At 63.8% G+C, this 56,417-nt stretch carries 55 protein-coding genes (2 of these 55 cut by a window edge); 32 read left to right on the top strand and 23 right to left on the bottom strand.

Translation table 11 applies throughout. From position 1 onward, the window contains the following. A protein-coding gene (locus tag AO692_RS23985; RefSeq protein ID WP_054312579.1) for a GNAT family N-acetyltransferase crosses the window boundary here: on the top strand, window positions 1-411 show its 3' portion. The gene continues 102 nt to the left of window position 1, outside the view; only the last 411 of its 513 coding nucleotides appear in the window; its start codon lies beyond the left edge, outside the window; the stop codon is at window positions 409-411. Window positions 412-439: 28 nt separating this feature from the next. Here AO692_RS23985 and AO692_RS23980 read toward each other — a convergent pair whose 3' ends face one another. The 4 genes from AO692_RS23980 to AO692_RS23965 form a co-directional block, all read right to left on the bottom strand. Beyond that, window positions 440-1,198, bottom strand: coding sequence for a M48 family metallopeptidase (locus AO692_RS23980; protein WP_054312578.1), 759 nt, complete (start codon window positions 1,196-1,198; stop codon window positions 440-442). A 125-nt stretch (window positions 1,199-1,323) separates the two neighbouring features. Continuing rightward, the gene (locus tag AO692_RS23975; protein WP_054312577.1) at window positions 1,324-1,800 is read right to left on the bottom strand and encodes a DUF2852 domain-containing protein; all 477 of its coding nucleotides are present in this window, start codon (window positions 1,798-1,800) and stop codon (window positions 1,324-1,326) included. 118 nt (window positions 1,801-1,918) lie between these two features. Next, entirely contained in the window at window positions 1,919-3,061 is a 1,143-nt protein-coding gene (locus AO692_RS23970; RefSeq protein ID WP_054312576.1) for a benzoate/H(+) symporter BenE family transporter, read from the bottom strand. Next, window positions 3,061-3,831 (bottom strand): alpha/beta hydrolase, encoded by a 771-nt coding sequence (locus AO692_RS23965; RefSeq protein ID WP_054312575.1) that lies wholly within the window; start codon window positions 3,829-3,831, stop codon window positions 3,061-3,063. Before AO692_RS23965 ends, AO692_RS23970 begins: the two co-directional genes overlap by 1 nt. A gap of 307 nt (window positions 3,832-4,138) precedes the next feature. Here AO692_RS23965 and infC point away from each other — a divergent pair, with 307 nt between their 5' ends. The 12 genes from infC (at window position 4,139) to AO692_RS23905 (ending at window position 14,202) form a co-directional block, all read left to right on the top strand. Further along, complete coding sequence (gene infC, locus AO692_RS23960; RefSeq protein WP_082407524.1) at window positions 4,139-4,675, top strand: translation initiation factor IF-3; 537 nt, start codon at window positions 4,139-4,141, stop codon at window positions 4,673-4,675. Between the two features lie 118 nt (window positions 4,676-4,793). Then, a complete protein-coding gene (locus AO692_RS23955; RefSeq protein ID WP_054312573.1) occupies window positions 4,794-5,435 on the top strand; it encodes an isoprenylcysteine carboxylmethyltransferase family protein in 642 nt (213 codons plus the stop codon). Window positions 5,436-5,547: 112 nt separating this feature from the next. Beyond that, window positions 5,548-6,180 (top strand): isoprenylcysteine carboxylmethyltransferase family protein, encoded by a 633-nt coding sequence (locus AO692_RS23950; protein ID WP_054312572.1) that lies wholly within the window; start codon window positions 5,548-5,550, stop codon window positions 6,178-6,180. 171 nt (window positions 6,181-6,351) lie between these two features. Next, window positions 6,352-6,555 carry a 50S ribosomal protein L35 gene (gene rpmI, locus AO692_RS23945; protein WP_027166935.1) on the top strand — a complete coding sequence of 68 codons (204 nt, stop codon included), beginning with the start codon at window positions 6,352-6,354 and terminating at the stop codon, window positions 6,553-6,555. A 33-nt stretch (window positions 6,556-6,588) separates the two neighbouring features. Continuing rightward, a complete protein-coding gene (gene rplT / locus AO692_RS23940; RefSeq protein ID WP_024924238.1) occupies window positions 6,589-6,990 on the top strand; it encodes a 50S ribosomal protein L20 in 402 nt (133 codons plus the stop codon). Between the two features lie 158 nt (window positions 6,991-7,148). Next, window positions 7,149-8,246 carry a phenylalanine--tRNA ligase subunit alpha gene (gene pheS / locus AO692_RS23935; protein ID WP_054312571.1) on the top strand — a complete coding sequence of 366 codons (1,098 nt, stop codon included), beginning with the start codon at window positions 7,149-7,151 and terminating at the stop codon, window positions 8,244-8,246. Then, window positions 8,243-8,674 (top strand): ASCH domain-containing protein, encoded by a 432-nt coding sequence (locus AO692_RS23930; protein ID WP_054312570.1) that lies wholly within the window; start codon window positions 8,243-8,245, stop codon window positions 8,672-8,674. The genes pheS and AO692_RS23930 overlap by 4 nt, the downstream gene beginning before the upstream one ends. Further along, window positions 8,671-11,076: a phenylalanine--tRNA ligase subunit beta gene (gene pheT / locus AO692_RS23925; protein WP_054312569.1), complete on the top strand. Its 2,406-nt coding sequence runs from the start codon at window positions 8,671-8,673 to the stop codon at window positions 11,074-11,076. The genes AO692_RS23930 and pheT overlap by 4 nt, the downstream gene beginning before the upstream one ends. A gap of 27 nt (window positions 11,077-11,103) precedes the next feature. Next, the gene (locus AO692_RS23920; protein ID WP_054312568.1) at window positions 11,104-11,946 is read left to right on the top strand and encodes an aldo/keto reductase; all 843 of its coding nucleotides are present in this window, start codon (window positions 11,104-11,106) and stop codon (window positions 11,944-11,946) included. Window positions 11,947-12,139: 193 nt separating this feature from the next. Beyond that, entirely contained in the window at window positions 12,140-13,150 is a 1,011-nt protein-coding gene (locus tag AO692_RS23915; protein WP_054312567.1) for a Tim44 domain-containing protein, read from the top strand. Between the two features lie 112 nt (window positions 13,151-13,262). Beyond that, on the top strand, window positions 13,263-13,865 hold the full coding sequence (locus AO692_RS23910) for a nucleotidyltransferase family protein (protein ID WP_054312566.1): 603 nt from the start codon (window positions 13,263-13,265) through the stop codon (window positions 13,863-13,865). Window positions 13,866-13,905: 40 nt separating this feature from the next. Continuing rightward, on the top strand, window positions 13,906-14,202 hold the full coding sequence (locus AO692_RS23905; protein ID WP_054312565.1) for a hypothetical protein: 297 nt from the start codon (window positions 13,906-13,908) through the stop codon (window positions 14,200-14,202). 291 nt (window positions 14,203-14,493) lie between these two features. On the opposite strand, the gene AO692_RS23900 is transcribed toward AO692_RS23905, so the two are convergent. After that, on the bottom strand, window positions 14,494-15,489 hold the full coding sequence (locus AO692_RS23900) for an aldo/keto reductase (protein ID WP_054312564.1): 996 nt from the start codon (window positions 15,487-15,489) through the stop codon (window positions 14,494-14,496). Between the two features lie 130 nt (window positions 15,490-15,619). Between AO692_RS23900 and AO692_RS23895 the strand changes: the two genes are divergently transcribed. The 5 genes from AO692_RS23895 to AO692_RS23875 all read left to right on the top strand — a co-directional run bounded on the left by AO692_RS23895 (window position 15,620) and on the right by AO692_RS23875 (window position 20,567). Next, a complete protein-coding gene (locus AO692_RS23895) occupies window positions 15,620-16,519 on the top strand; it encodes a LysR family transcriptional regulator (protein ID WP_054312563.1) in 900 nt (299 codons plus the stop codon). A 24-nt stretch (window positions 16,520-16,543) separates the two neighbouring features. Continuing rightward, window positions 16,544-17,131 carry a cytochrome b gene (locus tag AO692_RS23890; RefSeq protein WP_054312562.1) on the top strand — a complete coding sequence of 196 codons (588 nt, stop codon included), beginning with the start codon at window positions 16,544-16,546 and terminating at the stop codon, window positions 17,129-17,131. Between the two features lie 56 nt (window positions 17,132-17,187). After that, on the top strand, window positions 17,188-17,769 hold the full coding sequence (locus AO692_RS23885) for a YceI family protein (RefSeq protein WP_054312561.1): 582 nt from the start codon (window positions 17,188-17,190) through the stop codon (window positions 17,767-17,769). Between the two features lie 91 nt (window positions 17,770-17,860). Then, window positions 17,861-18,847 (top strand): Gfo/Idh/MocA family oxidoreductase, encoded by a 987-nt coding sequence (locus AO692_RS23880; RefSeq protein ID WP_054312560.1) that lies wholly within the window; start codon window positions 17,861-17,863, stop codon window positions 18,845-18,847. Between the two features lie 61 nt (window positions 18,848-18,908). Next, the gene (locus AO692_RS23875) at window positions 18,909-20,567 is read left to right on the top strand and encodes an FAD-binding dehydrogenase (protein WP_054312663.1); all 1,659 of its coding nucleotides are present in this window, start codon (window positions 18,909-18,911) and stop codon (window positions 20,565-20,567) included. Between the two features lie 271 nt (window positions 20,568-20,838). Here the strand turns inward: AO692_RS23875 and AO692_RS23870 are convergent, their stop codons facing one another. Together AO692_RS23870 and AO692_RS23865 are read right to left on the bottom strand one after the other, a co-directional pair. After that, complete coding sequence (locus tag AO692_RS23870) at window positions 20,839-21,192, bottom strand: hypothetical protein (protein ID WP_054312559.1); 354 nt, start codon at window positions 21,190-21,192, stop codon at window positions 20,839-20,841. Window positions 21,193-21,220: 28 nt separating this feature from the next. Beyond that, on the bottom strand, window positions 21,221-21,655 hold the full coding sequence (locus tag AO692_RS23865) for an Lrp/AsnC family transcriptional regulator (RefSeq protein ID WP_054312558.1): 435 nt from the start codon (window positions 21,653-21,655) through the stop codon (window positions 21,221-21,223). 126 nt (window positions 21,656-21,781) lie between these two features. On the opposite strand from AO692_RS23865, the gene AO692_RS23860 reads away from it, so the two are divergent. Together AO692_RS23860 and AO692_RS23855 are read left to right on the top strand one after the other, a co-directional pair. Further along, window positions 21,782-24,832 carry an aminotransferase class III-fold pyridoxal phosphate-dependent enzyme gene (locus tag AO692_RS23860; RefSeq protein WP_054312557.1) on the top strand — a complete coding sequence of 1,017 codons (3,051 nt, stop codon included), beginning with the start codon at window positions 21,782-21,784 and terminating at the stop codon, window positions 24,830-24,832. A gap of 223 nt (window positions 24,833-25,055) precedes the next feature. Further along, complete coding sequence (locus AO692_RS23855) at window positions 25,056-26,069, top strand: amino acid ABC transporter substrate-binding protein (protein ID WP_054312556.1); 1,014 nt, start codon at window positions 25,056-25,058, stop codon at window positions 26,067-26,069. A 253-nt stretch (window positions 26,070-26,322) separates the two neighbouring features. Here the strand turns inward: AO692_RS23855 and AO692_RS23850 are convergent, their stop codons facing one another. From AO692_RS23850 to AO692_RS23830, 5 genes are all read right to left on the bottom strand, one after another. Further along, entirely contained in the window at window positions 26,323-27,723 is a 1,401-nt protein-coding gene (locus AO692_RS23850) for an APC family permease (protein WP_054312555.1), read from the bottom strand. Between the two features lie 57 nt (window positions 27,724-27,780). Beyond that, window positions 27,781-28,266, bottom strand: coding sequence for a hypothetical protein (locus AO692_RS23845; protein ID WP_054312554.1), 486 nt, complete (start codon window positions 28,264-28,266; stop codon window positions 27,781-27,783). An 84-nt stretch (window positions 28,267-28,350) separates the two neighbouring features. Continuing rightward, on the bottom strand, window positions 28,351-29,559 hold the full coding sequence (locus AO692_RS23840; protein ID WP_054312553.1) for a nitrilase-related carbon-nitrogen hydrolase: 1,209 nt from the start codon (window positions 29,557-29,559) through the stop codon (window positions 28,351-28,353). Window positions 29,560-29,738: 179 nt separating this feature from the next. Next, window positions 29,739-30,437 carry a helix-turn-helix transcriptional regulator gene (locus AO692_RS23835; protein ID WP_054312552.1) on the bottom strand — a complete coding sequence of 233 codons (699 nt, stop codon included), beginning with the start codon at window positions 30,435-30,437 and terminating at the stop codon, window positions 29,739-29,741. 184 nt (window positions 30,438-30,621) lie between these two features. Beyond that, window positions 30,622-33,048 carry a penicillin acylase family protein gene (locus AO692_RS23830; protein ID WP_082407528.1) on the bottom strand — a complete coding sequence of 809 codons (2,427 nt, stop codon included), beginning with the start codon at window positions 33,046-33,048 and terminating at the stop codon, window positions 30,622-30,624. A gap of 353 nt (window positions 33,049-33,401) precedes the next feature. On the opposite strand from AO692_RS23830, the gene AO692_RS23825 reads away from it, so the two are divergent. Next, window positions 33,402-34,811, top strand: coding sequence for an MATE family efflux transporter (locus AO692_RS23825; RefSeq protein WP_054312551.1), 1,410 nt, complete (start codon window positions 33,402-33,404; stop codon window positions 34,809-34,811). A 15-nt stretch (window positions 34,812-34,826) separates the two neighbouring features. Here AO692_RS23825 and AO692_RS23820 read toward each other — a convergent pair whose 3' ends face one another. From AO692_RS23820 to speB, 5 genes are all read right to left on the bottom strand, one after another. Beyond that, complete coding sequence (locus AO692_RS23820; protein WP_054312550.1) at window positions 34,827-35,621, bottom strand: ABC transporter permease; 795 nt, start codon at window positions 35,619-35,621, stop codon at window positions 34,827-34,829. Next, window positions 35,618-36,472: an ABC transporter permease gene (locus AO692_RS23815; protein ID WP_054312549.1), complete on the bottom strand. Its 855-nt coding sequence runs from the start codon at window positions 36,470-36,472 to the stop codon at window positions 35,618-35,620. The genes AO692_RS23820 and AO692_RS23815 overlap by 4 nt, the downstream gene beginning before the upstream one ends. After that, complete coding sequence (locus AO692_RS23810; RefSeq protein ID WP_054312548.1) at window positions 36,469-37,506, bottom strand: ABC transporter ATP-binding protein; 1,038 nt, start codon at window positions 37,504-37,506, stop codon at window positions 36,469-36,471. Before AO692_RS23810 ends, AO692_RS23815 begins: the two co-directional genes overlap by 4 nt. 179 nt (window positions 37,507-37,685) lie before the next feature. After that, window positions 37,686-38,774 (bottom strand): ABC transporter substrate-binding protein, encoded by a 1,089-nt coding sequence (locus tag AO692_RS23805; protein ID WP_054312547.1) that lies wholly within the window; start codon window positions 38,772-38,774, stop codon window positions 37,686-37,688. A 78-nt stretch (window positions 38,775-38,852) separates the two neighbouring features. Next, window positions 38,853-39,905 carry an agmatinase gene (gene speB / locus AO692_RS23800; RefSeq protein WP_054312546.1) on the bottom strand — a complete coding sequence of 351 codons (1,053 nt, stop codon included), beginning with the start codon at window positions 39,903-39,905 and terminating at the stop codon, window positions 38,853-38,855. 277 nt (window positions 39,906-40,182) lie between these two features. On the opposite strand from speB, the gene gcvA (AO692_RS23795) reads away from it, so the two are divergent. Beyond that, complete coding sequence (gcvA, locus tag AO692_RS23795) at window positions 40,183-41,160, top strand: transcriptional regulator GcvA (RefSeq protein WP_054312545.1); 978 nt, start codon at window positions 40,183-40,185, stop codon at window positions 41,158-41,160. A gap of 38 nt (window positions 41,161-41,198) precedes the next feature. On the opposite strand, the gene AO692_RS23790 is transcribed toward gcvA (AO692_RS23795), so the two are convergent. Next, window positions 41,199-41,399, bottom strand: a complete 201-nt coding sequence (locus AO692_RS23790) for a hypothetical protein (protein WP_054312544.1) — start codon at window positions 41,397-41,399, stop codon at window positions 41,199-41,201. A gap of 246 nt (window positions 41,400-41,645) precedes the next feature. Here AO692_RS23790 and pncB point away from each other — a divergent pair, with 246 nt between their 5' ends. From pncB to AO692_RS23745, 9 genes are all read left to right on the top strand, one after another. Continuing rightward, on the top strand, window positions 41,646-42,950 hold the full coding sequence (pncB, locus tag AO692_RS23785; RefSeq protein WP_054312543.1) for a nicotinate phosphoribosyltransferase: 1,305 nt from the start codon (window positions 41,646-41,648) through the stop codon (window positions 42,948-42,950). Between the two features lie 118 nt (window positions 42,951-43,068). Then, on the top strand, window positions 43,069-44,406 hold the full coding sequence (locus tag AO692_RS23780) for a hypothetical protein (protein WP_348271477.1): 1,338 nt from the start codon (window positions 43,069-43,071) through the stop codon (window positions 44,404-44,406). Between the two features lie 125 nt (window positions 44,407-44,531). Continuing rightward, window positions 44,532-45,830 carry an ABC transporter substrate-binding protein gene (locus AO692_RS23775; protein WP_054312541.1) on the top strand — a complete coding sequence of 433 codons (1,299 nt, stop codon included), beginning with the start codon at window positions 44,532-44,534 and terminating at the stop codon, window positions 45,828-45,830. 369 nt (window positions 45,831-46,199) lie between these two features. Beyond that, the gene (locus AO692_RS23770) at window positions 46,200-47,081 is read left to right on the top strand and encodes a branched-chain amino acid ABC transporter permease (RefSeq protein ID WP_054312540.1); all 882 of its coding nucleotides are present in this window, start codon (window positions 46,200-46,202) and stop codon (window positions 47,079-47,081) included. Beyond that, the gene (locus tag AO692_RS23765; protein WP_054312539.1) at window positions 47,078-48,040 is read left to right on the top strand and encodes a branched-chain amino acid ABC transporter permease; all 963 of its coding nucleotides are present in this window, start codon (window positions 47,078-47,080) and stop codon (window positions 48,038-48,040) included. Before AO692_RS23770 ends, AO692_RS23765 begins: the two co-directional genes overlap by 4 nt. Beyond that, complete coding sequence (locus tag AO692_RS23760) at window positions 48,037-48,768, top strand: ABC transporter ATP-binding protein (protein WP_054312538.1); 732 nt, start codon at window positions 48,037-48,039, stop codon at window positions 48,766-48,768. The genes AO692_RS23765 and AO692_RS23760 overlap by 4 nt, the downstream gene beginning before the upstream one ends. Then, window positions 48,761-49,468, top strand: a complete 708-nt coding sequence (locus AO692_RS23755; protein WP_054312537.1) for an ABC transporter ATP-binding protein — start codon at window positions 48,761-48,763, stop codon at window positions 49,466-49,468. The genes AO692_RS23760 and AO692_RS23755 overlap by 8 nt, the downstream gene beginning before the upstream one ends. A 69-nt stretch (window positions 49,469-49,537) precedes the next feature. Next, on the top strand, window positions 49,538-49,771 hold the full coding sequence (locus AO692_RS23750; RefSeq protein WP_054312536.1) for an AbrB/MazE/SpoVT family DNA-binding domain-containing protein: 234 nt from the start codon (window positions 49,538-49,540) through the stop codon (window positions 49,769-49,771). Next, window positions 49,768-50,172 carry a type II toxin-antitoxin system VapC family toxin gene (locus AO692_RS23745; RefSeq protein ID WP_054312535.1) on the top strand — a complete coding sequence of 135 codons (405 nt, stop codon included), beginning with the start codon at window positions 49,768-49,770 and terminating at the stop codon, window positions 50,170-50,172. Before AO692_RS23750 ends, AO692_RS23745 begins: the two co-directional genes overlap by 4 nt. A gap of 15 nt (window positions 50,173-50,187) precedes the next feature. On the opposite strand, the gene AO692_RS23740 is transcribed toward AO692_RS23745, so the two are convergent. Beyond that, the gene (locus tag AO692_RS23740; protein ID WP_054312534.1) at window positions 50,188-50,367 is read right to left on the bottom strand and encodes a hypothetical protein; all 180 of its coding nucleotides are present in this window, start codon (window positions 50,365-50,367) and stop codon (window positions 50,188-50,190) included. A gap of 216 nt (window positions 50,368-50,583) precedes the next feature. Between AO692_RS23740 and gcvA (AO692_RS23735) the strand changes: the two genes are divergently transcribed. Beyond that, a complete protein-coding gene (gene gcvA / locus AO692_RS23735) occupies window positions 50,584-51,525 on the top strand; it encodes a transcriptional regulator GcvA (RefSeq protein ID WP_082407523.1) in 942 nt (313 codons plus the stop codon). A 3-nt stretch (window positions 51,526-51,528) separates the two neighbouring features. Here the strand turns inward: gcvA (AO692_RS23735) and AO692_RS23730 are convergent, their stop codons facing one another. The 4 genes in view from AO692_RS23730 to kdpB are tightly spaced (at most 9 nt apart) and all read right to left on the bottom strand, a layout consistent with a single transcriptional unit that may run on beyond the window. Beyond that, a complete protein-coding gene (locus AO692_RS23730) occupies window positions 51,529-52,221 on the bottom strand; it encodes a response regulator (protein WP_054312533.1) in 693 nt (230 codons plus the stop codon). Next, entirely contained in the window at window positions 52,218-54,914 is a 2,697-nt protein-coding gene (locus tag AO692_RS23725; RefSeq protein WP_054312532.1) for a sensor histidine kinase KdpD, read from the bottom strand. The genes AO692_RS23730 and AO692_RS23725 overlap by 4 nt, the downstream gene beginning before the upstream one ends. 9 nt (window positions 54,915-54,923) lie before the next feature. Further along, window positions 54,924-55,493, bottom strand: a complete 570-nt coding sequence (gene kdpC / locus AO692_RS23720) for a potassium-transporting ATPase subunit KdpC (protein ID WP_054312531.1) — start codon at window positions 55,491-55,493, stop codon at window positions 54,924-54,926. Window positions 55,494-55,495: 2 nt separating this feature from the next. Continuing rightward, window positions 55,496-56,417 carry the final stretch of a potassium-transporting ATPase subunit KdpB gene (kdpB, locus tag AO692_RS23715; RefSeq protein ID WP_054312530.1) on the bottom strand. The gene runs 1,118 nt beyond the window's last position, so only the last 922 of its 2,040 coding nucleotides appear in the window; its start codon lies off the right edge, out of view; the stop codon is at window positions 55,496-55,498.

Genomic DNA, 56,417 nt, shown 5'->3' with positions numbered 1-56,417 from the left:
CAAGGCTATCTTGCCGATGCCGCTCAGGGCCGCCGCGTCGTGCTGATTGCGTTCAAAGGCCAGGACGTTGTCGGCTATGGCACGCTGCTGTGGCAGTCGGGCTATCCGCCGTTCAAGGCAGCGGGCATTCCCGAAATCAACAATCTGGTTGTCGCGCAGGCTGCGCGCGGCGGCGGTATCGCCACGGGGATGATCGGTCGCTTCGAACAGCTCGCCGCCTCGGCCGGCAAGCCGAGGATCGGCCTGGGCGTCGGCCTCTATGCCGACTATGGTGCGGCCCAGCGCCTCTATGTCAGGCTGGGTTATCTCCCGGATGGACGCGGCATCACCTATGGCGAAAAGCCGGTTGCTCCCGATCAGTCCGTGCGCGTTGACGACGACCTGATCCTGTGGCTGACGAAATCGCTGTGAGCGGGGCCGGACTGTCGACAGACGGTTTCTACTCGAACGCGATCGCCTGCAGCGCACCGCCGTTCTTCTTCAGCCAGGCCCTGCAGCGCTCGGTATCGGGGCACAGTTCTTCGCACAGCTTCCAGAATTTAGGACCGTGGTTCATCTCCTTGAGATGCGCCACCTCATGCGCCACCAGGTAGTTTATCACCGGCGGCGGCGCCATCATGATGCGCCAGGAGAAGGACAGGTTGCCGTCCGCGGTGCACGAGCCCCAGCGGCTCGACGTATCCTTGAAGCGGACGCTTTTCGCCTTGCGGCCGATCGCGCCGGTATGGCGCAGCACCAGCGCCTCGATATCGCGCTTGGCCTCGCGTTTGAGGAAATCGGCGACTCGGCGCGGCAGGTGCAGCCGATCGCCATGGATGGTCAGCGTCGGGCCGGTTTCGTCGGCGCCGACCACAACGGTACCGCGCTTGCCCGGTTCATGAACGACCAGATGCGGCACGCCGCGCAGCGGGATCTTGATGCCCGGCCGCACCTGCGGCCGGTCCGGCACCTTGGCCAGCCTTTGTTCGAGCCAGCCCTGATGGCGGGTGAGGAACCTCTCGACCTCGCCCTGGCGCAGGCCAGGCGGCACCGTGATGCGCAGGCTCTGCCCGCCGGCATCGATCCTCAGCGTCAGGCGCCGGGCCCGCTCGTTCTCCACGATCCTGAGCGGCAGCGTACGCCCGGCCACATGATGCTCGCGCTCTTCGGTCTGAGCGGGCCTGGGCTTGGTCAGGTTGCGGAAGAAAGCGAAGGACATAAGAGGAACATAAGCGATTCGGAAAAATCTGTAGTGGTCTTTGCGGTGATGCCGCAGCGAGCGCTCACAAGACAGCGGCGCCGCTTTTCAGGCGGCGCCGCTGGAACTCATGCTGATCGCGTCGATCAGTCGTCGAGCAGGTTCGTGCCCTTTCCCTTGGTTGACTTGCCGGGGGCCGGCTTGGTGGTCGTCGGCGCGGTCGGCTTGTTGCGCTGGGCCATGAAGCGGTCGAACTCTTCCTGGTCCTTGGCGCGGCGCAGCTCGCGGGCATACTCGTCGAACTCGGCCAGCGCCTCATCGAGCTTGCGGCGCTCTTCGGCCAGGCGTTCCAGCTCCTTGTCGCGCCAGTCGTCGAAGGCGACATTGCCGGTGCGGGCAGAGCCATGGCCCCAGCGATGAGCCTTGTCGGCACTGCGGCGGCAGCCGGCGAAGATGCCATCCGTGGCCTTGTTGACGTCGCGCTTGAAGCCGTCGAGCCGGTCGCCCCAGATGATGTAGGCGAGCATGGCGAGGCCTAGCGGCCAGAACACCACGAAGCCAAGAACCATCAGCGCGATGGTTGCCGGCGTCCAGGCCGGGCGGATCAATGCAGTCGTGTTCATTTCTCCCGTTCCTTTGGTTGGAGGCAGCCAAAGCGCGGCTGCTTCCGATCGAAGTGGGAACAGCGGGCGCCTTGTTCAAGACAAAACGCCTGGGGAACCGGGCAACCGGCTGTAAAGCCTAACGATTTTTTGCGTGATCGAGCAGGACCACGATCATGCCGGCGACAAGACCCCAGAACGCGGCGCCAACGCCGAACAGGGTGAGACCCGAGGCGGTGACGGCAAAAGCCGTCGTGGCGGCCATGCGTTCATGCTCGTCCTTGAGCGAGATGGTCAGCGCATTGGTGAGCGGCCCCATCAGGGCGAGGCCCGCGACCAGCACGATCAGGCTCTGCGGCAGCACAGCGAAGATCGCCACCAGCGAGGCGCCGAAGATCGCGAAGACAACATAGGCGAGCGCATAAAAAGGCCCGGTCTTCCAGCGCTCGGCAGGGTCCGGATGCACGTCCGGTCCGGTACAGATCGCCGCCGAGATCGCGGCAAGATTGGAGGTCGAGGCGCCGAACGGCGCGAGCAGAACGGAAACCAGCCCGGTGAAACCGATCAACGGGCCAGGTTCGGGGTGGTAGCCGGCTGCCCGCAGCACGGCGAGACCCGACAGGTTCTGCGAGGCCATGGTGACGAGATAGAGCGGTAATGCCAGCCCGATCGCCGCCTTGGCGGTGAAGACGGGTGCGATCAGCGTCAGCGTCGAAAGTTCGGGTGTCGGCAGGCTGCCGACGCGGCCAGTCGCAAAGGCGGCGAACCCGCCACCGATCAGAACCGCGAGCACGGACAGCGAGGGGTTCCACAGCCTGATCAGGAAGAAGGCCGCGATCAGCGGCAGCACAAGCCAGGGGTCGACGGGAACAGTCCTGACGGCATTGAGTGCGAAGGTAACGAGGATGCCGGCCAGCATGCCGGATGCCACCGAGGCGGGGATTCTCGAGATCAGCCGGGTCAGCGGCTTGAGCAGGCCGGTCAGCACAAGGAGCACGCCGGCGATCAGGAAGGCGCCGACGGCTTCCCCGATCGAAAAGCCGCTCGATGCCGCGATCAGTGCCGCCCCAGGTGTCGACCATGCGCTGATGATCGGCATCTTGGTGCGCCAGGACAGCCATGCGGTCTCGACCGCCATCGAAATGCACAGCGCGGTGACCCAGCTCGCCGTCTGCAACTGCGTGGCGCCGACGGCATTGGCGGCCGCGATGATGATGGCAAGCGTTCCGCCGAAGCCGACGATCGCCGCGACGAAAGCGGATATCGGGATGGAAATGCGCATCAGCGGATCCGCTCGACCAGCGTTTCCACGGCGCGGACCAGCAGTTCCAGATCTTGCGGCCGCGACAGGCGGTGGTCGCCTTCCGGCACCAGCGACAGCGTGACGTCGTCGGCGGGCAGGTGGCTGACCAGCTTCAAGGCATGGGTGTGCGGCACATCCGGATCGGCCAGGCCTTGGATCACGTGAACCGGGCAATGCGTGTCGATCGGGCCGGTCATCACGAGGTTGTCGCGGCCGTCCTCGATCAGCGCGCGCGTGTAGACATAAGGCTGATCCGAATATTCGGACGGCTCGGCGAAGAAGCCTTTTTCGGCGAGATCGCGGCGCTGCGTGTCGGTCAGCGTCGGTTCGATCAGCTCGGCGGTGAAATCGGGCGCAGGCGCCAGAAGTACCAGTCCGGCGACACGGTCGTCGCCCGCCTTGCGCAGTTCCTGCGCCATGCGCAAGGCGATCCACGCGCCCATCGACGAGCCGACCAGGATCTGCTTGCCTTTGGCGTGCTGACGAAAGACCGCGAGGCTTTGGGCAAGCCAGGTCGAGATGGTGCCTTCGTTGAAGTCGCCACCGGATTCGCCGTGGCCGGAATAGTCATGCCGCAAAAAGGCGTGGCGGCTCCTGTCGGCCCAGTCGGCCAGCGTCTCGGCCTTGGTGCCGAGCATGTCGGACTTGTAGCCGCCGAGCCAGATCACGCCCGGTGCTTTGCCGGGCTGTTGGCGGACGGCGATGGAAATGCCGTCGACATCAAGGAATTCGGGAGCGGTCGGTTGCATGGCGCGGTTCCTGGCGCATCGTGCCTGCCAGGCCGATGCGCAGCTTCAAAATGTCAGAACCCGCGTCCCAATAATGACGTGCAGTGTTCTGGGGTCGCGCTTCTTGACATGGCCGAGGCGCAGCGAAAAGACCGCTGTTCAGTTCTTTGCTTGGTTCAGAAAGCAACAGTAGGACTAAATTGCCTGAACAGGTGATTTGTTGTCGCGCCTGTGCTATTGACTCGCGCCGCGCGGTCACCACATTGACGCGCCAAAGCAAAATTTGAACTGAATCCCAGAACGCCAACGGCTCGAGGAGACCACGACAATTCGCAGACCTTTCAAAGCAGCGGCGCCCACGAAGGATGGCCCGCGCGCAAACCGGGATATCCGCGTCCCCCGCGTCCAGCTTATCGACGCAGAAGGCAAGAACCGCGGTGACGTTTCCATCAACGAAGCACTGCAGCTGGCTGAGGAAGCCGGGCTGGATCTGGTCGAGATCTCGCCCAACGCCGTCCCGCCGGTCACCAAGATTCTCGACCTCGGCAAGCTGAAATACGCCAACCAGAAAAAGGCTGCCGAGGCTCGCAAGAACCAGCGCGTCATCGAGATCAAGGAGATCAAGATGCGCCCCAACATCGACAGCCACGACTACGACGTGAAGATGCGCGCCGTGCGCCGCTTCTTCGAGGAAGGCGACAAGGTCAAGCTGACGCTGCGTTTCCGTGGCCGCGAGATGGCGCATATGGAACTCGGCATGCAGCTTCTCAACAAGGTGCGTGAGGAAGTCGCCACCATCGCCAAGGTCGAGGCCGAGCCGAAGCTTGAGGGCCGCCAGATGATGATGGTGCTGGCGCCGCGTTGACCGTGGCCGTACCAGCCTGTTCCAAGATGAAGGCGCCCCACCCTCGGTGGGGCGCCTTTTTCCTGCCTCAACTCGGTGATTTGTCGCCGACATCGCGACACTCGGCGGACTTCTGAACATGAACGACAAAATTGCGGAGACGGATGCCCGGCGCGCGCTTGGCGCCTACCAGTCTCTCAGGCGCCTGGTGCTTGCCTTCGTCATCGTTGCGATGTTTGCGGCGCTGCTGTTCGGAGAGGCCGTCTATCCGCCCGAGAGCTTCATCCACGAAACCGTGGAGATGGTCGGCGTCCTGATGATGTTTCTCGGCATCGTCGGGCGCCTGTGGTCGACGCTTTATATTGGCGGGCGCAAATCGCATGAGGTGGTAACGGGTGGGCCGTATTCGATCACCCGCAATCCGCTTTATGTCTTCTCGACGCTTGCCGCCGCCGGCGTCGGCGCGCAGATGGGTTCGCTGGTTGCCACAGTCGGTTTTGCCCTGCTCTGCGCCGGCGCGTTCCATATCGTGATCCTGCGCGAGGAGCGGTTCCTGACGGATGAACTCGGGGCGCCCTACAAGGCCTATCTCGCCCGCGTGCCGCGCTTCATTCCCAAGCTCTCGCTCTACCAGGAAGGCGATACCGGCTCCTTCCGGCCGCGCCTCCTGCTCAACACCTTGCTCGACGGCCTGGTCTTCCTGGCCGCCATGCCGATCTTCGAGCTGATCGAAAACGCGCAAGGTTCAGGCACGCTGCCGGTTCTTTTCCGGTTGCCCTGACCGCCACGATTCCTCCGCAAACAGACCGGGTAAATTCCACAAACAGGCCCGACAAATTCCGCAAACGGGTCCAATAACAACGCGATCGCAGTTCTGCGGTCGGGTTCTTCCCATGCCCACTACCCCATCATCCGAGGCGCTCGAGGCATTGGGGCGCTATCAGCGCCGACGGCGCGGCGGTCTTGCTGTCCTGATCACTGTTTTCTTCGGATTGCTCGTCTTCAGTGGTTCACTGCATGACGAACTCACGCATGAGCGGATAGAATCGACTGGCCTTGCCCTGATCCTCGTCGGCATTGGTGGCCGGCTCTGGTCGATCCTCTACATCGGTGGGCGGAAATCGGCGGAGCTGATTTCGACCGGCCCCTATTCGGTGATGCGCAATCCGCTGTATTTCTTTTCCACGATCGCGGCCGCCGGCATTGGCGCCCAGACCGGCAGTGTGGTGGTGACGATCGCTTCCACGCTGCTCTGCGCGGCCGCGTTTCAAATCGTCGTCTTGCGGGAAGAGCGTTATCTGAAGTCCGTGCTCGGCGCGCCTTACGAGGATTATCTGCGGCGCGTACCGCGTTTTCTGCCAAATCCCTTTCTTTACCGGGATCAGACCGAAGTGACGTTCACCACGCGCATCTTCAATCTCACCTTGCGCGATGGGCTGATGTTCCTGGCTGCCATCCCCTTCTTCGAATTGATCGAGGAGGGTCAGGAGAACGAGCTGGTCCCGATCCTGTTCTGGCTGTATTGATGCCGGAGCGTCGGCGGGGATTGCGCGGCCGGCGTCTTTGCAGTATAGGGCCGCGTTCCAGAAAAACCGCCCGGCAGGGCATGCCGTGGCGGTTTCATTTGCTTTCCAGGCTTTGGTCGGTCCGGAAACAACAACAAGAGGTGCTTCAAGCCCTCGCATAGGAGTAGCAAAATGCCCAAGATGAAGACCAAGTCCGCCGCCAAAAAGCGGTTCAAGATCACTGCGACCGGTAAGGTCCTGTCGGCTGCGGCCGGCAAGCGTCACGGCATGATCAAGCGCAGCAACAAGTTCATTCGCGATGCCCGCGGCACGATGGTTCTTGCTGAACCGGATGGCAAGAAGGTCATCAAGAACTTCCTCCCGAACGGCCTCTGAGCCGGCTGCGCCCCAATTTAAGGAGATCATGACATGGCACGCGTAAAGAGAGGCGTTACCGCCCACGCCAAGCACAAGAAGGTCCTGAAAGCCGCCAAGGGTTTCTACGGCCGTCGCAAGAACACCATCCGCATCGCCAAGCAGGCGGTCGAGAAGTCGCTGCAGTACGCCTATCGCGACCGCAAGGCGCGCAAGCGTAACTTCCGCGCGCTCTGGGTACAGCGCATCAACGCCGCTGTCCGCGAGCACGGCCTGACCTATGGCCGCTTCATCGACGGTCTCAACAAGGCCGGCATCGAGATCGACCGCAAGGTCCTGTCCGACATGGCTATCCACGAGCCGCAGGCTTTCGCCGTGCTCGTCGGCAAGGCCAAGGTCGCGCTCGAATACCTGAAGAACACCACCCCGAATGCTTTTGAAAGCGCTGTCGCTTAAAGACCAGCGTCTTCCCAAGCTTTTCGAAATCTGATTTGGGAAACCCGCGCTGGCACGGCTGGCGCGGGTTTTTTCTTATGTCGCGCTCGAAATAATCAAATTGGCTATCAGGCAGCTCGCATCGGCTGCCGCGTAGTCCCGATCGAAAGAGTTTTATCGTGAACGCCAACGCTGGAAATCTCGAAGTCCTGGAGAGCGCGCTGCTTGCCGACATCGCAGCTTCTGCCGATGAGCAGGCCATCGAGGCCGTGCGCATCGCTGCCCTCGGCAAGAAGGGCTCTGTCTCGGAGCTGTTGAAGACGCTGGGCGCGATGACCGCCGAGGAGCGCCAGGTCCAGGGCCCGGCGATCAACGGGCTGAAGAACCGCGTCACCGAGGCGCTGGCTGCACGCAAGGCCGAGCTGAAGAACGCCGCCGTTGCCGCCCGCCTCGTCGCCGAGACGGTCGACGTCACGCTGCCGGTGCGCCAGTCGCCGGCGGAGCGCGGCCGCATCCACCCGATCAGCCAGGTCGTCGACGAGATCGCCGCCATCTTCGGCGACATGGGCTTCGCGATCGCCGAAGGCCCGGACATCGAGACCGACCACTACAACTTCACCGCGCTCAACTTCCCCGTCGGCCATCCGGCGCGCGAGATGCACGATACGTTTTTCCTGCAGGCGGCCGAGGGCAACGAGGCCAGGCTCCTGCGCACCCATACCTCTCCCGTGCAGATACGCACCATGGAGGTGCAGAAGCCGCCGATCCGCATCGTCATCCCGGGCAAGACCTACCGTATGGATTCGGACGCGACCCATACGCCGATGTTCCACCAGCTCGAAGGGCTGGTCATCGACCGCACGGCCAACGTCGCCAACATGCGCTGGGTGCTGGAAGAATTCTGCAAGGCCTTCTTCGAGGTTCCGAGCCTGAAGATGCGCTTCCGCCCGTCCTTCTTCCCGTTCACGGAACCGAGCCTGGAAGTCGACATCCAGTGCGACCGCTCGCGTCCGGGCGAAGTGCGCTTCGGCGAAGGCAACGACTGGATGGAGATCCTCGGCTGCGGCATGGTGCATCCCAACGTGCTGCGCGCCGGTGGGCTCGATCCGGACGAATACCAGGGCTTCGCCTGGGGCATGGGCATCGACCGCATCGCCATGCTGAAATACGGCATGCCGGACCTGCGCGCCTTCTTCGACGCCGATGTGCGCTGGCTGTCGCATTACGGCTTCCGCCCGCTCGACATGCCGACGCTGTTCGGCGGCCTCAGCACATGAATGCCGTTGCCGATCCCTATGCCAAGGCCGTGACCTTCACCTTCGGTGACAGTCCGGAACTGGCGGACGAACTGCTGGCGCTGGTGCTGGCAGGCCGCAAGACCGCGACCTGCGGCGCCTTGCGCGACTTCGGCGATCACGAGCCGGTTCCGGCGGTTGGACGGCGCGACGTCGTGCTCGATGGCCAGGGCCGCCGTGCGGCGGTCATCGAGACGATGGCTGTGGAGATGAAGCGCTTCGACGAGGTCGACGCCGCCTTTGCGCGCGAAGAGGGCGAAGGCGACCTGTCTTACGACCACTGGCGTGAGGCGCATGAAGCCTATTTCGCCCGCAATGGCGGTTATTCGCCCGAGATGATTCTGGTTTGTGAGCGGTTCCGGCTGGTGGAAGTGCTCGACCGCAACGATACGAAACGAGTGAACCCATGAAATTCACCCTCTCCTGGCTCAAGGATCATCTGGAAACCGATGCCACGCTGGACGAGATCGTCGAGCGTCTGACCTCGATCGGCCTCGAGGTCGAAGCGGTCGACGACAAGGCGGCGCTGAAGCCCTTCGTCATCGCCAAGGTGCTGACGGCTGCCAAGCATCCGGACGCCGACAAGCTGCAGGTGTTGAGCGTCGACATCGGCTCCGGCGCCCCGGTACAGGTGGTCTGCGGTGCGCCGAACGCGCGCGCCGGCCTGATCGGCGCCTTCGCTGCGCCCGGCACCTATGTGCCCGGTATCGACGTCACTCTGTCGGTCGGCAAGATCCGCGGCGTCGAAAGCCACGGCATGATGTGCTCCGAGCGCGAGCTCGAATTGTCGGACGAGCACAATGGGATCATCGATTTGCCGCAGGATGCGCCGGTCGGCACATCCTTCGCTGCCTATGCCCATCTCGACGATCCGGTCATCGAGATCAACCTGACGCCGAACCATCCGGAAGCCACCGGCGTCTACGGCATCGCGCGCGATCTCGCCGCATCGGGCCTCGGCAAGCTGAAGACCGCGCCGGTCGAGCCGGTTGCAGGCAAGGGCGCCACCCCGGTCAAAGTCAGGATCGAAGCGCCGGATCTCTGCCGCGTCTTCGCGCTCAGGCTGGTACGCAACGTCAAGAACGGCCCGTCGCCGAAATGGCTGCAGCAGCGGCTGATGGCGATCGGGCTCAGGCCGATCAACGCCCTGGTCGACATGACCAACTACATCACCTTCGATCGTGGCCGTCCGCTGCACGTCTTCGACGCCGCCAAGGTCGCGGGTGACCTGGTGGTCCGGCGCGGCAAGGAAGGCGAAAGCGTGCTGGCGCTCGACGGCCGCACCTATGCGGTGACCTCGGACATGTGCGTCATCGCCGACGACAACGGTGTCGAATCCATTGCCGGCGTCATGGGCGGCGAACATTCGGGTTGCGATGAGAACACCAAAGATGTGCTGATCGAGGCGGCCGTGTGGGAGCCGCTGACCGTGGCGCGCACCGGCCGCACGCTCGGCATCATCACCGACGCGCGCTATCGCAACGAACGCGGCATCGATCCGGTCTTCAACAGCCCCGGCATCGAGCTCGCCACACGCATGGTCATGGACCTCTGCGGCGGTGAGCCGGCCGAGGTCGAAGTGTCCGGCGAGACCGGCTTCACGCCGAAGGTGGTTTCCTTCCCGGTGTCGGAGGTGAAGCGCCTGACCGGCATCGAGGTGCCGAAGGCGGAGAGCCTCGATATCCTGACCCGCCTCGGCTTCGTCGTGAAGGGCGATGGCGACGTGGTCGAGGTCGCGGTGCCGTCCTGGCGCCCGGACGTCGACGGCAAGGCCGACCTGGTCGAAGAGGTGATGCGCATCCACGGCGTCGACGAGATCCGGCAACAGCCTTTGTCCAGCCATGGCGTCGTCAACGGCAAAATCCTGACCACGCTGCAGATCCGCACCCGCGCCGCCAAGCGCGCGCTAGCCGTGCGCGGCATGATGGAAGCGGTGACCTGGTCGTTCATCCCGGCCAAGCACGCCGAGTTGTTCGGCGGTGGCCAGAAGCATCTGAAGCTGGCGAACCCGATCGCCGCCGAAATGTCCGACATGCGGCCGTCGCTGCTGCCTGGCCTCGTCGCCGCGGCACAGCGCAACGCCGATCGCGGTTTCAGTGATGTCGCCTTGTTCGAGGTTTCCGGCACCTATGAAGGCGATACGCCGGAAACACAGCGTCGTGTCGCCGCCGGCGTGCGTCGCGGCACCGCGAAGCTCGACGGTTCCGGCCGTCACTGGGCCGGCAATGCGCAAGGAGTCGGCGTGTTCGATGCCAAGGCCGACGCCCTCGCGGTGCTGGAAGCCTGCGGCGCGCCAGTCGACCGGCTGCAGATCGAGACGGGTGCCCCGTCCTGGTACCACCCGGGCCGTTCCGGCGTCATCAAGCTCGGCCCCAAGGTCGTGCTCGGTCATTTCGGCGAGTTCCACCCGACCGCGCTGGAGGTGCTCGACGCTTCCGGCCCGCTCTGCGGTTTCGAGGTGTTCGTCGACGCCATCCCGGAGCCGAAGGCCAAGCCGACGTGCACCAAGCCGAAGCTGGAGCTCTCGGCCTTCCAGGCGGTGAAGCGCGACTTTGCCTTCGTTGTCGACAAGACGGTCGAGGCTGGTACGCTGACGCGGGCCGCCCTTGCCGCCGACAAGAAGCTGATCACCGGTGTTTCCGTCTTCGACGTGTTCGAAGGGGCAGCGCTCGGCGCCGGCAAGAAGTCGATCGCCATCGAGATCTCGATCCAGCCGGTGGAAAAGACGCTGACCGACGAGGATTTCGAAGCGCTCGCCAAGCGCGTGGTCGAAAACGTTGCCAAGCAGACCGGCGGCGTGCTGCGGACCTGACAGGTCCTGTTCCAAGGGAGAAAAACGATGCCGGCGATCCGTACCACACGACTTCCCGCCGGCGTCGATGTTCCGGTGCTCGGCCAGGGCACCTGGTACATGGGCGAGGACAGGCGCCGCGCGGCTGACGAAGTGGCGGCGCTGCGGCTTGGCCTGGATCTCGGCATGACGCTGATCGACACCGCCGAGATGTATGCCTCGGGTGGCGCCGAGGAGGTGGTGCGCGACGCCATTGCCGGGCGCCGCGCCGAGGTCTTCCTTGTCTCAAAGGTGTTGCCGTCGAATGCCTCGCGCCAGCGCACGATCGCAGCCTGCGAGGCCAGCCTGAAGCGGCTGGGTACGGACCATATCGATCTCTACCTGCTGCATTGGCGCGGTGGCGTGCCGCTGGCCGAGACGGTCGAAGCCTTCGAGGTGCTCCAGGCTGCCGGCAAGATCGGCCATTGGGGCGTCAGCAATTTCGATGTCGACGACATGCGGGAGCTGACAGACGTGTCCGGCGCCGCCGCCGTGCAGACCAACCAGGTGCTCTACAATCTGGAAAGCCGCGGCATCGAGTTCGATCTTTTGCCGGCCTCGCAGCAGGCGAGCATTCCGGTGATGGCCTATTCGCCGATCGGGCAGGGCGGGTTCACCGGCGACGACAGGCTTGCCGCGATCGCCGGGCGTCACGGTGTCAGCACCACACAGGTGGCGCTGGCCTGGGTGCTGCGCCACAAGGGCGTCATCGCCATTCCCAAAGCCGTAAAGCCAGAGCATGTGCGCGCCAATCGCGCGGCCGCCGATCTCGTCCTGACTGAGGCGGATCTCGCCGAACTCGACGCGGTCTTCCCACCGCCGCGCCGCAAGGTGCCGCTGGAAATGATCTGACGGCGAAAGTTCGCGGCTCGCTTCGACCGATTTCGGCATATCCGCCCTTGCAAAGCAGCCGTCCGCCTCCCACATCCCATGCGCGGGCCGGGCCCCTCTGACGTTCGTGCAAGACACGACGTGATGTCGGACCGCTGAATTGGGCCCGCTTTTTCAAAAAACTCACCGGAGCGGGTTGTGGGAGAAGGACCCGATGATCTCTGGCAAGACACGTTCATTCGCATTGTTGGCCACGCTTCTGATGGCGTTTACGCTGGTGTCGACCGATTTCGCCGACGCCCGGCGCGGCGGCAGCTTCGGCAGCCGTGGCACACGCACGTTCCAGTCGGCACCGCCGACACGCACCGCGCCGAACACGACCGCTCCGGTCGAGCGCTCGATGACGCCGAACACCGGACCGACCGCGACCACGCGGCAGCAGCAGCCTAATATGGCGCAGCAGCGCCCCGGCCTGTTCGGTGGTTTCGGCGGCCTGATGCGCGGCATCCTGATCGGCGGCTTGCTGGGCGCGTTGCTCGGATACGGCTTCGGCGGCATGGCCGGCGCGCTTGGCTTCATCGTGCAGCTCCTGCTGGTCGGCCTCGTCGTCATGCTGGCGCTGCGCTTCTTCCGCTCGCGCCAAACACCGGCGACCGCGACAGCGAGCGGACCCGCCGCCAGCGGCCCGGACGGCCGCGAGATGTTCGGACGCATGGCCAACCGTGATGCTGCAGAGGACGAGCGTCCTGCCGGCAATGGCCGCGCGGGCTCGTTCTCCATCCCCGGCTTCGGGACCCAGTCGGCCCCGGCCTCGCAGGACATCGAACTGGAAAAGGACGATCTCGACAGGTTCGAGCGCATGCTGGACGAAGTCCAGACCGCCTTCGCCAAGGAAGACCATGCCGGCCTGCGTCGCCTGACGACGCCCGAAATGGTGTCCTACTTCTCGGAGGAGCTGGCCGAAAATGCCCAGAACGGTGTCCGCAACGACGTTGCCGACGTACATCTGGTCCAGGCCGACATCGCCGAAGCCTGGCGCGAGGACAACCAGGATTACGCCACCGCGGCCTTCCGCTACGAGTCGGTCGACGTGATGCGCGACCGTAAGACCGGCAAGATCGTTGAGGGCGACGAGGAACTCACCGAGACGACCGAGCTGTGGACCTTCACGCGTCCACGCGGCGGCGACTGGAAGCTGTCGGCGATCCAGGAAGCGACTGCTTAATCTTGGAGCAATCCCGGGAAAAGTGTTGCGGCCCGCGAGACATCGCGGGCCGCAACTGCTTTTGGCGTGACGTTGCGTTGCCCAAACCGACGAATCGCCGTCATCTCGGTCCATGAACCACCTGCGCCATTCCGGCCTGCCCTTTGCCGAGCAGGCTGCTGCCCTGAAGGCTATCCTTCGCGCCGACCCGATCGTCTGGGAGGCACTCATGCTGAGCCGCGGCCTCGACCTGCCGGACGGGATGGTCGTCTCTGGCGCGATTTACAACAGCGTCTGGAACAGCCTGACAGGCAAGCCGCCGGGCCACGGCATCAAGGACGTCGATCTCTTCTATTGCGACGGCTCGGACCTCTCCTACGAGGCCGAGGACGCCGTTATTCGCCGCGCGACGGCGCATTTCGAACGCCTGCCGCTGCCTGTGGAAGTGCGCAACCAGGCGCGGGTGCATCTCTGGTATCCGGACCGTTTCGGCCGCGCCTGCCCGGCCTATCGTTCCAGCGCCGAGGCGCTCGGCTACTTCGCCTCGCGCACCCATGCGGTGGGCGTGCGCCTGACACCGGAGGACGCTCTCGAGGTCGTCGCCCCTTTCGGACTCGACGACATCTTTTCCTTCCGCATCACGCCGAACAAGGTCATGGACAATCGCGACACCCACAGGACCAAGGGCGAGAGGGCCGTGGGGCTGTGGCCTCAGATCACGGTCGAGCCGTGGTGACCCGATCGCTTACAGGTTCTGCGTCGTCGAAAGGCACACAATGCGCATTCTTCTCATCCTCGGCGCCCTCATCGCTGGAACGATCGCCGGCATTTACCTGTTCGGGATGATCTGGCGAACCACTGCTCAGGAAGGAGCGGTGGCGATGATCGTCGGAGGCGCTACGCCGGTTGGCCTCGGAGCCTGGGCGTTTCTCGGCACAAAGGGAGCTGACGGCCAGCGGCCAAGCCTCGGCAATGTGCGGACCTGGTTCGCTCTCTTGGGTATAGCCGCGGCCGCGGCCGGGCTCTTCGTGCTGTTGATTACAGCTCTTTTCCTGGTGGTTCAGCGCGGCTAGCCGGGCCTCAGATCACGGTGAAGCTGTGGCGAGCGGCGAACGCTGCATGTCCCTTCTCCCCTTGTGGGAGAAGGTGGATCGGCAACGGCGGCTTTTGCCGCCGGAGTAGCGCCGAGACGGATGAGGGGTGCTGGAAGAAATGAGGCTTAGCAGAATCATATGCTTAGCATCAAACTAGGCAGATAATCGGGAACGCAACTCTCCGTCCAACACCCCTCATCCGACCTCGCCTCCGGCTCGGCCACCTTCTCCCACAAGGGGAGAAGGAAAGACCGAGCAGATAACAGCCGATCAGCCGTTGACCAGCGCCAGCGCTTCTTCCGTGTAGCGCTGGCCGACAACCTTGTCGGGGGACAGCGCGTTGCCGATTTCGGCGACTTCCGCTGCGGTCAGTGCGATCGCGGCTGCTCCTGCATTCTGCTCCAGGTGATGGATCTTGCGGGCGCCGGGGATCGGCACGATGAAGTCGTCCTGATGCAGCACCCAGGCCAAAGCGAGCTGGGCTGCCGTCACGCCTTTTTCCTTGGCGAAGCGTTCCAGCACGGCCACGACCTTGGCATTGGCGTCCAGCGCTTCGGGTTGGAAGCGCGGCAAGGTATGACGCCAGTCGTCTGCGCCAAGCTGCTCCGGCTTGTTGATCGTGCCGGTCAGCAGGCCGCGTCCCAGCGGACTGTAGGGCACGAAACCGATGCCGAGCTCGCGGCAGACGTCGAGGATCTCCTCTTCAGGATCACGGCTCCACAGCGAATACTCGCTTTGCACGGCGGCGATGGGATGCACGGCATGGGCGCGGCGCAGTGTTGCGGCGCTCACTTCCGAAAGGCCGAGCGCACGTACCTTGCCTTCCTTCACCAGTTCCGCCATCGCGCCGACCGTGTCCTCGATCGCCACATTGGGGTCGACCCGGTGCTGGTAGAAGAGATCGATGACATCGGTATCCAGCCGGCGCAGCGATGCTTCGGCGACGGCCTTGACATGTTCGGGCCGGCTGTCGACGCCGATCATGCGTTCGATGCCGCTGCCCTGCTCGGAAATCTTGAAGCCGAATTTGGTGGCGATCGTCACCTTGTCGCGTATCGGCTTCAGCGCCTTGCCGACCAGGATCTCGTTGTCGAAGGGGCCGTAGACTTCCGCCGTGTCGAAGAAATCGACGCCGATGTCGACGGCGTGCCGGAGCGTGCGGATCGCTTCCGCCTCCTCCTGGCCGCCATAGGCGAAGCTCATGCCCATGCAGCCGAGGCCGACGGGGAAGACTGTGAGTTCGGTTCCGAGTTTACGCTTCTGCATCGCGATGCTCCTTGGTCTCAATGGTTGCGATGCGAGAGAGATAGCGCCTTGCCTTATGTTCGATAATTACTTCATAAGTGTACGAGCTGTTCTAAAAATTAGAACAATTGCCAATCTTGAAGTCAGAACAATGGATCGCAGTCATCTCGCCCAGCTTGCCGTGCTTGCCGCCGTGGCGGACAGAGGCAGCTTCCGTGGCGCCGCCCGCGACCTGGCGATCGCGCCTTCGGCCGTCAGCCATGCCGTGTCCAGTCTGGAGGCCCGCCTCGGCGTGCGGCTTCTGGCGCGCAGCACACGCTCGGTCGCACCGACCGAAGAGGGTGCCCGGCTGCTCGAACGGTTGCGGCCGGCACTGTCCGAGATCGATCTGGCGCTGGAGGCGGCGGTCGAGGCCAGGGACCGTCCTGCCGGCAATCTGCGGCTGACCGTGCCGCGTACAGCCCTCAACCTTGTGCTGGCGCCGAAGCTCGGAGCTTTCGCAAAGGCCTATCCCGAGATCGTCCTCGACGTCGTCATCGAAGATCGTTTCACCGACGTCGTCGAAGGTGGCTTCGATGCCGGTGTGCGGCTGGGCGAAAGCCTGCAGCAGGACATGGTTGCCGTGCGCATCGGCCCACAGATCCGCAGCGCCGTCGTGGGGGCCCCATCCTATTTCGCCAGAATGCCGAAGCCGAAACACCCGCGCGACCTGGTCGGCCACCGCTGCATCCGCTTCCGCTTCTCGAGCGGGGTGCTCTATCGCTGGGAATTCGAAAAGGACGGCGAGGAGATCGAGTTGCCGGTACAGGGGCCGCTCATCCTCGGCGTCGACAGCGCCATCGTCCGGGCGGCCATCGACGGCGCCGGCCTCGCCTTCGTCTTCGAGGAGTATGCCGCACAGGCGCTGGCAGCCGGGAGCCTGGTGCGGGTGCTAGAGGACTGGTGTCCGCCCTTCGACGGCTTCTTCATCTACTATCCGAGCCGCCGCCAGATGCGGCCGGCGCTGCGGGCCTTCGTCGATTTCTTCCGCTGGCGAGACCGGGATGATTGACCGCCTCTCGGTCGTTCATCTGGCATGGCGCTTTTGATCGGCAACACACAGGCTCGCTACGGCTGGATCGCGATCCTGCTGCATTGGCTTATCGCCTTGCTGTTCATCGCCCAGATCGCGCTTGGCCTCGCCATGGTTCGTATGACCAGCCAGCGCAGCGCCTTCGAACTCATCCAGCTGCACAAGTCGATCGGCTTCCTGCTGCTTGGCCTTGTCGTGCTGCGGCTCGGTTGGCGGCTCGCCAATGTCACGCCACGACTTCCCGCCGGAACCGGGCTTCTGGAGAGGCGGGCAGCTCCGATCGCTCATTTCACGCTCTATGCACTGCAATTCGCCCCGCCGCTCACCGGCTGGGCGCTGGTGTCGGCTTCCGTCCTGGAAATCCCCAGCATGCCGTTCGATCTGTTCGTGATGCCCAACCTGCCTGTTCCTGTCTCGGACGCGAGCGAAGCCTGGTGGGGGGCGACACACGCCTATCTGGCTTACGCAGCGGTCGGCCTGGTAGCGGTGCATGCGCTGGCCGCATTGCGGCATCACTTCTGGCTCGGAGACACTGTTCTGGTGCGCATGATCTCGCCCTCACGCCGGTGTGATGGCGACAAGCCGGAATAGACGCCTTTCGTCGTGCGTTGACGTTGTGGGTGCCGCCATTCAGCCGGGAAGCTCCGATGCCAATTCGCAATTCCGTTGCCGCTACGCTCGCCGCGATTGCCATCGCCATTCCCGCCGCTCGCGCTGCCACCTCGCTCTCCGAAGCGGGTGGCCGCTATACGATCAGTCAGGCGGGGTCCAGCATCCGCTTTTCGATCGGAAAGACCGGCGGCGGCAGCCTGGACGGTGCCTTCGCGCGTTTCTCCGGCAACATCCGCGTTGACAATGCCAGCGCCGACCGCTCCGAGGTCAACATCACCATCATGCCCGCCAGCGTCGGGACCGGCCAGGGCCGCATCGACGCTTTCCTGCGCTCGGACGCCGTCTTCGATGCCGCCAATGACCCGGAGATCCGCTTCCGCTCCACCAGCGTGCGGCGTACCGGCGAGACATCGGCAACGATCACCGGCAATCTCACGGCCCGTGGCAAGACCATGCCGGAGAAGTTCCAGGCCGAACTCAAATCCTTTCGTGGCGGCACCATCACCTTCCGTGTCACCGGCAAGGTGCTGCGCTCGCGCTACGGCATGGATGTCGGCACGCCGATCTATTCCAACGTCGTCGAGTTCGACATGACGCTTTCGGGCCGGCGCGGCTAGGCTGTTGCCGGAAAGTTGCCGCAACGGCACTGGTTTTTCAGCGCGTTTCGCGCAAGTCTCGCGAGCACAGAATCTTGCGAGGAAATGCCGGATGTTTCGTTGGGGTGTGTTGTCGACGGCCAAGATCGGTCGCGAGCAGGTGTTGCCGGCCATCGCCGATTCCAGCAACGGCGTGCTGACCGCCGTGGCCAGCCGCGACGTTGGCAAGGCCCGGGCATTGGCGGATCGTTTCGGCGCGCCGCACGCCTTCGGCTCCTATGACGAACTGCTGGCGTCGCCGCATGTCGACGGGGTCTACATTCCCGTGCCGACATCGCAGCATGTCGAATGGGCGGCCAAGGCGATCGAGGCGAAGAAGCACGTGCTGGTCGAGAAGCCGCTGGCGCTCGACGCCAAGGACATCGCACCGCTGATTGCGCTGCGCGACCGGCACAAGGTGCTGGTCTGCGAAGCCTTCATGGTCATCTATCATCCGCAATGGATCAAGGTGCGCGAGCTGATCGCCAGTGGCGCGATCGGGCGGCTGCGCCAGGTGCAGGGTTGCTTCACCTACTACAATGTCGATCCCGCCAACATGCGCAACCAGCTCGATCTCGGCGGCGGCGGCCTGCTGGACATCGGCGTCTATCCAGTCGTCTCCACGCGCTTTGCGGCTGACCGGGAGCCGGTGCGGGTGCAGGCGACGATCGAGCGCGACAAGACCTTCGGCACCGATGTCTATTCATCCGTGCGCGCCGATTTCGGCGACTTCGAACTGTCCTTCTATGTTTCGACGCAGATGGCCGGGCGCCAGTCGATGGTGTTCCACGGCGACAAGGGCTTCATCGAAGTGGCGTCGCCCTTCAACGCCGGCGTCTATGATCACCACCGTGTCGAGCTGCACAACCAGAACCATGCCGAGGCGCAGATATTCCGCTTCCCGGGCGTGCAGCAGTACAAGCTCGAAGCCGAAGCTTTCGTGCGCGCAGCACTTGGCGGCGGTGACCGCGTCTTCACGCTGGAGGAATCGGTGCTGAACCAGAAAGTCATCGACGCGATCTTCCGCGCCGGCGACAAGGAAGGCTGGGAGACGGTCTGACAGCTACGTTGCCCTGGCTGGGAGGAAAGGCCGGGAAACGACGCAACGATGGGAGGGGATGTTGGCTTACGACGCGGATGTCATCATCGTCGGCGCCGGCCTGGCTGGGCTGGTCGCGGCGGCCGAGCTCGCGGAGGCGGGCAGGAAAATCCTTGTCCTCGACCAGGAACCGGAACAGTCGCTCGGCGGCCAGGCCTTCTGGTCGTTCGGCGGGCTGTTCCTGGTCGACTCGCCGGAGCAGCGGCGCATGCGCATCCGTGATTCTCACGACCTTGCCTTGGAGGACTGGCTGGGTACGGCCGCCTTCGACCGCCCGGAGGACCATTGGCCGCGTGAATGGGCGAAGGCCTATGTCGGCTTCGCATCAGGCGAAAAGCGCGCCTGGCTTTCCGAGCGCGGCATCAAGTTCTTTCCCGTCGTCGGCTGGGCCGAACGCGGCGGCGGCAATGCCGTCGGCCACGGCAATTCGGTGCCGCGCTTCCACGTCACCTGGGGCACCGGCCCGGGCGTGATCGAGCCCTTCGTGCTGCGGGTGCAAGAGGCTGCGAAACGGGGGTTGGTCACGTTCAAATTCCGGCACCGTGTCAGCGAATTGACCAGAAGCGGCACGGCAGTCGATGGCGTGCGCGGCGAGGTGCTGGAGGAAAGCAGCGTCGGGCGTGGCCAAAAGAGCTCGCGCACGGCAACAGGTGATTTCGCCTTCAAGGCGCAGGCCGTCATCGTCGCGTCAGGCGGCATCGGCGGCAATCATGATCTGGTGCGGCAGAACTGGCCGGAGCGACTGGGCAAGGCGCCGAAGCGCATGATCACCGGCGTTCCGGACCACGTCGACGGGCGCATGCTGGCGATCACGGAAAGCGCCGGAGGTTCGATCGTCAACCGCGACCGCATGTGGCACTATGTCGAGGGCATCAGGAACTGGGCGCCGATCTGGACCGACCATGCCATCCGTATCCTGCCCGGTCCGTCGTCGCTGTGGCTGGATGCGCGCGGCAAGCGGCTGCCGGTGCCGCTCTATCCCGGCTTCGATACGCTGGGCACGCTCGCCCACATCATGAGGTCCGGCTTCGATTATTCCTGGTTCATCCTGACCGAGAAGATCATCCGCAAGGAGTTCGCCTTGTCGGGGTCGGAGCAGAACCCGGATCTCACCAACAAGAGCTGGCGCCAGGTGCTGCAGCGCGCCACGTCGGGCATTCCCGGCCCGGTCAAGGCCTTCCTCGACAAGGGCGAGGACTTCATCGTCGAGCGCGAGTTGCCGGCGCTGGTCGCGCGCATGAACGCGCTGGCCGGTGGCGAGCCGCTGCTCGATGTGGCTGAGGTCGAGCGCGAGATCCGTGCCCGCGACATGCAGCTCGACAATCCCTTCTCCAAGGACATGCAGGTGATCGCGCTGCGTGGCGCCCGCAGCTATCTCGGCGACAAGCTGATCCGCACCGCCAAGCCGCACAAGATGCTCGATCCCGCCAACGGGCCGCTGATCGCGGTGCGCCTCAACATCCTCACCCGCAAGACGCTTGGCGGCCTGCACACCGATCTCGACAGCCGGGTGCTGGGCGCCGACGGCCAGCCAGTCGAGGGTCTCTATGCCGTGGGCGAAGTGGCCGGCTTCGGCGGCGGCGGTGTGCACGGCTATGCGGCTCTCGAAGGCACCTTCCTCGGCGGTTGCATCTTCTCGGGCCGCAGCGCCGGCCGCGCGGCGGCGAAGGGCGTGCGTTAGGTTCGCGCTCTTCCTACGGCAGGGTAATCGCATAGGGTTGCGAAGTCCCCCTCTCCGTCTCGCCCTTTGGGCGATCCACCTCTCCCCCATTTTCATGGGGGCGAGGAACCCAGGCTGGAAAAGCGCCGACGTTGCAACTGCGGTTCCTCGCCCTGCCGAAGGCGGGGAGAGGTGGCGCCGCGAAGCGGCGACGGAGAGGCGTTCTTGGCACCAATGAAGGGGCGTTTGCAGCGCATGCGATTGCCCTGCTCTACAAGAGGGAAGAGTAGTCTCAGCCCTTCTTGCCGTTGCTCTTCCTGAGATCGCGCAGCAGGTCCGAGCAGCTTGCCGGCGTTTCGAGGCCGATCGGGCCGTTCACCTTAGCCTTGGAATCGGCCATCAGCTTGTTCACCTTGGCTTGCGGGGCCTGCCATTTCACCTTGCCTGCAAACCTCAGCAGCGATGCCCGCATCTCGTCCAGTATGCCGGGCGTCTTGACATAGGCGGCGCACTGCTGGGCCAGTGACAGCGACATCACCTGGCCCATGAACTGGCTTTCGTACTTCTTCGGAACCTTGAAGTCCTGAGCTGCGGCCGGCGAGATCGCAACGGCAAGGACAAGAAAGGCGATCGCTGGCATTTTCATAGGTGAGTTCCTCAGAATTGCCTGGCGCCTATTGCCGCTCGATATCGCGCCTGAGCACGATCAGCGAGGTCAGGTCCTCGACGCTTTCATGCGAGGCGATCTCGTCGCGCAGCGTGTTCAGCCGGTCGATCGACGGCACCTCCACCTCGACCATCAGGTCGACCTGGCCTGAAATGGAGGATACCCGCCGCACCTCCGGATGGCGCGCGAGCAGGTCGAGCATGCCGATGGACGGTGTGCGCACCAGGGTCACCATCAGGAAGGCGGAAAGCTGGTTCTGCTCCAGTTGGCCGATGTCGGCGCGATAGCCCCGGATGACGCCGCTTTTCTCCAGCAGCGCCACGCGCTCACTGGTGGCACTGCGCGACAAGCCGATGCGGGCGGCCAACGTCTTCAAGGGGATCCGAGCCTCCTTGGACAGGATGGCGAGGATATCCCGGTCCTTCGCGTCGAGTTCCTTCATGGCGATTTCCGCTCACCGTTAATATGCCGGTCGAAGCAGGCATAGTGCCGGTCTCACCGACGCTTTGCCGGATGCCCGATTTTTCCGCTCGTGCCAAGCTCCTTGAAGATCAAATCCGGACTTCCAATGACCAACATCACTCACCCGGCCCCGAATTTCTCGCTGATCGAGGCGAAGGCGCTTGCCGCCAGCCACTTCGGCGTGTCCGGCTCCGTCGGTTCGCTCGACAGCGAGCGCGACCAGAATTTCAGGCTGTCTTCGGAAGACGGCGACTGGATCCTGAAAGTGGTCAACGCCAGCGAGCCGCGTGGCGAGAGCGAGTTCCAGACCGCGCTGCTCGATCATCTCGCCGCCAGCGGGGTCGACCTTGCCGTGCCCGCGCTGAAGAAGACGCTGGACAACACCTCGCTCGCTTTCGCGGCGGCCAATGATGGCACCCGCCACGCTTTGCGGCTGGTTTCCTGGTTGCCGGGGCAGCCTCTGGCTGAAGCTGAACGTTCGCCTGAAGCGCTCGACAGCCTCGGCCGCGCGCTCGGCAAGCTCGACCGCGCGCTGCAAGGGTTCATTCATCCCGGCGCGCTGCGCAGTTTCGACTGGGATATCCGTCGTGCCGGCGCTTCCCGCCGCCGCCTGACGCATGTGAGCGACGCCAATGACCGGGCGCTGTTGGAGCGGTTCCTCGATCGCTTCGATGCCCAGGTGGCACCGCGCCTGCCGGGGCTGCGTGCTCAGGTCATCCACAACGACGCCAATGACTGGAACGTCCTGGTCGATGCCGCAGATCCGAAGCACGTCGCTGGCCTGATCGACTTCGGCGACGCGCTCCATGCGCCGTTGATCGCCGAACTGGCCGTGGCCTGCGCCTATTCCATCCTCGACACCGAAGATCCGATCGGCGCGGCAGCGAAGCTCACCGCCGGTTTCCACGCCGAATACCCGTTGCGCGAGGAGGAGATCGATCTTCTCTTCGACCTCATCGCCATGCGCCTCGTCACCAGCGTGACCCTGTCGGCGCTACGTCGGCAGGAGGCAGGCGACAATCCTTACCTCGCCATCAGCGAGGCACCGGCCTGGCGCATGCTGCGCCGGCTGGGCGCCATGAACCGCAGCTTCGCCACCGCGATCCTGCGCCACGCCTGCGGTTTCGATGCCGTGCCGGGTGCGCGCGCCGTCACAGCCTGGATTGCCGCCCACGCCAAGACGTTTGCGCCGCTCCTCGACCGCCATCCGGCGACCCTGGTCAAGGAATTGGTGCCGTATGGCGATCCGCAGCATCCGATGACCGTCGCGTCGGCGGCGCAGGAGCCGGCCAAGGCCAGCGCCTGGTGGGACGCCCACTCAGCCGAACACGGCATCGAACTCGGCATCGGCCCCTGGGGCGAGGTGCGCACCGTCTATGCCAGCGACATGTTCCAGTCGCGCTTCGTCGAGCAGGAACGCCGCATCCATCATCTCGGCCTCGACCTGTTCATGCCGGCCGGCACAAAGGTGCGCACGCCGCTCGCCGCGACCGTGAAAAGCGTCGAGATCGAGACGGATCCGCTGGGCTACGGCGGTCTCGTCGCCCTGGAGCATGCGCCGGAAGGCTGCCCAGCCTTCGTTACGCTGTGGGGGCATCTCGCCCATGAGGCGGCATCGCGATTGAAGCCCGGCCAGCGCCTGGAAGCGGGCGATGTCGTCGGCGAGATGGGCGTGGCCGCGCAGAACGGCGGCTGGGCGCCGCACCTGCATTTCCAGATCTCCACAGACGCCAGCCTGTCTGCCCGCGAGATTCTGGGCGTCGGCGAAGCACGTTATCTCGACGTGTGGCGCGAGCTCTTCCCCGACGCCGCCGAACTCGCCGGCATCCCGCCGGAGACCTTCGTCCAGACCGGCCGCAGCCGCCCTGAGATCGTAGCCGCGCGCAAGACCTCGCTGCTGCCCAACCTGTCGATCTCCTATTCGGAGCCGATCAAGTTCGTGCGCGGCGAAGGCGCCTGGCTGATCGACGACCGCGGCCGCGCCTATCTCGACTGCTTCAACAATGTCTGCCATCTCGGCCATGCCCATCCCGACGTGGTCGAGGCGATTTCCCGGCAGGCCGCCAAACTCAACACCAACACCCGCTACCTGCACGACGCCATCGTCACCTATGCAGAGCGGCTGACGGCGACGCTGCCGGAAGAGCTTTCGGTGGCATCCTTCGCCTGCTCGGGCAGCGAGGCCAACAGCCTGATGCTGCGCATGGCTCGCACCCATACCGGGCGCAGCGACGCCATCGTGCTCGACTGGGCCTATCACGGCACGACGCAGGAGCTGATCGACCTCAGCCCCTACAAATACAAACGCAAGGGCGGCAAGGGCCGGCCGGCGCATGTGTTCGAGGCGACGATCCCCGACAGCTATCGTGCGCCGGCAGACTGGCCGGTCGCCGAGCATGCCAGCCGCTTTGCCGAAAGCATTGCCGAGCAGATCGCCGCGATCAAGGCACAGGGTCGTGCGCCGGCCCTGTTCATGGCCGAATCCATCCCGAGTGTCGCCGGCCAGGTCTTCCTGCCTGAGGGTTATCTGAAGGAAGTCTACGCACTCGTTCGCGCTGCCGGCGGCGTCTGCGTCGCGGACGAGGTGCAGGTCGGCTTTGGCCGGGTCGGCAGCCATTGGTGGGCATTCGAGACGCAGGGCGTGGTGCCGGACATCGTCACCATGGGCAAGCCGATCGGCAACGGCCACCCGATGGCAGCGCTCGTGACGACGAAGGAGATCGCCGCCACCTTCAACAACGGCATGGAGTATTTCAACACCTTCGGCGGAAACCCGGTCTCCTGCGCGGCCGGCCTTGCCGTGCTCGATGTCATCGAGCGCGACCGCCTGCGCGAGAATGCGGCAGGCATCGGCGCCTATCTGATCGAGCGCTTCCGCGAATTGCAGACGCGCTACGACATCATCGGCGACGTGCGTGGCATGGGGCTCTTCCTCGGCATCGAGCTGGTCGAAGACCGCAAGACCAAGGAACCGGCAACGGCGCTGGCACGACGCATCAATGACGGCGTCCGCGCGCGGGGCGTGCTGATCGGCACCGAGGGTCCGCATGACAATGTGCTGAAGATGCGCCCGCCGATGATCTTCAGCCGCGCCAATGCCGACCACCTGGTCAGCGCATTGGACGACACATTCGGCGAGGTGCTGGCGACGCGCTAGCGCTGAGACTTCTCCCCGGCGGTGTTGCCCGCCGGGCAGTTCACGGCAGGAAACAGGATCAACGACGGTGTGTCAGCACCGGCGTCAGGAGAGGCTTTGCATTAGAGCGTTTCCGTTTTTCACGGAAACGCGGAAACGCACCAACTTCTTATTTCACGCAATTCCGGACGGAAAACCGTTTCACACTTTTCCTGGAATTGCTCAGAACAACAGGGAGGAGACCATGAAGACACATCTTTTTGCAGCAGCGTTTATGACGGCTTCGGCAGCAGCCGTGCCGGCGAAGGCCGATACGCTCGATACGATCAAACAGCGCGGCACTGTCACCTGCGGCGTCAGCCAGGGTGTTGCCGGCTTCTCGGCCCCGGACGATGCCGGCAAATGGCACGGCTTCGACATCGACTTCTGCCGTGCCGTTGCCGCCGCAGCACTCGGCGATGCCGACAAGGTGAGCTACGTGCCGCTGTCGACCAAGGAGCGGTTCACCGCCCTGCAGTCAGGCACCGTCGATCTCCTGTCGCGGCAGACGACATGGACGCTGTCGCGCGATGCCGGCATCGGCATCCATTTCGTGGGCACCGCCTATTATGACGGGCAGGGTTTCATGGTGCGCAAGGACCTCAATGTCGACAGTGCCCTGAAGCTTTCCGGCGCCACCGTCTGCGCCGAGCAGGGCACGACGACCGAACAGAACACCGCCGACTATTTCAGCGCCAACAAGCTGCAATATGAGCCGGTGGTGGTCGATTCCGCCGAGGGCATCATCAAGGCCTTCGACAGCGGGCGCTGCGATGTCTACACCACCGACGCCTCGGCACTTTACGCGCAGCGTCTCAAGCTGGCCAATCCCGATGGCTATACCGTGCTGCCGGAGATCATCTCGAAGGAGCCGCTTGGACCGGCCGTGCGCCAGGGCGACGACAAATGGTTCAACATCGTGCGCTGGACGCTGTTTGCGCTGCTCGAGGCGGAAGAGCTGGGCGTCACCCAGGCAACGGCGGAGGCCGGGCTCACCTCCGCCAACCCGGCGGTCAAGCGCTTCCTCGGCGCCGATGGCGACAATGGCAAGCAGCTCGGGCTCGATCCGCGCTTCGCCTACAACATCGTCTCGAAAGTCGGCAATTACGGCGAGATCTTCGAGCGCAATCTCGGCCAGTCGAGCGCGCTCAAGATCGACCGCGGCATCAACAAGCTCTGGAATGCCGGCGGCCTGATGTACGCCCCGCCGCTGCGTTGACTGACAGAAAGCGCATCGACACCTAAGGCTAGGGGCTTACGGCGCGAGTACGGCACTGCCCCTCATCGCCCTGCCGGGCACTTCTCCCCGTAAACGGGGAGAAGGAGGTTGGCCGCAACGATGATGCCTGTTCTGCAGCGCTGGCGGTTGGCTAAACCGCTGGCGTGAGCGCCCTCTCCCCGTTCACGGGGAGAGGATGCCGGCAGGCAGGTGAGGGGCGGTGCCAACTGCTGATATTGGCTGACATCAGAACCTAGGCTTCGGACAGCTGCGTTGCCTGTCCGGAGCGCATCGCGACGACGATGCCGAGCACAGCCGCGATCGGCAGCAGCCAGGGCGCGTAGTCCAGCAGGCCGAGGCTGCCGGTCAGCGTCGCGTAGTTCTTCATGACGAGAAGGGCTGCAGTACCAAGACCAATGGTCGCGACGATGGCGATCAGCAGCTGGAACAGCGAACCGGCTTCCCTGTCGCGGTTCTTCAAGGTGAAGACCGCCACCGAAAGCGAGGTCACTGCCTGCAGGATGATGATGCCGAGCGCCGCCAGCCCGAACGTGCTGGACAGCAGGGTCATCAGCGGATCGGCACCCGCGATGGCGAACAGCGCCACTGCGATCGATGAGACCACCGTCACGGTGATGCTCGCGACATGCGGTGATTGAAGGCGCGTGTGCAGGCTGCCGAGCACGCCGGGCAGCATGCCTTCGCGGCCGAGCGCGAACAGGTAGCGCGCGGCTGCGTTGTGCAGGGCAAGCGTCGCGGCGAGCGCGCTCGTCACCATCAGGAACTGCACCGCCACCAGGAATACGGGGTGGGTGTATTGGGCGAAGGCGCGGAACACCAGCGTGCCCGGATTTTCACTGGCCGCGGCCACGACCTTGTCTTCGCCGAAAGCCAGCACCACCGCCCACATGGTGATGGCGTAGAAAAGGGCGATGAACACCACGGCGGTGATGAGCGCGCGGCTGACGCTACGGTGTCCGTCACGCGCTTCCTCGCTGTAGATGGCTGCGGATTCGAAACCGAGGAAAGAGACGAAGGCGAACATCAGGCCGACACCAAACGAGCCGCTGAGCACATTGGGCAGGCTGAACGAACCGAAGGTCACCTGGGCCGGGCTGCTGGGTGCCAGCACGGCCACCGTCAGGACGATCAGGATCAGGACTTCGAGCGTCAAGAGCACCGCCAGCAGGCGCGCGCCGAGCGTGATCTCGCGATAGCCGACGATGGCCGTGATCACCAGGCAGATCGCACCCCAGGCCTTCCATGACAGGTCGATGCCGAGGTTTTCGCTGAAGAACACGCTGGCGAAGAAACCGAAGCCGCCGACGCTGCCGATGACCATCATGCCGTAGACGACGATGGCGACGAAGGCCGCGGCGCCGCCGGCAAGCGGTCCCAGGCCGTGGCGGACATAGGCATAGAAGGCGCCGGAATGCTTCACATGCGGGCTCATCCGAATGAAGCCGATGGCAAACAGGATCAGCACGAGACCGGCGAGCAGGTAGGAGCCCGGCATGCCGACGCCGTTGCCCATCAGGACGCCGAGCGCCCCGTTGCTGGCCACGGCCGCAAGCGGTGCTGCTGCGGCGACGACGAGAAAGAAGATATCGAAGGAGTGCAGGCTGCGCCTTGGCGCGGTGCTGGTGGAAGACATGGCGTTTGGTCCGGCGATGGCGTGAAACGAAAAAGGAAAGGCAAGTGGCGCCCGCTCTTACGGCAGGGTCACGCGCTTGCCTTCCAGGGGTGTCGGCAATGGGCCGCGCAGCAGCTTGTCGTCCGCATCGTAGAAACGTGCGGCGGCCGTGCCGGTGAAGGCGTCGCCGGCGAGGTCGATCTCGTAGGAAATCTCGCCGCGGCTGACGAATTTGTGGGTGTTGCGGTCGGCGGTCACCTCTACGAATTTGCCGATGACCTTGCCGTCCTTCTCGGCCCAGATGCCCTTGCCGTCGCTGTCGCTGTTATCGGGATTTCCGGAATCGGGATTAGCCTGCTGCATGGTGCCGTCGGCATTGAAGACGAACATGTGGTGGGTGAACGGCGCGTCGACTGCCTTGACCACCCATGTGCCGACGATGCCGGCTGGCTTGGCGGCGTCCTCGGCTTTTGCCGACGCGGTCACCGCAATGAGCGCAGCGGCAGCGGGCAAGATAATTGATGTGGCGAACCGCGAGAGCGGGCCGGGTCGTGAAACATCCATCGATAGCCTCCCTTGTTTTGGCCGGACCGCGCCGCCTGTTCCCGATTGATTATGCTTTGGGACGGCGGGTCCGGTATTTCCTGATCAGTCCTCGTTCCAGGGCGCCCACATGGCCTGTGCGGCGGCCCAATCGTCATTGCTATGTGAAGAGGTTGGGCCTTCCGAAGGCGCCGGCGTGTAGCGCGCGCCAGGCACTTCATGTGCGGGCAGGGTCCAGGTGCCGCGCTCGACCAGCCTTGCGATGTTTTCGCGATAGACCTCGTCCACTGTTGCGTGACGCTCCGGATCGCGGTTGAGCCACAGATTGCGCGGGTGGATTGGCTTCTCATACATCTTGGAAAACAGCTCGGTGCGCAGATCCTTCAGCCAGTTCGAATTGAGGTTCATGGCGCGGAACTGCCGCAGCGCTTCGATGTCGATCAGGCTCGCCACCATGGTGTTGGCGCCGCTGGCCGAGTAGGAGCTGATGTTGCCGCGGAAGTCGACGATGTGGCTGTTGCCGCCGGCGATGTCGATCGGATGGCGCGAACTCGGCGAGAGATAGACCGGGCCGATGTTGGGGCACAGCATGTAGACGCTGTTGAAGTCGGCATGGGCCCGGTTCTGGATCATCCAGCTGCCGCCGCCGGGATAGGAAGAGCCCGTCATCGGCATCGCTTCCGAAGGGCGATAGACGACCTCGGCGCCGCCGAAGGCAAGTGCGCGCACCGCTTCCGGATATTCGCCATCCGAGCAGCAGATGGTGCCGATATTGCCGATGTCTTCGGTGCGCAGCACCGGATAGAAGGCCTCGATGCCGTCGCCGAACAGTTCGACCCAGCGGTCGTAGACATCGTGCGGCGTGCAGCTGCGTTCGCGGCACCAGATGTGGTTCTTGGCGGCGCGGTGGATGAGCTTGCCCTTGCGGTCGATCACGAACAGCGTGTTGAAGAAGCGGTCTTCCATCACGTCGGGCCAGCGCGCCTTGCACTGGCCGATGATGTAGGTGTCGTAGTGCCGGGCCAGTTTGCCGAGCGCTTCGGTCTCTTCGCCGGGCAGGTCGATGAAGATGTCGCGCGCTGCCGTGACATGCGGAACGTCGAAGATCTCGTCGGTGAAACCGGTCAGTGCGCCTTCGGCCAGTGCCACCACGCGGATCGGCGCGTTGATGGCACAGATCGAGACGGCGGCGTGGATGGCTTCCTCGATGGTCTCCAGATTGTGGCGGATGTGCTTGCGCTGTGCGACGCCGGTGACGATGGTCGAAAGGCCGATCGCCATATAGGGCGCGACATAGGCAGGATGTGAGGCCATTCCGGTCGATACTCCAACGGTCGGGTTGGAGGAGCGGTTCTTTCAGGGAACAGGCGTCGGCACATGCACGGCCATCTCCCTCGAACGCCGCGTTCCTCCCAGGCGTTTACAGGAACCGGCAGGATAGGGAGCAATCTTGGCCCGGGGCTATCATACCGAAGTACGACGCCGTGCTGCTGTCAGCCGCGGCCGTGCAGCTTCTTCATCAGCTCGCCGCGGTTGCGCACGCCGGCCTTGACCAGGATGCGGCTGATGTGGGTCTTCACCGTCGGCAGTTCGATGTCGAGCCGCCGGCAGATGTCCTTGTTGCACATGGCTGCGCCGACGAGATTGGCGATCTCGCGCTCGCGTGGCGTCAGGCCCGGTATATCGATCCCGAACGCTTCGTCCTCATCGGACAGCACGCTGTCCTCGACGAAACCCACCAGCCTGTCGAGGAAGGTGAGATTGTCGGAGGTGAACGGACCGTTACGTTCGCTGCGCAGCAACGAAGCACCGGCGACGATCCGCGACCCCACACGGAAATAAAGCTCGGTCTGGTGCACCGTGTTCTGCGGCACCAGGAATTGCTCGAAATATTCGGGCGCGCCAATGTCGCGCCGCGCCGTCTCGCGCGTCACCGAGCGCAGCCTGATGCCGGCCTGGTCGACACGTTCGGGATGCAGCGGATCGAAACGCCAGAAGCGATGGTAGTAGCGGTTCAGCCAATAGGGCGAGAGGCCGGACAGCCGATGGTCGACGACATGCTTGCCGTCCTCGACACGATAGAAACAGCAGCCGACCAGCGGCATCGCCGCCGCGACGACGGTCAGGAACTGGTCTCCGAAAGCTGTCCTGTCGAAATGCATGAGCGTTGGCCCGATCGACGGATCGGCCATTCTCGGCCTTTCCGGTTCCCCTGTCGCGGCGATACTTTAACATCATAGTATCGTTATGCGGCCCTCAAATAAATCGAATTCCTGCGCGCCGCATTCCGTCGGATCGAACCCCATGCTGTGGCTCCGGACAGGTGGATCCGTCCGGAGCGGAAGGCGGCGACGATGCCCGCCTGCATCTGCCGGTCTACTTGCCCGGCGTCAGCGAGATCCGCGTCGCTGCCCCGCCTTCGACCGCATCGCGTGAATAAAGCAGCGGCACGTAATCGCCGGTGAGCCAGAGAGGAGCGAGATCCCTGTAATGCGGGCTGAAGGGGTCGCCCGATTGGCCTGGTGTGTTGATGACACGGCTGTTGTCCCAGCCGCCGACGTCGAGAACCATGCGGAACGATGCGCCGGACATGAGCGTGAAGTCCGGATTGTAGCTTGCCGCGTGCGGCGTCGTCGAAGAACCGGACATTGCCCAGGGACCGACCGTGAGCTGCTCCTGCAGCGCCTTCGAAACGACCGGCGACAGGGAATGGTTGAAGACCGCGCGATGCAGATCGCCCCAACGCCATTTGTCCATGTCGTTTCCGAGCCGTTCCTTCAGGGCCGCGACGGCAGAAGCAAGGCTTTCGGAAACGATCGCGGCTCGTGCCGACTGAGGATCTTTCCCAAGGCTCTCGTCTGCCGTCTCGAGCATGTCGACGGCCGCGGTTCCGCTGCCCTTGCCGATCGCCTTGCGGGCGGCTTCCGGCACGACATGCGCGATCAGCGCCTTGGGCAGATGCTGGCTGATCCACATCTCGTAGATCGCAGACGGAGCGCTGTCGATATCGTTCGACGCATTCCAGTTCCTCAACATTTCGGCGGCCTGCTTGGCCTCGCTGGAGGTATCGGCAGGCAATTCGACCGATTTGAGAAGCTTGACGGCACGCTCTGCCAACAGGTTCTTGTCGTCGTTCTGAAGCTTCATGGAATCGGCCAGCGTGACCTTGTCGTTGGCGCTGAGAACCTGCGCGATGCGCTGGTAGCGCGAAGGATCAGCCCATTCGAACCCGACCTTGCGTTCCTTTACCGGATAGCCTTCGGGCAGATTCATCTGGTTGGCGGTGGCGAACCATCCCTCAGTGGGATTGTAGACGCTGGGCAGGTCGTCGCGTTTCAGGAAGCCCCACTCGTATCGGCCGTCGCCCGGCACCGGCAGCAGGCCGTCCCAGTTCTTGCGCGCCGGCGTCATGGCCGCCGCCACCCAGCCGATGTTGCCCTGGGTGTCGGCGTAGACCTGGTTTTCCGACGGCGCATAGAAGCGGTTCATGGCTGTCAGGAACTCGTTCCAGTTCTTGGCCGTCATATAGTCCGACGAGCCGAAATAGGCCGAGGTACCGGGCTCCATCCAGACGCTGCGCACCGCGAACGCCCGGTGGTTTTCATCGTCGGTTTTCACGACCGGTCCGTGCCGTGTGAATTTGAGCGAGACCTTGCGTGGCTCGCCGTCGCGAACCGCGATCGTTTCCTCGACCGTCTTGATATCCTCCCAGCCGTCCTTGTATTTGTACTGGTTGGGATTGTCGGGGTTGAGCTCGTAGACGTAGAGATCTTCCTGGTCGACGTTGAAGATCGTGAGCCCGAAAGCGATGGTGCCGTTGTGTCCGATGGAGATGCCGGGCAAGGCCGGCTCGCCGGCACCGACCACCGACATGTCGGGACTGTTGAGATGCACGATATAGCGCAGCGACGGCGCGCTATGGGCGCGATGCGGATCGTTGGCGAGGATCGGCCGTCCTGTCGCGGTGCGCGAAGGGGCAACCACCCAATTGTTCGAACCGATGTTGTCGACCGTCCCGTCGGCCTTGTCGAGGAAGGGTTGCGGATCGTAGAGCTCCGCCTTCTTCTTGGGCGGGCTGAAGTCGACGGAATCGGTCGCCCAGTCATAATCCTTCAGGACATCGGCCGGGATGATGCATGGGTCGAGGCCCTGCGGCACCTCGGGCTTCCACTCCGGCTCCAGCTTGCTGCGCAGCCGGTCCGCGTCGACATCGGCCTTGCAGGTCACGAGCGCCCGCTTCACTTCGGACGAGACGTTGCGCGTCAGCCCATGGCTGCGGATGCGCACGACGTCTTCCGGCCCCCAGATTTCCGGCTTCGATCCACTCAGCGAAAATTCGATGGGGAGCGGTTTGGAACCGGCCAGCACTTCCGACACATAGGCGTTGACCCCGGCGACGAAAGCTTCCGCGAAGCTTTTCGCGTTGGGGCCATAGGATGCCCATTCCTTCTCCATGTCGCCGCGGAAGAGGAAAAGCCTGGCGGCGCGGTCCCGTTCCGCGAAATCTTCGCCGAAGCTCTCGGCCAGCCGACCCAGGCCGCGCTTGCGCCACAGGTCGATCTGCCACAGGCGGTCGCGGGCGGCGTTGTATCCCTGCAGGAAAAGCGCGTCGCGATTGCTCTTGGCGTAGATGTGGGCAATGCCCCAGTGGTCAATCAGGATCTCGGCCGGCTGGTCGAGGCCCTTCACCGGATAGGCGTCGGAACGCACCGCGGTGGACATGTCGGCAAGCGCCGGACCGGCAAGAAGAACAGACAAAGCGTAAGGCAGGGCGGCCGAGGCGGCCAAGCGAAGAGAGCGCATCATTCCTCCATTCCGCGCCCCGCCAGCAAACTATTCATGGCCGGCTGGCGGATGACAAGCTGACGCACCAATTGGACCGACGATCCATGAACGGCTGGCACAATTGGTTGACCCGAGTCACCACGCCTGCGGCAAAGCGGATTGGGCTATACGGAAATCGCATGGCGATGTGGCTGTCGAAATAAATGGGATTCCTGCAATCCGCCTCCTGCTGGATCAATTTTTCGTAGCCGTGAGCTCTTGCCAAGGTTCCGGCATTCAACGAAAACCGCATTTGAGCCGGGAGCCATCCCGTTTCCGGCGAGATGCGGCTTCCGGCTTCAGCCGATGCGCCGTTACGGGAAGTATAGACAATGTCCGCGATCGAAGCCGGCGTGAGAGCGCCGGGAAGCCTCTGGCGCTCCGAAATCAAATCGACGCTGTCGCTGGCCTGGCCGATGGTGCTGACCAATCTCGGCCAGACGGCGATGACCGCCACCGACGTCATGATGATGGGTCGGCTGGGATCGGAAACGCTCGCCGCCGGCGCGCTCGGCTCCAACCTCTATTTCATGCCGATGATCTTCGGCCTCGGCCTGATGCTGGCCACTTCGCCGATGATCGCGACGGAACTCGGCCGCTTCCGCCATTCGGTGCGCGACGTGCGCCGCACCGTGCGGCAGGGGCTTTGGGCCGCCATTTTCATCGCCATCCCAATCTGGATATTTCTCTGGAACGGCGAAAACATCCTGCTCGCCATGGGCCAGGAGCCAGCGCTCGCGCATCAGGCCGGCATCTATATTCACTGGCTGCAATGGGCGGTGTTGCCCTTCTATGGCTATATCGTGCTGAGATCCTTTATCTCGGCGCTCTCGCGCCCCGGATGGGCCTTGATCATCGTCTTCGTCGCCGTGGCCGCTAACGTGCTGCTCAACTGGATGTTCATGTTCGGCAATCTCGGCGCGCCGAAGATGGGCATTGCCGGGTCCGGACTGGCCACCACCATCTCGTCGGTCCTGATGCTCATCGGCATGGTTCTGGTGGTGACGCTGGAGAAGAAATTCCGCCGCTACCACCTGTTCGGCCGTTTTTGGCGCTCCGACTGGCCGCGCTTCCGGGCACTGATGAAGCTCGGCCTGCCGATCGCCGGCATCCTTGCCTTCGAGGTGACGATCTTCAACGCCGCCGCCTTCCTGATGGGATTGATCAACGCGCCGTCGCTCGCCGCGCACGCCATTGCCCTGCAGATCGCCTCGATCAGCTTCATGGTGCCGCTGGGGTTAAACCAGTCGGTCACCGTGCGCGTCGGCCTCGCCTACGGCGCCGGCGACAGGGATGGCATCACCCGTGCCGGCTGGACCTCCTACGCCATGGGCGTCGGCTTCATGGCGCTGACAGGGCTCACCATGCTGTTGTGGCCACGCGTGCTGATCAGCGGTTTCATCGACGTGCATGATCCGGTGAACAGCCAGGTCGTCAGCCTGGCCGTCTCGTTCCTGGCGTTCGCGGCACTTTTCCAGGTTGTCGACGGCGCCCAGGCCGTGGGCGCGGGCATGCTGCGGGGCCTGCACGACACGACGGTGCCGATGATCTACGCGGCGATCGGGTATTGGGGCATCGGGCTGCCACTCGGCGCGCTGCTCGCCTTCCATTTCGGCTTTGCCGGCATCGGCATCTGGATCGGCCTTTCGACGGGACTGGCGGTCGTCGCCGTCCTGCTGCTCGGCCGCTGGCTACGCCGCGACCGCCTGCCGGCAAAGACCGGTCCGATCGTGATGCATTGATCGGTCCGGCTGTACTCAGCTGTCGGAAGACATCGCACCGAGCAGCCGGCGGATATCGCCGAAATAGGCGATCGCCCCGAACACCAGTGCCGCGACGGTGACGAAGAAGATCGACACCGCCGCCATGGTCGGCGTGTAGCCGTAGCGCAGCGCGTTGAAGATCTTGATCGGCAGCGTCTCGGTGGTGAAGCCGATGGTCATGTAGGCGACGATGTATTCGTTGAGCGACAGCACGAAGGCGAATGCGAAGCCGGAGACCAGATAGGGCAGGATCAGCGGCAGCACGACGGTCTTCAGCACCGTGCGGTCGTCAGCCCCCATCGTCGACGCGGCCTCGACCAGCGAGCGGTCGATGGAGGCGAAGCCGAGCGACAGCGTCACCAGCGGCAGCGTCACGAAGAAGATCGCGTGGCTGATGATCGCCGTATAGAACTGCCCGAACAGGCCGACCGTCGCCCAGAAGCTGAGGAAACCGAGCGCGGTGATGACCGGCGGCAGGATGAAGGGCGCGAGACCCAGCACCTGGAAGATGTTCGCCCAGGGTGCGATGCGCCGCCACAGGAACCAGGCCAGCGGCAGTGCGATGGCGACCGCGATCGCCGCCGAGCAGATCGCCAGCGTGACTGAATGAATCAGCGCCAGCCGCCATTCCGGATCGTTGAAGATCTGCCCGTACCAGGCGAGCGAGAAACCCTTCGGCGGGAAGGTCAATTCCTGTTTCTGGTTGACGGAAACACCCGCCACCACGATCAGCGGTGCCGCCAGGAACAGCGCGACGAGCACGAAATAAAGCCGGCGAAGCACGTTCATAGCGCGCTCTCCTTGCGGCCGGCGAGCAAAGTGAGTCCGACCAGCGCCAGCGAGATCAGCACCAGGAACACGGCCATCGCGGCAGCGAACGGCATGTTGGACTGGTAGATCGCCTGGTCGGTGATCAGCACCGACAGCGTCCAGTTCGACGGTCGGCCGAGGATCTGCGGCAGCAGGTAGGAGCCGAGCGCGAAGACGAAGACCATGATCAGCGTCGCCACGATGGTGTTGCGCAATGCCGGCGTGACCACGTTGAAGAAGGCGCGCACCGGCGAGGCGCCCAGCGTGCGTGCGGCCTCCAGCAATGTCGGGTCCAGCCGCACCAATGCGGGGTAGAGCACCAGGATCGTATAGGGCAGTGCCTGGTAGACCATGCCGGTCAGCACCGCCCAGAAGCTCGGCAGCAGTGCCACCGGTTCCTTCATCAGGCCGATCGCGACGAACAGATTGGTGATGCCGGCGGTGCGCGAGAACAGCGTCGACCAGGCAAAGCCGATGATGACTTCAGAAAGCGACAGCACCGAGAGCAACCCGACCAGCCACACAGTCTGCACCGCGCGTGAGCGCTTGGTCAGCAGATAGGTGAAGGGAAAGGCGATGACGACGCAGCACACGGCGACGAGGATCGCCAGGAGCAGCGAGAAGCCGAGCACCGAGCCGAAGAAAGTGGTGAGGAAGCGCGCGTAATTGTCGAACACGAAATCCGGCGTGTAGAAGCCCGCCGGATTGCGCTTGAAGAAGCTCACCGCGATCATGATCGAGAACGGCACGACGAAGAAGACGATGAGCATCAGCGCCGGAAAGAACAGCGGCGCGTAGTCTGCGAGTGCTCTTGGCGGTTCGCGTCTCATGGCTGCAGCACCACGCAGCTTTCAGGCGGCAGCACGACGCCGATGGCCTGGCCGACACTGACATTCGGGCGTTCGCGCGGCGTGGCGACCGCCACGATGGTGGTGCCGCCGGCTTCGACGAAGGTTTCGACCGTGCCGCCGAGATCGCGCACGAAGCTGACGGTGCCTGGGATCGCCCCGGCGCCGGGCTTGGAGAAATGAATGTCTTCAGGACGGATCGAGATGGTGGCCTTGGCCGAACCCGATGGCAGGGCGACGCCGGGTACCGCTGCGCCGAGCACGGTGGTGCGGCCGGCCTTGTCGGTCTCGGCCGGCAACAGGTTGGTGATGCCGATGAAGTCGGCGACGAAGGCATCCGCCGGCTTGCGGTAGATCTCGATCGGCGAGGCCGCCTGCAGGATCTTGCCCTTGCCCATGACGACGACGAGGTCGGCCATGGTCATCGCTTCGCGCTGATCGTGGGTGACGACGATAGTGGTGATGCCGAGCCGCTGCTGCAACTGGCGCAGCTCCACCTGCATGGCTTCGCGCAGCTTGGCATCGAGCGCCGACAGCGGCTCATCGAGAAGGAAGAGTTTCGGCGACAGCGCGAGTGCGCGGGCGATCGCCACACGCTGGCGCTGACCGCCCGACAGTTTCGCCACGGGCCGGTTCGCGAAGTCCGGCAGATGGATCATCGCCAGCAGTTCATCGACGCGCTTGCGTTGTTCTTCCTTCGAGGCGCCGCGGATGCGCAGCGCATAAGCGATGTTCTCGCCAACCGTCAGGTGCGGAAACAGGGCCAAGGATTGGAACACCATGCCGAGATTGCGCTTGTGCGTCGGCACCCGGGTGATGTCGTCGCCGTCGAGCACGATGGCGCCGCCGGTCGGCTCCTCCAGCCCGGCGATCATGCGCAACAGCGTGGTCTTGCCGCAACCGGATGGCCCGAGCAGGCAGACGAACTTTCCGTCCGGTACCGAGAGGCTGATGTCGTCGACGGCGGCGAAATCGCCGAAGCGCTTGGTGATCGAATTTATGGACAATCCGGGCATGGCGTTATCCTGCTTGGCTGGTCGTGCATGCGGATGGTGCGTCAAGTGCCGCAACCGCTTTCAAAATTAGCGGAAGGCGGGCGACATGTCTGCGGTCGATGCGAAGATGCGGAGCCCGCAGGGCGGGCTCCCGGAATCGCTCGCAAATTCTGCTTCCACCATGGCGGTGGGAACGCAGCTTAGCCGACGATCAGCTCGGTCCATTTCTGGTTGATCGCGTCGGCCTTCGACACATAGAGGTCGTAGCGCGGAATGATCGGCGCGATGTCGGACGACACGGCGGCGAATTCTTCCGGCTTGAGGTCGAGCACGTCGCGCTTCAGCGTCGGTGCGGTGCCGACATTGCGCGACATCAGCCCCTGGATCGCCGGCTGACTCATATAGTCGATGAAGGCATGTGCCTCGTCGACCTTTTTCGAGGCACGCGACAGCACCCAGTTGCCGGAGTCCTGGATACCGCCCTCCTTCGGGAAGGTCGAGCGGACAGGCTGGCCATCCTTGGCGGCGAGGCCGGTGACGTCGTGGTAGTACTGGCCCATCGGGATTTCGCCCGACTTCAGCGCCTGCTCGAACTGGGCCTCGTCGCGGTACCATAGACGCACATTCGGCTTCACTTCGGCGAGCTTGGCAAAGGCCTTGTCGATGCCTTCGCCGGTGTCCAGCGCATTGGTGCCGCCCATGAAGGTCTTCGCCGTCACTTCGAGCAGGAACGAATTGGAGGCGAGTGCCAGAAGGCCGAGCTTGTCGGCATTGGCCTTGTCCCACAGCGTGTCCCAGGAGGTCGGTGCTTCCTTGTAGACATTGGTGTTGGTGACCAGCGTGATGTACCAGGCCACCGCGCCGATGCCGGCAACACGACCGTCCGGGTACTTATTGATGAACTGCGGCAGCAGTTCGCCGTAATGCTTGAACTTGGCGGTATCGAGCGGCTGCCAGAGCTCGGTCGACTGGCCCTTGAGTGTCGAGGTCTGCGACATCATCGAAAGGTCGGCCGGCGCCTGCCCGGCCTTGGCAGCCTGCTCCAACTGCACCAGCCAGGCTTCACCGGTCGGCTCGGCCACCGATTCCACCGCGATGCCGGTCGCCTTGGTGAATTCGGGGAAGATGTGCTGGTCGAACGACTTCTTGAAATAGCCGCCATAGACGCCGACCTTCAGCGACTTTTCCTGGGCGCGCAGGATGGCTGGCATCGCAAGCACGCCCGCCGCGGCAACACCGGCGCCAAGCACGCTGCGCCGGCTGAGCATGGTCTTCATGATCTCGGTCATCATTGTTCTCCGTTGTTCCGGCTTGGCCGGGTTCCCTTATGGTCTTCTTATAAAACGGCGTCACTATCTAGAGCGCCGTCAACCTTTCAGCGCTGGGCTGAACACCATCAGCGACAGGATCTCGAACAGCACCTGCGCGCCGGCATGGGCGGTGTTGGTGGTGGAATCGTATTGCGGCGCCACCTCGACGACGTCGCCGCCGACGATGTTGAGGCCTTTCAGCCCGCGCAGGATCTCCAGCACCTCGCGCGTCGTCAAACCGCCGACTTCCGGCGTGCCGGTGCCCGGCGCAAACGCAGGGTCGAGGCTGTCGACGTCGAAGGAGATGTAGGTCGGGCCGTCGCCGACGATCTTGCGGGCCTTTTCGATGATGGCCGGAATGCCGAGGCCGGGAACCTCTTCGGCATGGACGACGGTCATGCCGGATTCGTAGGTGAACTCCCACAGATATTCGGCCGCGCCGCGGATGCCGATCTGGATAGTGCGCGACGGATCGAGCACGCCGTCCAGCACCGCGTTGCGGAACGGGCCGCCATGGTGGAACTTGGTCTGGTCGAAGGCGCCGCCGGTGTCGCAATGCGCATCGATATGGATCATGCCGACCGGCCGGTCCTTGCCGACGGCTTTCAGGATCGGATGGGTGATCGAGTGGTCGCCGCCGACCGACAGCGGGATGACGCCGGCATCGACGATCTGGTTCAGGCGCTTTTCGATATCGTCATGGCTCATCTCCAGCCGGTAGCGGCTGCGGAACGGCACGTCGCCGATATCCGCCACCCTCAGCTCATGGGTTGGGGCGCAGTCCAGAACGTGGTTGTAGGGCCCGATGCGCTCGATGGCGCGCAGCGCGCGCGGGCCGAAACGCGAGCCCGGACGATTGGTGACGCCGAGATCCATCGGCACGCCGATCATCGCCACCTGGAGGTCGCCGAAATCGGGATTGTCGGCAGCCATCTCGCGATAAGGCGCGGTCAGGAAGGTCGGGATGCCGGAATAGGGCGCCAGCCGGGTTCCGGCCTTGGAGAAGATCTTGTCGGCCACCCGACGGAACTTCGGGTCGAACAATTCGCCGCCATGGCTTTCGCCATATTTACGGCGCAACGCGTCGAGCTTGCCGCTGTCGAAACCCATCCTGCAACTCCTCCTGCTGCGCATGACCCCGAAAATCGGATCGATTGTCGGAAAGGATCATGCGGCAATCAACTTGGCGAGCCGATGTGCCTCCGATGCGGGGCATGAAACAGGTTCGGCTGCCTGCGATAGCGTCTTTTTATGATTGATTGCCGCAGATTGTCGGAGCGTGCGGATGGAAAATCAATTGATATTGTTATAGCGCTGTCTGTTAGAAAAACTAACACTGGCACAAGTTGCAGACGAAGATCATGCGACAAAGTCTCGTCCCTGGCTCATGAGCGGTTCGCGTCGCCTTCCCCCTCTCAATCCCTTGCGCGCGTTTGAAGCGACGGCCCGGCATGGCTCGCTTTCCAAGGCTGCTGCCGAACTGCATGTCACCCACGGCGCGGTCAGCCATCAGATCAAGGCGCTGGAGCAGTCGCTCGGGGTCAAGCTGTTCGAACGCGCCGGCTCGCGCCTGAAGCTGACGCCGCATGGCGCCGAGCTGTTGCCGGCGGTCTCGGGCGCCTTCGAGGGGATTGCCGCTGCCGCCGCGCGGCTTACCCGCCCCGCCAGCAGCGGCGCGCTCGTCGTATCCTGCGTGCCGGCACTTCTGTCCTTGTGGCTGATACCGCGCCTCGGCTCCTTCACGGCGCGCTATCCCGATATCCGATTGAAACTGGTCGCCTCCAATGACGCGCGCGATATTCGCCAGCCCGATATCGATGTCTGCGTGCATTATGGCGACGGCAGCTGGACCGATTGCTGGATCCGCAAATGGTCGGGACTGGAACTGTTCCCGGTCGTCAGCCCGACGCTTGCCAACAACCGGCCGATCCGCTCGACCCGCGATCTTGCCGACCATGTCCTGCTGCATGGCGACGATGGACGCGAATGGCACACCTGGCTTGCCGCCGCCGATGCGCTCGACCTCGAGCGGGTCTGCCGGCGCCATCATTTCAACGATGCGCGCCTGTCGATCGAGGCCGCACTCCATGGCCACGGCGTGGCGCTCGGTGACACGATGACGGCGAGCCGCCTGCTCGCGATGGGTCAGCTCATCGTGCCGTTTGGTCTCTCGGTGCCGGCGGTCGACGATTTCTATGTCATTTGCCGCAATGAGATGCGCTCTACGCCCATCGTGCAGCTCTTCGTGGACTGGTTGTTCGCGGAAAGGGCCGAAGCGGACAGCCGGGCCGAAACGGTCGGTACGAGGCTCGGCGCACGTCGTAAACGACCCACTCTGCAGCTGGTGGCGAAATCTGAGTTCTGAGGTGGCGCGTTGGCCGCATCTTGGCGCGTGGCGCGGAGCTACGCTTCTTGCATCGCAGCCTGCCACAGCCCGGCAAGCGTGAAAGCGACGGCGCTGATTGTCGTCACAAAGGTGGCAAGAATCGCAATCAAGGCGACCGCCACCGTCGTCCCGCCATCAAATTTGCCGGTCGACCCGACAATGAAGAAAATAAGTGGAATTGATCCGGTTACCAACCACGCGACGACGGCCTTGCCCATTTTCCCTTCCTTCGATTTCCGCAAGGATACGGCACTTGCCTTGCGCAACCGTGAAGATTGCAACCAAAATTCGAAGTGTCAGGGATGTGAGACGCCGAAATCCGCACCATATTGGTGGGCGGAACTCGATCCGTCACCGCGAGCCCGGTTCTCACTGGTTGACAAAGCGGGAAGCGCGTTAATCATTTCAATGCTATGAGGCCAACCCGGTAGCGGATTGGACTTCGGCGGAAGCAGGTTTCGGACATGGCCAAGACAGACATCGCGCGGCGCGTCTACAACCACACCTGGAAGCTCGACCCGATCGTGCGGTCGCTGCTCGACACCGATTTCTATAAGCTGCTGATGCTGCAGATGATCTGGGGCATGTACCCCAAGGTCGATGCCACCTTCTCGCTCATCAACCGCAAGACCAAGGTGCGGCTGGCCGACGAGATCGATATCGGCGAACTGCGCGAGCAACTCGACCACGCCAGGACGCTGCGCTTCTCCAAGAAGGAGATGATCTGGCTGGGCGGTAACAACTTCTATGGCCGCAAGCAGATCTTCGAGCCGGAATTCCTGGCCTGGCTGGAGAACTTCCAGCTCCCCGAATACGAGCTGTCCAAACGTGACGGCCAGTTCGAGCTCTCTTTCTCCGGCCCGTGGATGTACACCACGCTGTGGGAAATCCCGGCGCTCGCCATCATCAACGAATTGCGGTCTCGATCGGCACTCAAGGCTTTCGGCCCGTTTGCGCTCGACGTGCTCTACGCCCGCGCCAAGGCCAAGATGTGGGCCAAGACCGAGCGTCTGAAACAGCTTCCCGGCATCCGTATCTCCGACTTCGGCACACGCCGCCGCCATTCCTTCCTGTGGCAGCGCTGGTGCGTGGAGGCCTTGAAGGAGGGTATCGGCGAGGCCTTCACCGGAACCTCGAACGTGCTGCTCGCAATGGATAACGATCTCGAAGCGCTCGGCACCAATGCGCATGAATTGCCGATGGTGCTTGCAGCACTTGCCAATTCCGAGGCCGAGCTTCGCCAGGCTCCCTACAAGGTTCTGCAAGACTGGCAGCGTTATTACGGCGGCAATCTGTTGATCGTGCTGCCTGACGCGTTTGGTACGGCAGCTTTCCTGCGTGATGCGCCGGATTGGGTCGCCGACTGGACCGGCTTCCGCCCTGACAGCGCCCCGCCGATCGAAGGCGGCGAACGCATCATCTCCTGGTGGCGCGAACGCGGCAGGGATCCTCGCGAGAAACTGCTTATCTTTTCCGATGGCCTCGACGTCGAAACCATCATCGAGACCTATCGCCATTTCGAGGGCAAGGTGCGCATGTCCTTCGGCTGGGGCACCAATCTCACCAATGATTTCGAGGATTGCGCGCCGGTGCCGACAGACCGCCTCAACGCGATCTCGCTGGTGTGCAAGGTCACCGAAACCAATGGCCGCCCGGCAGTGAAGCTCTCCGACAACCCGGCCAAGGCGACGGGTGATGAGAAGGAGATCGCCCGCTACATCCGTGTTTTCGGCGAAGAGGCGCGGGTGCGCCAGCTCGTCAAGGTTTAAGCAAGGCGGGCGTCGGTTTGCCGTTCTCCGGATGAGCAAACAGTTCAATCATCGGCAAAGTCGGTGGGCAGCGCTCGCCGCATCGGCATTCGCGGCCCCGCTTCTTCCCGTTGAGGCCTTGGCCCACGCTTCCGACCGCGGCCATGTCCTGCTTTTGCCGACCAACTATTACCTCGCCGGCGGTGCCTTCGCGGTGGCCGCATCCTTTCTGGTCCTGAGCCTGGTGTCCGCCGACGCCCTTGGCCGTGTCTGGCATGGGCGTCTGTTTCTCTTCCGGTTCGCAGATGGCGCGGGGGTGGCGGTCAGCCTGCTTTCCTTCACGCTTTTTGTCGCCCTGATCGCAGCCGGGTTCTGGGGCAGCCGTGATCCCCTCTCCAATCCCTTGCCTTTGACGATCTGGACCCTGTTGTGGACCGGCGTGACGTTGGCTCAGGGTGTTTTTGGCAATCTCTGGTCATGGCTGAACCCATGGTACGGACCCTGGCGGATCGTCACACGATTGACGCGCGCCGGGCGCCGGGGAGAACGTATGCCGTCATGGCTCGGCTATTGGCCGGCCTTCCTGTTTTTCTTCGGCTTTTCCTGGTTCGAACTGGTCTATCCCGCGCCGGATGATCCCGCGAAATTAGCAACGGCGGCCGGCATCTACTGGCTGCTCAGCTTCGTTCTGATGCTTGTCTTTGGCTATGAAAGCTGGAGCAGCCGGGGCGAGTTCCTGAGCGTTTTCTTTTCGATGCTCGCGCGCTTTTCCATTCTGGAGCGCAACGAGAGCGGAAAGCTGTCGCTGTGCTGGCCCGGAGCCAAGCTGCTCGATGTGGAACCGCTGCCGTTGAGCGGCGCCGCCTTCCTGCTGCTCGCGCTGTCGTCCGTATCCTTCGATGGGCTGATGCGAACCTTCTTCTGGTTCGGCCTGAACGGCATCAACCCGCTCGAACTGCCCGGCCGCACTGCGATGATCGGCATCGGCAGCATGGGCCTCGTCGCGACGTTCTTCATGCTGGCGCTATTGTTCAGCGTATCGATCCTGGCTGGTCTCAGCCTGGCCGGCCGCCTGTCTTTCGGTAGGGTCGCCGGGCTGCTCGTCTGGTCGATCGTGCCGATCGCGCTTGCCTATCACATCGCGCACTACCTCACCGACGTGCTCGTCAACGGCCAGTATGCGCTGGTTGCGCTGTCCGATCCTTTCGCCTTGGGATGGGATCTGTTCGGAACGGCCAACATGCCAGTCACCGCAGGCATCGCGGCCGGTGCGGATGCCGCCTGGTGGCTATGGAACACACAGGCGGCGTTGATCGTCGGCGGACACATCCTGGCTGTGCTTGTCGCCCATGCGTCCGCATCGCGCCTTGAGCCGATGATGCCACAGGCGGTTTTGCTGCAGGTTCCCCTCACCGTGCTGATGGTTGCATACACGCTTTTCGGCCTCTGGCTGCTCGCGACACCCACCGCCGGATAACGGTCTGTCGCCGCGGCAAAGGCTGGAATGCTAGCTTGCCTTGGCGGGGGTTTGATGCTTGGTTTGCCTCGTGATTTTCGTGCGGCCGCCTGTGGCCGCGGGTCAATGCCATGAGGGGGAACTCGATGACCGGCCGCTTCTTCGATCTGACCAAGGGCAAGGCATCCCGCCGCACCGTCCTGAAAGGACTGGCAGCCGGCGCAGGTCTCGCCGCCACGCCCGGCTTCGTGCGCTATGCGCAGGCGCAGAGTTCGGCACCGATCAAGATCGGTTTCCAGGCGCATCGCACCGGCATCGGTGCAGCCTATGGCCGCTGGTATGAAAGAACGACCGCAGCGGCCGTGAAGGCGATCAACGCCGCCGGCGGCATCAACGGCCGGCCGATCGAAGTGGTCATCGAGGACGACGGCACGGACGCTGCCCGCGGTGCTGAAGTGGTGGCCAAGCTTGCCAACCAGCATAAGGTCGACATCGTCTACGGCACCCTGTTCTCCAATGTCGTGGTCGGCTCCGCGCCGACGGCCGGCGAACTGAAGATCCCGTACTATGTCGTCTCGGAAGGCTATCACGTCGCCTCCGGCAAGCTGAATCGTTACGTCTTCCAGCCGGGCATCACCGATGTGCGCGCGCAGGTGACTTCGGTTGCGCCCTGGATCGCCGCCAATGCCGGCAAGAAGGTCACCATGATCTTCCCAGACTACGCTTTCGGCTATGACCATCGCGACTACCTGCCGCCAGCCCTGCAGAAGGCGGGCGCGGAAGTCGTCGCAAAGATCGCCATCCCGCCGACGGAATCCTCCTTCACCAAATACTTCCCGCAGATCCCGCCCGAAACCGATGCCATCTACCATGTCATGGTCGGGCCGGCGGTGCTCACCTTCGTCAAGGAACTGGGCGATTTCTACGGCTCGAGCGGGCCGAAGCTGTTCGGCTTCATCGACTCGCTGGAAGCTGTCGACATCAACAGCCCTGGTCTCGAATATCTCGACGGCAGCCATTTCTGGGAAGGTTCGCCGCGCTACGCGCAGGCTGACGACACGGAAGCGCAGAAGGCTTACCGCACGGCCGTTGGCATCGACGACAACGGTGCTGCTGTCGCCGACGCCAAGGATGTCTCCACCGCCGCACATATGTTCGGCTGCTGGGAAACGCTCTACGTCATCAAGAAGGCGATGGAGGATGCCGGCTACAAGGGGCCGGAAGATCGCGCCAAGCTGGTCGAGGCGACCGAGGCGCTGACCGAATTCGCCGAAGGGCCGGAGCATCCGCAAGGCAAGAAGCTCTTCAACGGCAAGATCCACCAGTGCTTCGGCCACCAGAACATCTCCAAGCTGGAAGGCGGAAAGCTCAAGGTCGTGCACAAGACGACGATCGAGGACGGCATGTACGAGCCGGAAGCCGACTACACCAAGCAGTCCCTGTAAGTGATGGCCTTGCTGTCGTTCGAAGCCGCAATTGCACGTGGTCATGCTTCGGCTGGTGTCACTCCCTTCAGCGTTCCGGAATGGATCCCCGACACTTGCCGCTCCCTGCGGTCGCTCACGAGGTCGAGGATGACGCAGCTTGCGATGCCGCGGCTCATCTCCAGCGGTGACGATGGTGCCGACGTTGGAGATTGGCTGAAGCGCTTCCCCAAGCTCCGTCATCCTCGACCTCGTAAGAAGCGAAGCGACTGGAGAGTGTCGGGGATCCATTCCGGAACCTGGAAGAAGGTGCGGCGATCCAGACCCTGCTTCATGTCACGCCGAGTGGCATGTGCAATTGCCCTGCCCGAAGGCGGGACCAGCGCCTGAATGGCTTTCGGACCGCATCTCCTGCTCGCGACACTGGAAGGGCTGGTCACTGCGGCCGTGCTGGCGCTCACCGCGCTTGGCCTATCTTTGGTGTTCGGCGTGATGCGCATCGTCAACGTCGCCCATGGCGAGTTCTTCATGCTGGGCGCGGTGCTTGCGTGGGCGGTGGCGACGGCGCTCGGCACGCATCCCGCCATCGGTTTCGTGGCGGCGCTGATCGTGGCGCCGCTGGTGGTCGGTGCCGTTGCTCTGCTTTCCGAACGGCTGGTGCTGCGCCGGCTCAATTACGATCCGGAAGCCACCATCGTTGCCACCATCGGCCTGCTCTACATCATCCAGCAACTGGCGCTCAGCCTCTACGGGCCGGAAGCGCGGCCGGTGACGCCGCCTTTCAGCTATCGCGTGCTTTTGCCCTGGTTCGGCTATTCCGGCTACAAGCTCTCGATCATTGCCGCATCGGCGTTGCTGCTCGTCGCGACGTGGCTGGTGCTGACGCGCACGAGAATCGGCCTCGTCATGCGCGCTACCCAGTATGACCGCGAAATGGCGCAGGCCTTCGCCATCCCGGTCGAGCGCGTCTATGCCGGCGTCTTCGCGCTGGGGGCCATGCTCGCGGCATTCGCCGCAGTGCTGATCGTGCCGATCAGCCAGGCGCATTACCTGATGGGACAGGACCCACTGCTGCTGTCCTTCATCGTCGTCATCATCGGCGGCCTGGGCTCGTTGCGCGGCACGGTGGTTGCGGCGCTACTGATCGGCCTCTCGGACGGCATCGTCTCGATGTTCTTTTCGCCAACGCTTGCCAAGCTCATCGCAACGCTGGTGGTCGCCATGGTGTTGGTGTTCCGCCCGCAGGGCCTGTTCGGAACCGCGGCCCGATGACCGAAGCGTCGACGGCAAGGATCTATGGACTGCACATGGCCGTGGTGGTCGTGCTGTTCGCATTGAACTTCCTGCTGCCCGACTATCACCATGGCCTGTTCGCGCGCATCCTCGTGCTGGCCACCTTCGCTATGGGCTACAATCTTCTGTTCGGTTATGCCGGCTTGCTCAGCCTCGGCCACGCCATGTTCTTTGCCGCCGGCCTCTATGGCAGCGGACTGGCGATCACCTATCTCGGTTTCGGTGTGTCTGCCGCCTTTGTTGCCGGTCTCGGCTGCGGCGCGCTGCTGTCGCTGGTCGTCGGCCTGCTGGCGTTGCGCACCTCGGGCGTCGCATTCATGATCGTCACCATGATGTTCGCGCAGGCCTTCGTGCTGACCATCGTCTATTTCAACCAGTGGACGGGTGGCGACCAGGGACTGGTTCTGCAGCAGGCGAGCCGCATTCTGACGGTCGGCAATGCGAGTCTCGACCTCACGGCACCGGCCGTGCGCTATCTCGCAGCACTCCTGCTGTTCGCCATCGTGCTGTTCGTCACGCTCGCCATCGTGCGCTCGCGCTTCGGCCGTGTCCTGGTGGCGATCCGCGAGAATGAAGAGCGCACGCGCATGCTGGGCTACGACACCTTCGCCAACAAGCTGGCGGCGGTCGTGCTGTCCGGCGTTTTCTGCGCCGCGGCCGGTGCTGCTTACGCACTGCTGTTCGGCTATGTCGGCTCCAACTTCGCCTCGGTGCAGTATTCCATCCTGCCGCTGCTCTGGGTGCTGGCCGGCGGCGCCGCCACCACGCTCGGTCCGCTGGTCGGTACGGTGTTCATCTACTATGTGACCGACATCGCCAGCAGCTACACTTCTGCCTGGCTGCTGATCGTTGGCGCCGCACTCGTGCTCCTGGTGCTGTTTGCGCCGAAGGGTATCCTTGGTTTCGTCCGCCGTCGCTGGATCGGGTGGCTGCCATGACGCAGCCATTGCTGACAACCAGGGGCCTGTCGCGCCATTTCGGCGGCCTGCGCGCCGTGGACAGCGCCGACTTCAGCCTGATGCCGGGAGAGATCCGAGCCATCATCGGCCCGAACGGTGCCGGCAAGACGACCTTCGTCAGCCTGGTCTGCGGCCGCATCCTGCCGTCGTCGGGTACGATCGATTTCGCCGGCACGGACATCACCAACCTGCCGGCGTACAAGCGAGTGCGGCTGGGCATCGCCTATACGTTCCAGGTCACCAGCGTCTTCGCCAATCTTTCCGCCTACGACAATGTCGCGCTTTCGGTGCAGCGCACCTTGACCGACGGTCGCTCCAGGGGCGCGGTGCGCGAAGGCGCGATGAAAGCCCTGGAGCAGGTGGGGCTGGCGGAGCGGGCAGGAACGCCTGCCGGGCAACTTGCCTATGGTCATCAGCGCCTTTTGGAAGTGGCCATGGGCTTGGCGCTGCAGCCGCGACTGCTGATCCTCGATGAGCCGACGCAGGGTCTCTCCGATGGCGAGATCGAAGGTTTCGTCGCCCTGATCCGCGAGATCGCGCTCGATGCCACTGTGCTGATCATCGAACACAACATGCCGGTGGTGATGCAGCTTGCCCATCGCATCACCGTCTTCGACGCCGGCCGGATTATCGCCGAGGGCGATCCGGCGGAAATCCGCGCCAACACTCAGGTTCAGGAAGCGTATCTCGGAGCGGCGCATGGCTGAGCTGCTCACCATCAACGGGCTCGATTGTTTCTATGGCGAAGTGCAGGTGCTGCACGGGCTGGACCTTGTGCTGAACAAGGGCGAGGTGCTGTGTCTGCTCGGGCGCAACGGCGCCGGCAAGACGACGACGCTGAAGGCGATCATGGGGCTCGTGCCGGCGGCGGCCGGTTCGATCAGCCTGGAAGGCCGCGAGCTGTCGACACTGGCCGCGCATGAGGTGCCGAAGGCCGGCGTCGCCTATGTGCCGCAGGGTCGCCGGCTGTTCGCCGAGATGACCGTTGCCGAAAACATCGAGATCGGCCTGATGGCGCGCGGCAAGGGCCAGGCGACGCGCGAAGCCGTGCTGGACCTGTTTCCGCGCCTGCGCGAACGGCTGAGGCAACGCTCCGGCACGCTGTCGGGCGGCGAGCAGCAGATGCTTGCCATGGCCCGCGCGCTTTGCCTGGAGCCGCAGGTCCTGCTGCTGGACGAGCCGACCGAAGGGCTCATGCCGTCGATGATCGAGAAGATCCGCGAGACGGTCGCCAAGTTGCGCGGCCTCGGCGTTTCGACCATCTTGGTCGAGCAGCGGGTGGAGGCGGTGCTTGCCGTCGCCGACCGCGTCGCCTTTGTCGAAAACGGCCGCAACCGCGAGACCATGACAGCCGAAGCGTTGCGCGCCGATCCGGCGGCCGTCAAACGCTATGTGGGTGTTGGGTAGGCCTCATCCTGAGTTAAAGAGGAGGCGATCGGTAATACCTCTAGAAAATAAATCATTACCGAGGCGAAGATGGCGACGACAGTTACAGCCAAAGGCCAGGTTACGATCCCAAAGCCGGTCCGCGACCTTCTGGGGATCGTGCCCGGCAGCAAGGTAGACTTCCAGCGCGCTGCGGACGGCAGCGTGGTAATCGCACGCGCTGACAAGAAGCGGCCGCCGAGTCGGTTCGCAAGATTGCGCGGCCATGCCGGAGCCGGTCTCGACACGGATGCGATCATGGCGCTGACACGGGGCGAGGAGTGACGCTGGTCGATACCAACGTCCTGCTCGACCTGGTTACGAACGATCCCCATTGGGCTGACTGGTCGGTCAGACAGCTCGAGGCCTGCAGCTTGCAAGGACCGTTGTTCATCAACGACATCGTCTACGCAGAACTCGCAGTCCGATATCAGCGGATTGAAGACCTGGAAACATTCATCGAGGAAGCTGGTCTCGAGGTCTTATCGATACCCCGGGAGGCGCTGTTCCTTGCGGGGAAGGTGTTTACGCAATATCGCCGCGCCGGTGGCTCACGGACAGGTGTGTTGCCGGACTTCTTTGTCGGTGCACACGCCGCAGTTGCCCAACAGCCGATTCTGACGCGCTATGTTGGCCGCTTCCGAACCTATTTTCCTTCACTGACCCTCATTGCTCCGAACACGTAGCGTAGGGCCTGCCAATCAGCTTTGCCAGCGCCCGCAGGGATCGTTGCCGTCGAGCAGGCCGATGTCGCGGCGAAGGTGCGGCGACAATTCCCTGACGTCGAGCTGCACGCCCCGACGGCGTCCAAAACCATCGGCCAGCCAGGACAGCCAGCGGTGACTGGAAACCGAAAGCATCAATTGCTGTGTCGTTGTCATGGCGGAACGCCTCCGATATGCCTAGAGCGTTTTCGTTTTTACGGAAACGCGGAACGCTCTAGGTCTTTGTTCCACGCAATTCCGGACGCAAAACCGCTGTGCACTTTTGCTGGAATTGCTTTAAATGCATCTGATCCGTTGAAGCAGAATGTCGTGTCGTTACGCCTTTGTTTCCAATTGAACGTCGATCATGACTCATAAAGACAGCTTATAGCTATGAGCTTTCAACTTCCGCCTCTCACCGCCACACGCGTCTTCGAAGCGGTCGCGCGGCATCTGTCTTTCACCAAGGCGGCGCGCGAGCTTGGCATGACGCAGGCTGCCGTCAGCTATCAGATCAAGCTTCTGGAGGAGCGCGTCGGCGCGCAGCTTTTCCTGCGGCATCCGCGCCATATCGAACTGACCGAGGTCGGGCAGAGACTGGCGCCAGCGATCACCGACGCCTTTGCCATCATCGGCGAGGCTTATTCGGCGGCGCGTTCCGGCGCGGAGGGCGTCTTGTGCGTCAGCACGATCCTGACCTTTGCCTCCAACTGGCTGGCGCGTCGGCTTGGCGCGTTCCAGATGGCCTATCCTTCGCTCGCCGTGCGCCTGGACACGTCGTCCAGACTGATCGACTTCGCGCGCGAGGACGTCGACATCGCCATCCGTTCCGGTGGCGGCAAATGGCCCGGCACCGAGACCCACAAGCTGTTCTCGGCCGACTTCACGCCGATGCTGAGCCCGGCGCTGGCTGCAAGCATCGGCGGCGTGCATAAGCCGGCGGACCTGCTTCGCCTGCCCATCATGGATCCTGGCGACATCTGGTGGAAGGAATGGTTCAAACTCGCCGGCGTCGATGCCGGCGAGCTTGCCTCACGCACAGCCTCCAGCATGGGCGCGCAGATGTATGAGGCGAGCGCCGCGATTGCCGGTCACGGCGTCGCAATCCTGACCCGCGAACTCTTCCAGGCAGAGCTCGCCGATGGCCGGCTGATCCAGCCCTTCGACCTCGTCGGCGACGACGGCCATTCCTACTGGCTGGTCTACCCGACCTCGCGGCGCAACGTGCCCAAGATCAAGGCTTTCCGCGAATGGCTGTTGGCCGAGGTGGAGACGTCACGCAAGGAAAATACCGAAGCCCGCCGCGCTGCCGAAGTCGCTCGCGCTTCGGGCTGATTTTCATGTCTCGTCCCCGACGAAGCGATAGCCAACGCCGGGTTCCGTCCGGATGATCGCCGGCGCGGACGGATCGCGCTCGATCTTGCCGCGCACCTGGCCGACGAACACGCGCAGATAATGCAGGTCGTCGGCATGGGCCGGACCCCAGACCGATGTCAGCAGCGCCCGGTGCGTGACGACGCGCCCGGCGTGGCGCGCCAGCATCAACACGAGATCGTATTCCTTCGGTGTCAGGTGGATCGGCGCCTCGTCCCGGGTGATGAGCCGGCGCACGGTGTCGATATGCAGCCCGTCGACCGAAATCTCCGTCACGCCGCCATCCTCGCGGGTACGGTGTCGCAGCGCCGTACGGATGCGGGCCGTCAGTTCGCCGATGCCGAAGGGCTTTTCGATATAGTCGTCGGCACCGAGGTCGAGCGCGGCGATCTTCTCGCTCTCGCGGTCGCGTGCCGAAAGGATGATGATCGGCAGTTCCGACCAGCCGCGCACATTCTTCACCACCTCCTTGCCGTCCATGTCGGGCAGGCCGAGATCCAGGATGATGAGGTCGGGCGCCGCCGTGGCGATCGCCTTCAGCGCCTGGGCGCCGGTGCCGGCCTCGATCACCTCGTAGCCGGCAGCCGTCAGCGCCGGGCGCAGGAAGCGCTGGATCTGCGGTTCGTCGTCGACGACCAGGACACGAAAGCCGCTCACGACATGGTCTCCGCTTCGACAGGCATGTGTTCGACCGGGAAGCGCAGGATTATGCGCGTGCCTTTTCGTTTCTGGGCCGGGCTTTCCGCCCTGATGGTGCCGCCCATTGCCTCGACGAAGCCGCGTGCGATCGGCAGGCCGAGACCCGTGCCGGGCGCGCGGCCATCCGGCTTGCCACGCCGGAAGAACTTCTCGAAGACCTGCTCGAGGTCCTTCTCGGGAATGCCTTTGCCCATGTCGACCACCGAAAGGGTGACTTCATCGCGGTCGCGCCGGGCATAGATACGGATTGGCTCGGCGCCGCCATATTTGTCGGCGTTGTCGATCAGGTTGAACAACACCTGACCCAACAGCACGCTGTCACCGCGGATGAGCGGCAGTTCGGGCTCGAGCTGCACTTCGATCGCACGACCCGGAAATACCTTGCGGGAACGCTCCACCGTTGAATTGATCACATCGGATATGTCGACCCAGTCGCGCTTGGCTTCGACCGAGCCGGATTCGATGCGTGTCATGTCGAGCAGGTTGGCGAGGAAACGCGACAGCCGGGCGCTTTCTTCGTCGATCGAAACGAGGAGATCGTCGCGGCTGCTCTTATCCATCTTGTCGCCGAGTTCGCGCAGACTGGTGATTGCGCCAGTGATGGTGGCAAGGGGGGTCTTGAGATCGTGCGAGACCGAGGCAAGCAAGGCCGAACGGAAGCGCTCGCCCTCCAGCGCCGTGGCCTGCCGGAGGCTTTCCTTGGACAGTCGCGCCCGGTCGATGGCCACCGCCGACTGGTCGAGGATGGCGTTCAGCATCCTTTCCTCGGTTCCTTCAAGCAGTTCGCCGTCCTGCTGGATGCCGCAGACGCCGACCACGCCATGAGGGCTCATCAGCGGGATGAAGCGGAAGGCACTGTTGGGCAGCGTGCCGGTGCCGCTGCCGGCCTCTTCGCTCTTCTCATAAGTCCAGCGGGCTGCGGCCATGTCCGAGACACCGAGCTCGGTGTCCGGCGGCCACGATGCCTGCAGCCGCAATTCGCCTTGGTCGGGAAGCAGGAGCGCGACGGTGCGCGACAGCGCTCCCTGCAGCTGGGAAACCGTTGCCCACACCACATCGTCCTGTTTCGCCGTGCCCGAAAGCTTGCGCGAATAGTCGTAGAGCGTCTGTGTGGTGACGGAGCGCTCGCCCGATACCTTGGCCTGCTCGCGCAGCCGCGAGGTGAGGCCGCCGGTGAGCATGGCGGCGGCGAGGAAGACGAACAGCGCGAAGACCTCGTGCGGCTCGGCAATGGTGAGCGTGTAGAAGGGCGGAATGAAGAAGAAATTATAGGCGACCGCGGAGCCGAGCGCGGCAACGACCGCGGCCAGATAGCCGCTGTTGATCGCCGAGACCAGCACCGCCAGCAGAAAGATGATCGAGATGTTCGGCAGCCGCACCCATTCGCCGATCATGAGGCCGAAGCCGGTCGCGGTGGCAACCGTGGCAAGGGCCACGCCGACGTCGCGGGCGAGGCGAAGCGCCAGCGGCCTTTGCTTCACCGGTGTTGTAGGCGGCGGCATCGTATCGTCGCCAGTGACGACATAGACGCCGATGCCGGAGGCTTTTTCCATCAGGGCATCGGGCAACGAGCGCCGGAACAGGCGCCATGGGAAAGGCTGCCTGCGCCCGCCGATGACGATCTGCGTGGCGTGCTCGCGCCTGGCCAGCCGCAGGATCTCCTCGACGAAATCGCTGCCCTTTACCCTGCGTGTTTCCGCGCCGAGCCGCTCGGCAAGGCGGAAAGTATCATCCAGCCTGCGCTCGCCGGCCTGATCGGCAACGGCACGGTCCACCGGCTCGATCGACGCGACGATCCAGTGTGCGTTGAGGCCCGAGGCGAGCCGGCTGGCGATGCGTACGACCTTTTCGGAAAGCGCATCCGGGCCGATGCAGACCAGCAGCCGCTCGGCCGAAGGCCACGGGCCTTCGATGGCGTTCTGCTTGAGATAGTCGACCATCTGGTCGTCGACGCGGTCGGCGGTACGTCGCAACGCCAGGTCGCGCAGCGCGGTGAGGTTGCCGAGGCGGAAGAAGGAGTCCGCCGCGCGCGCCGCATTGGCGGGCAGGTAGACCTTGCCTTCCTTCAGCCGCTCCAGCAGCTCCGCCGGCGGTAGGTCCACCAGCAGCACCTCGTCGGCCTTCTTCAGCACCGTATCGGGAATCTGCTCGCGCACCGGCACGCCGGTGATCTGGGTGACGACGTCCGACAGGCTTTCCAGATGCTGGATGTTCAGCGCCGTCCAGACATTGATACCGGCGCCCAGAAGCTCGTCGATGTCCTGATAGCGCTTGGGGTGGCGGCTTTCAGGCGCATTGGTATGCGCCAGTTCGTCGACAACGATGGTGTGGGGCCGGCGTTCCAGCGCCGCGTCGAGGTCGAATTCCTCGATCGCACGGCCACGATAGGGGATGCTGCGGAGCGGCAGCATCTCCAGCCCTTCGAGCAGTGCCGCGGTCTCGCTGCGCCCATGCGTTTCGACAAGGCCGATAAGGATGTCGCCGCCATCGTCCTTCACGCGGCGTGCGCGCAACAGCATGGCGTAGGTCTTGCCGACGCCCGGCGCGGCACCCAGAAACACGGTCAGCCGACCGCGTTCCTGTTTGCCTGCCAGTGCCAGCAGCGCGTCTGGATCTGCGCGCTTTTCTCGGTGACGGTCGCTATCGGCCATTCAACAGGTTTAAGACTTTAGCCGATCCAGCGCGAGATTTAGTTTCAACACGTTGACACGCGGTTCGCCGATCAGGCCGAGCAGCCGGCCCTCTTGCGTGTCGTCGACCAGTTTGGCGACGTCCGTTTCCGGCAAGCCGCGCGCCTTGGCGACGCGCGCCACCTGGTCGCGCGCGAAATCGGGCGAGATGTGCGGGTCGAGGCCCGAGCCGGAAGTGGTCGCCGCGTCGGTGGGGACGGGGCTGGCTATGCCGGCGCCATTCAGGCGCTGGATGTCCGTTGTCACCCGTTCCTTCAGTTTCTGCGAGGTCGTGCCGAGGTTGGAGCCGCTCGAATTGGCGGCATCGTAGGGCGTGCTGCCGATCGCCGACGGACGCGGCCAGAAATAGCGGTCGGTGGTGAAATTCTGGCCGATCAGCTCGGATCCGATGACGGTTCCGTTCTGCCTGATCAGGCTGCCGTTCGCCTGTGCCGGCAGGACGATCTGCCCGACCCCGGTAATGGCGAGTGGATAGGCGATGCCGAGCAGGATCGTGAACAGCACGATCATCACGAAGGCGGGACGAAGATAGCTTGTCATGATTACACCAGATGAAGAGCCGAGACGGCGATGTCGACCAGCTTGATGCCGGCGAAAGGCAGGATCAGGCCGCCGAGGCCGTAGACGAGAAGATTGCGGCGCAGAAGGGCTGCGGCGCCCACCGGGCGGTAGGCGACGCCTTTCAGCGCCAGCGGGATCAGCGCGATGATGATCAGCGCGTTGAAGATCACCGCCGACAGGATCGCCGATTCCGGCGACGTCAGACGCATGATGTTGAGGTAGTCGAGTGCCGGATAGGTCACCACGAACAGCGCCGGGATGATGGCGAAATATTTGGCGACGTCGTTGGCGATCGAGAAGGTGGTCAGCGAGCCGCGTGTCATCAGCAATTGCTTGCCGATCTCGACGATCTCGATGAGCTTGGTCGGGCTGGAATCGAGGTCGACCATGTTGGCTGCTTCGCGCGCGGCCTGGGTGCCGCTCTGCATGGCCACGCCGACATCGGCCTGGGCGAGCGCCGGTGCGTCGTTGGTGCCGTCGCCGCACATGGCGATCAGCCGGCCACCTTCCTGCTCCTTGCGGATATAGCCGAGCTTCTGTTCCGGTGTCGCTTCGGCCAGATAGTCGTCGACACCGGCTTCGGAGGCGATGGCCGCCGCGGTGACCGGGTTGTCGCCGGTGACCATCACGGTGCGGATGCCCATGGCGCGCAGCGCAGCGAAGCGTTCCTTGATGCCGGGTTTCACCACGTCCTTCAGGTGGATGACGCCAAGCAGCTTGCTGCCTTCCGCCACCGCCAGCGGCGTACCGCCGGTACGGGCGACCAGTTCCACCGCCTGCCGGAAGGCGGCAGGCACGCGGGCCTCGTCCAATCCGGTAAACTTCAGCACGGAATCGACCGCACCCTTGCGCAGGCGGCGTACGCCGAGGTCGACACCCGACAGCCTGGTCTCGGCCGCGAAC

The sequence above is a fragment of the Mesorhizobium sp. 1M-11 genome (assembly GCF_001303895.1).
Classification (GTDB): domain Bacteria; phylum Pseudomonadota; class Alphaproteobacteria; order Rhizobiales; family Rhizobiaceae; genus Mesorhizobium.
This window is presented reverse-complemented; position numbering and strand designations above follow the sequence as displayed.

Coding starts and splice junctions, on each gene's coding strand:
- AO692_RS23805 (WP_054312547.1), bottom strand. CDS start 38,774: ATGACCGAGATCATGAAGACCATGCTCAGCCGGCGCAGCGTGCTTGGC.
- AO692_RS23750 (WP_054312536.1), top strand. CDS start 49,538: ATGGCGACGACAGTTACAGCCAAAGGCCAGGTTACGATCCCAAAGCCG.
- AO692_RS23740 (WP_054312534.1), bottom strand. CDS start 50,367: ATGACAACGACACAGCAATTGATGCTTTCGGTTTCCAGTCACCGCTGG.
- AO692_RS23830 (WP_082407528.1), bottom strand. CDS start 33,048: ATGCGCTCTCTTCGCTTGGCCGCCTCGGCCGCCCTGCCTTACGCTTTG.
- AO692_RS23845 (WP_054312554.1), bottom strand. CDS start 28,266: ATGGATGTTTCACGACCCGGCCCGCTCTCGCGGTTCGCCACATCAATT.
- AO692_RS23860 (WP_054312557.1), top strand. CDS start 21,782: ATGACCAACATCACTCACCCGGCCCCGAATTTCTCGCTGATCGAGGCG.
- AO692_RS23930 (WP_054312570.1), top strand. CDS start 8,243: ATGAATGCCGTTGCCGATCCCTATGCCAAGGCCGTGACCTTCACCTTC.
- pncB (WP_054312543.1), top strand. CDS start 41,646: ATGGCCAAGACAGACATCGCGCGGCGCGTCTACAACCACACCTGGAAG.
- AO692_RS23725 (WP_054312532.1), bottom strand. CDS start 54,914: ATGGCCGATAGCGACCGTCACCGAGAAAAGCGCGCAGATCCAGACGCG.
- AO692_RS23920 (WP_054312568.1), top strand. CDS start 11,104: ATGCCGGCGATCCGTACCACACGACTTCCCGCCGGCGTCGATGTTCCG.
- speB (WP_054312546.1), bottom strand. CDS start 39,905: ATGGGTTTCGACAGCGGCAAGCTCGACGCGTTGCGCCGTAAATATGGC.
- AO692_RS23880 (WP_054312560.1), top strand. CDS start 17,861: ATGTTTCGTTGGGGTGTGTTGTCGACGGCCAAGATCGGTCGCGAGCAG.
- AO692_RS23890 (WP_054312562.1), top strand. CDS start 16,544: ATGGCGCTTTTGATCGGCAACACACAGGCTCGCTACGGCTGGATCGCG.
- AO692_RS23775 (WP_054312541.1), top strand. CDS start 44,532: ATGACCGGCCGCTTCTTCGATCTGACCAAGGGCAAGGCATCCCGCCGC.
- AO692_RS23790 (WP_054312544.1), bottom strand. CDS start 41,399: ATGGGCAAGGCCGTCGTCGCGTGGTTGGTAACCGGATCAATTCCACTT.
- AO692_RS23895 (WP_054312563.1), top strand. CDS start 15,620: ATGGATCGCAGTCATCTCGCCCAGCTTGCCGTGCTTGCCGCCGTGGCG.
- AO692_RS23770 (WP_054312540.1), top strand. CDS start 46,200: ATGGCTTTCGGACCGCATCTCCTGCTCGCGACACTGGAAGGGCTGGTC.
- AO692_RS23910 (WP_054312566.1), top strand. CDS start 13,263: ATGAACCACCTGCGCCATTCCGGCCTGCCCTTTGCCGAGCAGGCTGCT.
- gcvA (WP_054312545.1), top strand. CDS start 40,183: ATGAGCGGTTCGCGTCGCCTTCCCCCTCTCAATCCCTTGCGCGCGTTT.
- AO692_RS23835 (WP_054312552.1), bottom strand. CDS start 30,437: ATGGCCGATCCGTCGATCGGGCCAACGCTCATGCATTTCGACAGGACA.
- AO692_RS23955 (WP_054312573.1), top strand. CDS start 4,794: ATGAACGACAAAATTGCGGAGACGGATGCCCGGCGCGCGCTTGGCGCC.
- AO692_RS23765 (WP_054312539.1), top strand. CDS start 47,078: ATGACCGAAGCGTCGACGGCAAGGATCTATGGACTGCACATGGCCGTG.
- AO692_RS23970 (WP_054312576.1), bottom strand. CDS start 3,061: ATGCGCATTTCCATCCCGATATCCGCTTTCGTCGCGGCGATCGTCGGC.
- rpmI (WP_027166935.1), top strand. CDS start 6,352: ATGCCCAAGATGAAGACCAAGTCCGCCGCCAAAAAGCGGTTCAAGATC.
- AO692_RS23850 (WP_054312555.1), bottom strand. CDS start 27,723: ATGTCTTCCACCAGCACCGCGCCAAGGCGCAGCCTGCACTCCTTCGAT.
- kdpC (WP_054312531.1), bottom strand. CDS start 55,493: ATGACAAGCTATCTTCGTCCCGCCTTCGTGATGATCGTGCTGTTCACG.
- AO692_RS23760 (WP_054312538.1), top strand. CDS start 48,037: ATGACGCAGCCATTGCTGACAACCAGGGGCCTGTCGCGCCATTTCGGC.
- AO692_RS23870 (WP_054312559.1), bottom strand. CDS start 21,192: ATGAAAATGCCAGCGATCGCCTTTCTTGTCCTTGCCGTTGCGATCTCG.
- AO692_RS23885 (WP_054312561.1), top strand. CDS start 17,188: ATGCCAATTCGCAATTCCGTTGCCGCTACGCTCGCCGCGATTGCCATC.
- AO692_RS23975 (WP_054312577.1), bottom strand. CDS start 1,800: ATGAACACGACTGCATTGATCCGCCCGGCCTGGACGCCGGCAACCATC.
- AO692_RS23915 (WP_054312567.1), top strand. CDS start 12,140: ATGATCTCTGGCAAGACACGTTCATTCGCATTGTTGGCCACGCTTCTG.
- AO692_RS23855 (WP_054312556.1), top strand. CDS start 25,056: ATGAAGACACATCTTTTTGCAGCAGCGTTTATGACGGCTTCGGCAGCA.
- gcvA (WP_082407523.1), top strand. CDS start 50,584: ATGAGCTTTCAACTTCCGCCTCTCACCGCCACACGCGTCTTCGAAGCG.
- AO692_RS23755 (WP_054312537.1), top strand. CDS start 48,761: ATGGCTGAGCTGCTCACCATCAACGGGCTCGATTGTTTCTATGGCGAA.
- AO692_RS23905 (WP_054312565.1), top strand. CDS start 13,906: ATGCGCATTCTTCTCATCCTCGGCGCCCTCATCGCTGGAACGATCGCC.
- AO692_RS23980 (WP_054312578.1), bottom strand. CDS start 1,198: ATGTCCTTCGCTTTCTTCCGCAACCTGACCAAGCCCAGGCCCGCTCAG.
- AO692_RS23820 (WP_054312550.1), bottom strand. CDS start 35,621: ATGAACGTGCTTCGCCGGCTTTATTTCGTGCTCGTCGCGCTGTTCCTG.
- AO692_RS23810 (WP_054312548.1), bottom strand. CDS start 37,506: ATGCCCGGATTGTCCATAAATTCGATCACCAAGCGCTTCGGCGATTTC.
- AO692_RS23840 (WP_054312553.1), bottom strand. CDS start 29,559: ATGGCCTCACATCCTGCCTATGTCGCGCCCTATATGGCGATCGGCCTT.
- AO692_RS23965 (WP_054312575.1), bottom strand. CDS start 3,831: ATGCAACCGACCGCTCCCGAATTCCTTGATGTCGACGGCATTTCCATC.
- AO692_RS23900 (WP_054312564.1), bottom strand. CDS start 15,489: ATGCAGAAGCGTAAACTCGGAACCGAACTCACAGTCTTCCCCGTCGGC.
- AO692_RS23950 (WP_054312572.1), top strand. CDS start 5,548: ATGCCCACTACCCCATCATCCGAGGCGCTCGAGGCATTGGGGCGCTAT.
- pheT (WP_054312569.1), top strand. CDS start 8,671: ATGAAATTCACCCTCTCCTGGCTCAAGGATCATCTGGAAACCGATGCC.
- AO692_RS23865 (WP_054312558.1), bottom strand. CDS start 21,655: ATGAAGGAACTCGACGCGAAGGACCGGGATATCCTCGCCATCCTGTCC.
- AO692_RS23825 (WP_054312551.1), top strand. CDS start 33,402: ATGTCCGCGATCGAAGCCGGCGTGAGAGCGCCGGGAAGCCTCTGGCGC.
- rplT (WP_024924238.1), top strand. CDS start 6,589: ATGGCACGCGTAAAGAGAGGCGTTACCGCCCACGCCAAGCACAAGAAG.
- AO692_RS23815 (WP_054312549.1), bottom strand. CDS start 36,472: ATGAGACGCGAACCGCCAAGAGCACTCGCAGACTACGCGCCGCTGTTC.